This window comes from Streptomyces bottropensis ATCC 25435 (assembly GCF_000383595.1).
GTDB classification, from domain to species: domain Bacteria; phylum Actinomycetota; class Actinomycetes; order Streptomycetales; family Streptomycetaceae; genus Streptomyces; species Streptomyces bottropensis.
The window spans coordinates 8,652,054-8,707,340 of the sequence record NZ_KB911581.1; the positions used below are offsets into that span (position 1 = coordinate 8,652,054).

The window sequence follows — 55,287 nt, forward strand, 5'->3', positions numbered from 1 at the left end:
CCACGCGGCAGCCGCCCCCGCCCACGCCGGACCCGACCCCGACTCCCGCGCCCCCGAAGGCGTCCCCCACACCGACCCCGACGCCCCCTCCCCCGGCTCCGCCCGCTCCCGCCGCCGTCCACCCGTGGAACGAGCTGCGGTACGGCATCCTCGGCGACGGCACCGAGCCGGAGATGCGGCTCGGGGAGAGCAGCTGGATCTGGCAGCGGTACGGGATGTCGATCGCCGGGAAGCGGTACGGCGACGGGGTGACCGTGCACGGCCGCTCCTCCGTGACCGTCGATCTCAACCGCCGCTGCGCCGCGTACGACGCGTTCGCCGGCGTCGACGACCTGACGCACGGCCTCGGCGAGGTCCGCTTCTCGGTCTACGGCGACGGGGTCCGGCTGTGGCGGTCCGGGCCGGTGCGGGGTGGGGGGCCGGCGGTCCCGGTGCATGTGGAACTCGGCGGGCGGGAGACGGTACGGCTGGTGGTGGAACCGCACGGCCCGTACGAGCTGCCGGTGTCGGCGGACTGGGCGGAGTCGCGGTTCAGCTGCGGGTGAGGGGCGGGGGCCCGTCGGGGACCTCCAGGGGCTGCCGCCCCGCCCCGAGGTGAGGGCCGAACCAAAGTCGTACGTGCCGGAGCGTCGTGCCTGTCGCGCAGGCCCCCGTGCCCCTGAGGGGTCATACCTGTCTCGCTGTCGCCCCCGTGCCCAGGGCGCCTCTTTGGGGGGTGATGCCTGCCGGTACCGCGCGTTGTCTGGCGGGGGTGCCTGTCCAGCAGGTGCCTCTGCGGGAGAGGAGGCGCCGCAGCCAGAGTTCGAGGGCGACCAGGTCGGCCAGGCCGTCGAGGGGGAGGGGTTCGCCTTCGGCGGCGGCGCGGAGGGCCTTGCGGACGACTCGGGCCTCGACGAGGCCCGCCTGGGCGAGCAGGGGCGTGTCGAAGAGGGTGATCAGGGTGTCGGCGGCCACGCGCAGGCCGGTGCGGGCGGCGGCGTGGGAGGTGGCGTGGGAGGGGGCGCCCCAGCCGGGCGGGAGGTCGGTGACGCCGGCGCCCTCCAGGACCGTACGGAGGATCGCGGCGCGGGCGCCCGGCTTGACGCGCAGGGCCTCGGGGAGGGTGCGGCAGGCGCGGACGACCTGGTTGTCGAGGAAGGGGGTGTGGAGGCGCTGCGAGCGGATCTCCGCCGCCTGTTCGAGGATGCGGACGTCCGCCGCGTGCCGGGCCAGGGCCGCGCCGGCGCGGACGTCGCCGGGGCGCTGGCCGGGGCCGACGGTGGAGCGGCCCGTCGTCGCACCCAGGCGAATCGATACTTCTGCCAGAGCCTCGCCCGTGAGCCAGCGGGCGGCGGGGCCGGGTCTGGCCCAGGTGAGCGCGGCCAGGGAGGCGCCCACCGCACCCGCGGGCTCCTCGAAGCGGCGCTGCATGAGGCGGTCGGCGAGGACCTCGACGCCGACGCGGTACGGGGTGCGGGCCAGCTTCCGCGCCGCGCTGTAGACGCGCGCGGGGACCATCACCGAGCCGTCGGCCTTGGCGAGGGCGGCGACCGGCCGGACCAGATGGCGGCGTTTGCGGTCCATCAGGAGGTCGGCGAGACGGGCGGGGTGGGCGTCCAGGACCTGGCGGGCGCCGTACCCGGTGAAGTGGTCCGCGCTGCCGGAGGCGAGGCGGGCGCGGTGGCGGGCGGCCGTCACCAGGGAGGGGCCGGGCTCGTCGGTCAGGGGGACCTCGAGGTCGGCGTAGGGAAGCATCTCCTCGCCGCCGGTGACGATGACGTGGTGGAGGCGGGGGTTGGCGGCGAGGGTGCCCGCGCGTTCCAGCTCGGTCTCGCGGCCGGGGGTGACCAGGTCGTTGAAGGTGACGGCGAGGAGGCGCTCGCCGGCGCCCGTGCCGTGGCCGAGGACCGTACCGGGGGCGCCGGGCAGACCGGCGGCGAGCAGGGCGAGGGTGCCGGAGGCGGGGCCGCCGGAGACGTCGGCGCCGATGCCGGGGACGGGCATGCCGCGGGCGGCGCGGCGCTCGGCGGGGCCCATGCCGGGGACCGGGCCGGGATCGACGTCGGGTACGTGCCGGGGGGCGGCGAGGCGGACCCGTACGGACTCCACGAGCGCGTCGCGGACGGCGTCCACCGCGCTGTCCGGGTCGGCGGTGGGCGCGGCGACGGCGAGGGAGGCGACCGGCTCGTAGCCGGCGATCTCTCGCGCCCCGGCGCGCAGGATCAGTGCGTGCCCCGGAGGAATGCGGCGCACGCCGTCGTACGGAGTGGAGTCCTGGAGGGCGTCCGGTACGTCGGGGGCGGCCAGCAGGGCCGCCAGGTGCCCGAAGTCGAGGTTGGCCTCGACGAGGTCGGCGAGGGGGAGGGCCGCGGTCGCGTACGCCGTGCCGCCCGCCCACGGGGTGTGGAAGACCGGACGGGCGCCCGCGAGGTCACCGCAGACGGTCACCCGGCGGCCGACCTGGACGACGGCGGTGTAGCTGCCGGGCCAGGCGGTGAGGTGGCGCAGGGCGCCGCCCCGGGCCGCGAACAGGCCCACGCGCAGCTGCTCGTCGGAGGCGCCGCAGATGCCGAGCACGGCGATGCGTGTCCGGGCGTCGGCCTGGACGACCCGCACCTCCTCGGGGCGCCAGTCGCCGACGGCCCACAGCGGGTCGGGGTCGCCCCACAGGAGGTGGGAGCCGACCGGGTGGACGCTCTCGCCGTCGAGTCCGGTCGCGCCGGCGGTACCGAAGGCGGGCGCGCCAGCGGCGGTACTGCTCCATCCCACCAACCACCGCATCGACGCCTCCACAGGCTGTGGACAACCGGTGCACCGTACGAACGGCACCCATGCTGCCACGAAGGAGGCGTACCGGAGGGCGTGTGGTCCTGCTTGTGCACCGGTGAGTGCGCCCCCGGGGAGCCCTGAACGCTCCCCCGCCGTCCCCTCAAGTCGCCCCGGACGAGGGGTGGTCGACAAAGGTGGACCCCGGGTCTACGACGTGAATGCGCCCCCGGTACGCTCCCCCAAAACACCTAACGCGCCCTCAACAGACGTGGTCGGAGCGGTATTCACCCTCGACGACCACCGTCGATTTTCGGCCAAATCGTCCCCGCAGGGCGAAGTCGGCGCACCCGCCGTACCGCCCCCGATGACGACACAGCGTCAACGCACAGTCCGGGAGGCGGAGTTCGCCCCCCGGACCGGTCCGCCGCCCGCGGGGATGTAGGCGGCGGTGTCCCCCAGCCCACTGGATCCAGTACAGCGGGCCGACCCACGCACCACCATGGAACCGCTCCCCCGGTGGCCGGAGTAGAGCGCATGGACAGGCGCACGGCCACACATCGGGAGCACATCACCACACTCCGTGCTGCGCCCGTACTTTCGTGCGGACCACAATCCCGCCATCCGGATTTACGCCCCTTAACGCTTGGGATGCGGCGAACTACGCTGGGTTTACGAATGCCGCGTGCCTATGCCGCCGCGGCAGCCGTCTGTTCGAGGGGTGGCGCAATGTCCAGGGAGCAACGCGGGCCGAACGAAAAACTCGGCGCCGTTCTCGCCCTCGCGGGAATCAGCAACGCAGGACTCGCGCGTCGCGTCAACGACCTTGGCGCCCAACGCGGGCTGACACTTCGCTACGACAAGACCTCGGTGGCGCGGTGGGTCTCCAAGGGCATGGTCCCCCAGGGTGCCGCGCCTCATCTCATCGCGGCCGCGATCGGGCAGAAGCTCGGCCGTCCGGTGCCGCTCCACGAGATCGGCCTGGCGGACGCGGATCCCGCTCCCGAGGTGGGCCTCGCCTTCCCCCGTGACGTCGGACAGGCGGTGCGCTCGGCCACGGAGCTGTACCGCCTCGACCTCGCCGGCCGCCGCGCGGGCACCGGTGGCATCTGGCAGTCCCTCGCCGGGTCGTTCGCGGTCAGCGCGTACGCCACACCCGCCTCACGCTGGCTGATAACCCCGGCCGACAGTTCGGTGGCGCGCGAGGCGGGCTCCGCGGAGGGCTCCGGGTCGCCGCTGAAAGTCGGCCACAGCGATGTGCGGAAGCTGCGCGAGGCCGCCGAGGACGCCAGGCGCTGGGACTCCAAGTACGGGGGCGGCGACTGGCGTTCGTCCATGGTGCCGGAGTGCCTGCGGGTCGAGGCCGCGCCGCTGCTGCTCGGCTCCTACTCCGACGAGGTGGGCCGCGCGCTGTTCGGAGCGTCCGCGGAACTCACCCGCCTCGCCGGCTGGATGGCCTTTGACACGGGTCAGCAGGAGGCCGCGCAGCGGTACTACATCCAGGCGCTGCGGCTCGCGCGGGCCGCCGCCGACGTGCCGCTCGGCGGGTACGTGCTCGCCACGATGTCCCTGCAGGCGACCTACCGCGGCTTCGGCGACGAGGGCGTCGACCTCGCGCAGGCCGCGCTCGAACGCAACCGTGGGCTGGCCACCGCGCGCACGATGAGCTTCTTCCGGCTCGTCGAGGCGAGGGCGCACGCGCGCGCGGGCGACGCGGTGGCCGCCGGGGCGGCGCTCAAGGCCGCCGAGGGCTGGCTGGAGCGGGCCCGCGACGGCGACAACGACCCGACCTGGCTGGGCTTCTACAGCTACGACCGGTTCGCCGCGGACGCGGCCGAGTGCTACCGGGACCTCAAGGCGCCGCGTCAGGTGCGCCGGTTCACGGAGCAGGCGCTGTCGCGGCCGACGGAGGAGTTCGTACGCTCGCACGGGCTGCGGCTCGTCGTGTCGGCGGTCGCCGAACTGGAGTCCGGCAACCTGGACGCGGCATGCGAGCAGGGGGTACGGGCGGTGGAGGTCGCGGGGCGCATCTCCTCGGCGCGCACCACCGAGTACGTGAAGGATCTGCTCCACCGGCTGGAGCCGTACGGGGACGAGCCGCGGGTGATCGAGCTGCGGGAGAGGGCGCGGCCCCTGTTGATGACACCGGCGTGAGCGCTCCGCCCGCCTTGGGGCGCCCGGGTCGAGAACGTGACCGGCGCCATGGAGACGGCTTCCGGGTTTGAGGGCATTGTCAGTGGTGCAGTGCACTATCGGAGTCGGGAGGTGGGGCGCGTGCGGAGGCAGGGCGCGTACGACTGCGATGTGCTCGTGGTCGGCGGCGGGATCGTCGGGCTGTCTACGGCGTACGCGATCACGCGGGCCGCGCCGGGCACGCGGGTCACCGTGCTGGAGAAGGAGCCGGGCCCGGCCCGGCATCAGACCGGGCGGAACAGCGGCGTCATCCACAGCGGGATCTACTACCGGCCCGACTCGCTGAAGGCGCGGTACGCCGTCAGGGGCGCCGCCGAGATGGTCAAGTTCTGTGCCGAGTACGGCATCGACCACGCCGTCACCGGAAAGCTGATCGTCGCCACCGAGAAGTCGGAGCTGCCCCGGTTGCACGCCCTCGTACAGCGCGGCCGGGAGAACGGCATCCCGGTGCGGGAGCTGGGCGCCGCCCAGATCGCCGAGTACGAGCCGGAGGTGCGCGGCCTCGCGGCCATACACGTCGGCACCACCGGGATCTGCGACTACGTAGGGGTCGCCCGGCAGTTCGCGCGGGCGTCCGGCGCCGAGATCCGGTACGGCGCCGAGGTCGAGCGGATCGACCGGCGGGCCTCGCTGGGGGTCGCCGTCCGGATCCGGGGCGGCGACGTCGTACGGGGCCGGGTGCTGGTGAACTGCGCCGGGCTGTACTGCGACGAGGTGGCCCGGATGACCGGGGACGACCCCGGGATGCGGATCGTGCCGTTCCGGGGCGAGTACTTCGAGCTGGCGCGGCCCGAGCTGGTCCGTGGACTCGTGTATCCGGTGCCCGATCCGGCCTTCCCGTTCCTCGGGGTGCATCTGACCCGGGGGATCGACGGAGGCGTCCACGTCGGGCCCAACGCGGTGCTGGCGCTGGCCCGCGAGGGGTACGCGTGGGGGACGGTACGGATGCGTGAGCTGGGGACGACGCTGGCGTGGCCCGGCTCCTGGCGGATCGCCCGGCGGCACTGGCGGTACGGGGCGGGGGAGCTTCGGCGCTCGGTGTCGAAGCGGGCCTTCACCGGGGCGGTGCGGCGGTTGTTGCCCGCGGTCTCGGAGCGGGACCTCGTGCCCACGGCCGCGGGGGTGCGGGCCCAGGCCGTGCTCCGGGACGGGACGCTCGTGGACGACTTCATGATCCGGGAGGGAGCGCGGGCGGTACACGTGCTGAACGCGCCCTCGCCCGCGGCGACCGCGTCCCTGCCGATCGGTCGGGAGGTCGGGAGGAGAGCCCTGGCGGCACTGGCCGAGGTCTGAGGGGTCCCGGGACCGGGCCCTTGGGGTGCTGTCTGCCTGGACCGGGCTTGGGGTGCTGCCCGCCGAGACCGGCCCCGTGGTGGCGTTCCGCCGCCCTGGGGGCCCGCCCCAGGGGGTGGGGGAAGCCGGGGCGCTTCAGGGCGCCGTAAAATCGTCTCACTGTGTCTGACTCCGCCGATGCCCCCGAGCCCCGCACCTCCGGTGCCTCCCTCCGGCACACCCGGGTCAAGGGTGAGCCGCGCTTTCCCGACGGCCCCAGGCCGGATCCCGCCGGGTCGCACTTCGAGCGGCGGATCAGGAGTTTCCAGCCGCGGCGCAGTCGGGTGACGGCCGGGCAGGCGGACGCCCTGCAGCGGCTGTGGCCCAAGTGGGGGCTCGACATCGACGGTCGGGCGCTGGATCTCGTCGAGCTGTTCGGTGACGAGAAGCCCGTCGTGCTGGAGATCGGGTTCGGGATGGGCGAGGCGACCGCGCTGATGGCCGCCGCCGATCCGGAGACCAACGTGCTCGCGGTGGACGTGCACACACCGGGCCAGGGGAACCTGCTGAACCTCGCCGACCAGTACGGCCTCTCCCATGTCCGGGTCGCCAACGGCGACGCGATCATCCTGCTGCGGGAGATGCTCACGCCCGGCTCGCTGGCCGGACTGCGGGTGTACTTCCCCGACCCCTGGCCGAAGAAGCGGCATCACAAGCGCCGGCTGATCCAGCCGGAGTTCCTCACACTGGCCGCCTCCCGGCTCGCGCCCGGGGCGCTCGTGCACTGCGCGACGGACTGGGAGCCGTACGCCGAGCAGATGCTGGACGTCCTGACCGCGCACCCCGACTTCGAGAACACCCGGGCCGACGGCGGCTTCGCGCCACGTCCCGACTTCCGGCCGCTGACTCGTTTTGAGGGGCAGGGACTGGACAAGGGTCATGTGGTGAACGATCTGCTCTTCCGTCGCGTACAGCAGCGTGAGCAGCAGGAGCGACAGCGGACGCGGAAGTCCGAACACCCCGAACAACCCCCCACCACAGGCGTCTGAAGGCCGGCGCCCAGCACTTGGCGGCCGGTTCGGCGGGCGCGGTCCGGCGGGCCGCACCACGCGCCGTCGCGGGCGGCACCCCTCCCTCGTTAGGGTCAATGCAATGGCCACCAGTCCCCCCTACCCGACGCGTCCCCCCGGCTTCGCCGACGGCCACGCGTTCAGGCCCACGCGCTGGTGGCAGCGGAAGAGCGTCAGATACACCGCGCTGACGGCGCTGCTCGCGGTCTCCGGACTCGTCATCCTCGCGCTCGTGCGCGAACAGACCGGCACGGAGGGCTTCCTCGTCGGGCTGGGGCTGGCCGTGCTGCCGGTGCCGTTGCTCATGACCGCGTTCCGGTGGCTGGACCGGGTGGAGCCGGGCCCCTGGCGGAACCTGGTGTTCGCGTTCGCCTGGGGGGCGTGTGCGGCGGCGCTGATAGCCATCGTGGCGAACAGCTTCGCGACGCGCTGGATCGCGACGGCCACCGCCGATCCCTCGCACGCGGACACCCTGGGCGCCACCGTCATAGCGCCCGTGGTCGAGGAGATCGCCAAGGCCGCGGCCGTCCTGCTCGTCTTCCTGTTCAGGAGGCGGGATTTCACCGGGATCGTGTACGGGGTGGTGATCGCGGGGTTCACCGCGACCGGCTTCGCGTTCACCGAGAACATCCTGTACCTGGGCACCGCCTTCGGGACGGACCAGCTCAGCGGCGGGAGCGGGCTGGCATCGGTCACCGCGGCCACCTTCTTCGTACGGGTGATCATGTCGCCCTTCGCACACCCGCTGTTCACCGTGCTGACGGGGATCGGATTCGGGATCGCGGCGGTCTCCGCCGAGTGGCAGCGGGGGCGGCGCGTCCTCGTACCGCTGAGCGGACTGCTGCTCGCCATGGGGATGCACTCGGTGTGGAACGGGTCGGCGACCTTCGGGGAGTACGGGTTCTTCGCGGTGTACGCGGGGTTCATGGTGCCGGCGTTCGGATTGCTGACGTGGTGGGTGATCTGGGCCCGGCAGCGGGAGTTGCGGACCGTGCGGGAGGCGTTGCCGGCGTACGCGGCCGCGGGGTGGCTGACCCCGGCCGAGCCGTACGTGCTGGGGTCGATGCGGGCGCGGCGGGTGGCGCGGGAGTACGCGGCGCATCACTTCGGGAAGGGCGGGGCCCGGACGATCGCGGAGTACGAGTCGTACGCCACACGGTTGGCGTTCCTGCGGCATCGGGGGCTGCGGGGGTGGGCCGGCGGTGACTTCGCGCTGCGGGAGCGGGAACTGCTGTTCGAGCTGTGGCGGCGGCGGGAGGTGGCCCGCCCGGCCATGGGGTACGCGGGCCGGGACGCCGGGCCCAGGCACGGGTACGCCTACGGGTACGGCGGGTACGGGCCCGCCCACCCGCAGCCGGTGGCCCACGGGGTGGCCGCGTACCCGTCGTACAACCCGTACCGGTCCTAGGGCCTGTCGGCGGTCCACGGGCGGGCGGTGTGCCCGTGGTGGCCGCTCACGCGGTCACCACGCTCCTCGGGGCGCGTGGGCTACTTCGAGGCCTCGGTCAGGCGCCCCAGTTCCTCGGCGGTGAGGGTGAGGTCGGCGACGGCCAGGAGGTCGGGGAGCTGGTCCACGGTGCGCGCGGAGGCGATCGGCGCGGCGACGGTCGGCTGGGCGGCGAGCCAGGCGAGGGCGACGGTGGCGTGGGCGGCGCCGCGGGACTCCGCGATCTCGTCGAGGGCCGCGAGGACCCGCCTGCCGGCCGGGGTTTCGAGATACGCGCCGGCGCCGGCCGCACGGGGGCTGTCGACCGTCGTGCCGGGGCGGTACTTGCCCGTGAGGAAGCCCTTGGCGAGGGCGAAGTACGGGACGGCGGACAGGCCCGCGTGGGCGGCGACGGACTGGAGCGGCCCCTCGTAGGTGTCCCGGGAGACCAGGTTGTAGTGGGGCTGGAGTGCCACGTAGCGGGCCAGACCCTCGGCGTCCGAGAAGTCCAGGGAGGCCTTCAGGCGTTCGGGGGTGATGTTGGACGCGGCTGTCGCGCGGACCTTGCCGGCCTTCACCAGGTCGTCGAGGGCGGTGACGATCTCCTCGACGGGCACCTCGGGCTGGTCGAAGTGGGTGTAGTAGAGGTCGATGTGGTCCGTGCCGAGGCGGGCGAGGGAGGCGTCGGCCGCGGCCTTGATGTTGGCCGCCGTCAGGCCCTGGTACTCGGGGTGCTGGCTCACCTTGGTCGCGATGACCACGTCGTCGCGGTTGCCCCGGGACCTGACCCACCTGCCGATGATCCTCTCGGACTCACCGCCCGTGTTGCCCTCCACCCAGGCCGAGTAGGAGTCGGCGGTGTCGACGAAGTTGCCCCCGGCGGCCGCGTAGGCGTCGAGGACGGCGAAGGACTGGGCCTCGTCCGCCGTCCACCCGAAGACGTTGCCGCCGAGGGAGAGCGGGAAGACCTCGATGTCGGACGTGCCCAGCTTGCGAAGAGAAGTCATGTCCTACGTCAACCATCGCGGCGGACGCCCGCATTCCGCGCCGGCGTGAACGCCATGTGAAGCCGTGGGGCGGCAACGGGGCGGGGCCCGCGGCGAAAAGCGGTCCCCGGCACGCGCGTACGACGAACGCCGCGCGGTCCTCACGGACTCACGCGGCGTCGCTGCTTCGTTCTTCGACCGGCTCTACGGGGTCAGACCCTTGCTGCGCAGCCACGCCGCCGGGTCGATGCCGCTGGCCGAGCCGCCCGGGTGGACCTCCATGTGGAGGTGGGCGCCGGTGACGTTGCCGGTGGCGCCCACGCGGCCGATGACGTCGCCGGTGGCGACCTTCTGGCCGACGCTGACGCCGATGGAGGACTGGTGGGCGTACCAGATCTCGGTGCCGTCATCGAGGGTGAGGACGGTCTTGTAGCCGTAGGAGCCCTCGTAGCCGGCCTGCGTGATGGTGCCGCTGTGGACGGCCTTGATCAGGGTGCCGGTGGGGGCGGCGAAGTCGAGGCCGGTGTGGTACCCGGAGGACCAGTAGGGGCCGGCCTGACCGAAGGTGGAGGTGAGGGTGTACGAGGAGGTCGGCAGCGTGAACTGCTTGGCGAGGGAGGCGAGACGCTCCGCTTCCTTCTTCGCCGCGGCCTCCTCGGCCGCCTTCTTCTCTGCGGCGGCCTCCTTGGCCTCCGCTTCCTTCTTCTCCTTGGCGGCCAGCTCGGCGGCCTTGTCCGCGGCGGCGGTCTGGGCGGCCTCGGCGGCGGCCTTGTCGAAGGCGTCCTGCTGGGACTCGGCCTGCGCCATGATGCGGGCGCGCAGTGCCTCACCGGCGTCCGCGGTGCCCTGCTCGGTCTCGGCGGCGGTCAGACCGGCGCTGCTGAGCGGGGTCCTGGAGGCCTCGGGCTCCGGCTCGTCGGCCTCGTCCTCGTCCTCGAAGACCGAGCCGACATTCGGCATGTCGGGCATCGAGATGGACACCGGGGCCTTGCCGGACTGCGCGCTGGCCATGCCGGCGCCGCTGACGGCGGCTATGACACCGACGCCGAGAACGGTGGAGCTGCGGGCGAGACCGCCACGAGCGAGTACGCCGGTCTTCTTGGCGACGCGGTGCCGACCGCGAGCGGGGCGAAGGGAGTCCTCACTGGGATTCCACTCCTGCCAGGGGCCCTCGTTGTCGCTGTTGTAGCTGCCGTAGCCGAACGTCTGGCTCTCGCCGTCACGTTGGTCGGGCACGAACGGGGCTTCGGTCGCGGACCGGTTCGACGCCACGTGGGCGTACTCCTTCCTTCCTCCTCGCCTACCGGGTTAGCTGACGGGTTCGGAGCAGGAAGGTCTCCTACGCGCGTAAACCGGCCGTGCGCACTGCCACGACGGTTTCCGTGCGATTCACCCCAGGGTGGTGGTTCCCCGGTTCCCTTGCGGGATTCGGCGCGTGAGCACGGAGCCATCTCTTGTGACGGCTGGGACGACCGCGCTGCGTTATCGAACGTTAATAGACGCGAGTACTCCATTCCAAGCTGTTCTGCATGATCGTTCCGGCGCTCGCGGTGGACTTTACGGGTCATGAGGGGTTTAAAACGGGCGAGTTGACTTGCCTCACGAGTAACAAAAGTTCTGACGCCATATCAGCAGGTCCACGGAAGACGGTCGAACAAACACGTTCGGTGACGAGGAGGGCCGGGGCAGCCTCCGCACCTGCCGGATGTCACGGGCGGCGGACCGCCAGGAGGGCCATGTCGTCCGTCGTGCGGTCGCCCGTGTGCCGGCGCACCTCGTCCGCCAGGGTCGTCAGGAGGGCGCGCGGGGCGGAGAAGACCCTGCCGGACAGGCGCTCGGCCGGGTCGTAGAAGGCACCGTACGCGTCCCGCGCCTCGGAGAGACCGTCCGTGTAGAACAGCAGCGTGGCGCCGGGCGGGAATCCGGCATCCTCCGCGCGGTCGGGCCAGACGCCCAGGTCCTCCATCCCCAGCGGGAGGGCCGGCCGCCGGGCGTCCAGGCTGCACAGGGTGCCGTCGGCGAGCAGCAACAAGGGCGGCGGATGCCCCCGGTTGACGATCCGGGCGCGCCCGGCCCCGTGCGGGAACTCCGCCAGAACCGCCGTCACGAACCCCTCGTACTCCACCGCCGCGTCCCGCAGCGCGGCCTCCCGCCTGATCGCCTCCCGGGCCAGCGCCCGCTCCAGCCGCTGGGCGACCGCTTCGAGCGTCGACTCCTGCTCGGCCGCCTCCCGGAACGCGCCGATCAGCACCGCCACCGCCGACACCGCCCCCAGCCCCTTGCCGCGCACATCGCCCACGATCAGCCGTACGCCGTGGGGCGAGTCCTGCACCGCGTACAGATCGCCCCCGATCGACGCCCCCGCCTGCGCGGCCTCGTACCGCGCGGCGATCTCCAGCCCGCCGATCCGCTCCTGCGGCACCGGCAGTACGGCCCGCTGCGCCGCCTCGGCGATCTCGCGGGCGGTGGCGAGCCGGGCGTCGCTGCGGCGGACGAGACGGTTGATCAGTACGGCCAGGACGGCGACAGTGGCCACCGTGGCGATCTCGGTGATCGCGTCCACCTGCCCCGTGTCGCCGTAGTAGCCGCGCACGGCGCTGATCCCGGCGACCGAGGCGATCCCGACGATCACCGTGCCGAGCAGCGAGAAGAGCGGGGCCGCCACCAGGGGCGAGGCGGTGAAGAAGGGGACGGCCGTGAACTCGCGCGGGGTGAAATGGTCGTAGAAGAGGCCGGTGGCGATCAGCAGGGCCGGGCTGACGCGAAGGAGCGTACGGACGTACGAGAGCCGCCACCCATTCGGCTCCCTCACCCCCGCCACCCCCTCTCGCTGCCCACGGATACAGGATTTCCGGCGGTGGAGCCCGGGGCTAGTCGGCGGGGCCGAGTGGGCTAGCGGGAGGGGGAGCCGGCAGGAGAGGGCGGAGGGGCCGGCGGCAGGGAGCGGAGGGGTGGGGTGGGGTGGGGTGGGCCTTGGATTCAGCCCACGGTCAGTCCCGTCAGTCCTGTGAGTCGCGGCAGTTCCGGCAGTTCCGGCAGCTCCGGGAGGGGGAGCGTGTGCTGGGTCTGGAGGACCTTCGCGCGGAGGTAGCGGACGTTGTGGGCGGTGGTGAAGACGCCGGTGGGGACGCGGTGGCGGACGCCCACGCCCAGGTCGCGGAGCTGCTGCGCCTTGTCGGGGTTGTTCGAGAGGAGGTCCAGCTGGTCGATGCCGAGGGCACCCAGCATCTGGGCCGCCGCCGTGTAGTCACGGGCGTCCTCGGGCAGGCCGAGCGCCGCGTTCGCCTCGTAGGTGTCGAGTCCCTGGTCCTGGAGGGCGTACGCGTCGAGCTTGTTGTAGAGACCGATGCCCCGTCCCTCCTGGCGGAGGTAGAGGAGGACGCCGCCGCGTTCGGCGATCCGCTCCACCGCCTCGCGCAGCTGCGGACCGCAGTCGCAGCGGGCCGACCCGAAGACGTCGCCGGTCAGGCACTCGGAGTGCAGTCGGACCAGCGGGTCCGTGCCGGGGGCGGGGTCGCCGAGGACGAGCGCCAGGTGCTCCTGGCCGTCGACGAGGCCGTGGAAGGTGACCAGTTCGGCGTCTACGCCGTAGCCGTCCTGGAAACGAAGCGGCACCCGGACGCGGGCACGCGGGGTGGCAGCGGGAATGTCGGGCATGCGGGATCTCCGGTCCTGGTGCGGGTGTCGCCATGCTTCAGATTTGAAGCATGGCGTCGGCAGAACTCTAACCCCTGCTTCAAATTTCAAGCAACCTCTTTGGGGATGCCTCACATTTCCGCGACCCGGGAATAAACGCGGGACCTACTCCCCGGACTGACCGGCCTGGCTCGACGGACACGCGCGGCGGCGCCACGGCAGATCGTCGGAGCCGGGGGCCGCCTGCGGGTCTCCGCCCTGGATCGCCGTCGCGATGGACGCGCAGATCTCCTCGAACTGACCGATCTGCTCGGGGCTGAGATGGTCGAAGACGGCCTTGCGGACCGTTTCGACATGGCCCGGGGCCACCCGCTCCAACAGACCCATGCCCTCGTCGGTGAGCACGGCGACACTGCCCCGCTTGTCCCACTGGCAGTCCTCGCGCCGCACCACGCCGTCCTTCTCCAGCCGGGTGACGACATACGTCAGCCGACTGCGCGTGATCTTCTGGTGCTGGGCGAGATCGGTCATCCGCATCCGCCGGTCCGGCGCATCGGAGAGGGCGGCCAGCACGGAGTAGTAGAGGTGCGGCAGACCGGCCTCCTGCTGGAGCTGCCGGTCGAGCGCGTCCTCCAGGAGCGAGCTGGCGGCCACGTAGGCACGCCAGGCACGCTGCTCGTCGGGGGTGAGCCAGCGGGTCGTCATACGTACAGTGTAGTTATTGTTTAAAACTTGAACCAAGCCTGGCCGGAAAGCCACGCCGACCGGCCCCACCGCCGTAGTCCCGTCCTCACCGCCGTAGTGCCATCCTCACCCCCGAAGTCCCAGCCCCACCGCCGTAGATCCCGTCCTCACCACCGTCACCGCCAGGGAGCGCGTCCATGCCCCAGCCCTACGTCCTGTTGTCCGCCGCTGTCTCCCTCGACGGCTTCCTGGACGACACCGGGCCCGAGCGGCTGCTGCTCTCCGGCCCGGCCGACTTCGACCGGGTCGACGAGGTGCGCGCGGCCAGCGACGCCATCCTGATCGGCGCCGGCACCCTGCGCACCGACAACCCCCGCCTGCTGGTCAACTCCCCCGAGCGCCGCGCGGCCCGTGTCGCCGCCGGCCTCTCCGAGTACCCGCTGAAGGTCACGGTCAGCGCGTCCGGCGATCTCGACCCGGCGGCCCAGTTCTGGCACACGGGCGGCGCGAAGGTCGTGTACACGACGGACACGGGGGCGGGGCGGCTGCGCGACCTGGGCCTGCCGACCGGCCCGAACGGTGTCGATGTCGTGCCCGTCGGCCCCGAACTGGAGTGGCCCGCCCTCCTCGACCACCTCGCGGTCGTACACGGTGTCCGGCGCCTCATGGTGGAGGGCGGCGGCCTCGTCCACACCCAACTGCTCCAGCAGGGCCTCGCGGACGAGGTGCAGCTGGCCGTGGCACCGGTGTTCGTGGGCGAGACGGACGCGCCGCGGCTGTTCGGGACGGGCGCGTATCCCGGGGGACCGAGGAGCCGGCTCCGACTGCTGGAGACCCGGCCGGTCGGCGACATCGTCCTCATCCGGTACGCCCCCTCCGTCCCCGGCGTCGGGCCGGCCGTCTCCCCCGCCGACCGCCACTGGCTGGCTCTGGCCTGCGAACTGGCCGCCGCGTGCCCGCCCTCGCGGACCGCGTTCAGCGTGGGGGCCGTCGTGGTCGCCGAGGACGGCACGGAACTGGCCCGCGGTCACTCCCGCGAGGGCGGCGACCCCGTGGTCCACGCCGAGGAGGCGGCCCTCGCCAAGATCGACCCCACCGATCCGCGCCTCGCCTCCGCCACGGTCTACAGCAGCCTGGAACCGTGCGCCCGCCGCGCCTCCCGCCCCGCGCCCTGCGCCCGGCTCGTCCTGGACGCGGGCATCCGCCGTGTCGTCACGGCCTGGCGGGAGCCGGACACGTTCGTCGAGGACGCGGCGGTCGGGAACGCGGTGCTGGCGGCGGAGGGGGCCGTGGTCGTGGTGCTGGGCGAGTACGGGGGACGGGCGCAGGCACCCAACGAGCATCTGGTCGGCTGAGCGGGGGGCCGGGCCGGCAAAGGCCTGGCGGGGGCCCGACGCGGACCGCCGAACGCCTCGCTCCCGGCCCCCGAACAACCCGTGTAATCGAGGTCCCGCGGATGGCGTACACTGGTTTCAACGACGCGGGGTGGAGCAGCTCGGTAGCTCGCTGGGCTCATAACCCAGAGGTCGCAGGTTCAAATCCTGTCCCCGCTACTGAAGGCCGAAGGCCGGAATCCGATCAGGATTCCGGCCTTCGGTGCGTCCGGCACGCGCTCACCCGCTCACCCGCTCACCACACGGGGGCGGCTCACGAGGTTTCGGCAGCGGTCCGTGGCGGGCGATGGTGTCGTCGAGCGCGTCCCACCCGCGCCGAGGCGATCTTTTCTCAGCCGTGCGCCCGTGCCGTGAGATAGGGGTCGCGACCGAGGACTTCGCGACTGCCGAGGAGGGTGCCGGCTGCCAGGCCGACTGCGGGCAGCAGCAGCGCGGCGGCGGCCCAGGCCGGTCCGGGCAGGGCGGCCGTGAGGGAGATGGGCAGACCGAGGAGGTCACTGAGCGGGCCCGCCAGCGCCACGGAAGCGCACGTACCGACGAGCACGCCCACCCCGCCGGCCGCCCCACCCGAGAGGGCCGCCTCCCCGAGCAGGATCCGCCGCAGTTCCGAGCGCCCGGAACCGAGAATCCGCAGGACGGCGAACTGCCCGACCCGGGCCCGCGTACTGTCCGCCGCACGTACCGACCCGAGCGCGACGGCGCCGACCGCCAGGACCAGTACACCGACCCGCATCGCGAGATCCGCCACCCCGAACAGACCGGGCAGGTCACGCACCCGGTCGGACACGGGTGACGCCGAGAACCCGTCCCTCTGCAGCGACCTGGTGACGGCGGCCACCTGCCGCTGATGCCCCACCAGCACGACGGCGGACCGCGCACCCTCCTTCGCACGGAACGTCTCCGGCGTCTGTCCGGCGCGCGCCGCGGCCAGCAGCGCGGCGGTGTCCTCAGCGAGATAGGCGGCATCGGGACCGTCGGCCTGCCAGGCGGGGTCGTAGAGGGCGGTGACCTTCAGTTCGGCGACCTGAGTGGTGCCGGACGCCGCGCCCGTCGCCTTCGTGTACCCGAAGGCGACGGTACGGCCGAGGAGCGGCGCGAAGTCGGTCCCCTGCACCACGGCCGGCAGAACGACCTCGTCCCGCCCGAGTCCGGCGGAACCCGCCGGGATCCTCCCGTTCACGACGGGCAGGTCGTCCCCTGGTGTCAGGGTGTGACCGGCCAGGTCGTACGTCCCCTCCTCCTCGGCGTACAGCACGGACGGATAGTCGGCGACGACCCGCCGTACGCCCGGTACGCGCGCGGCCTCCCCGAGCGCCGACGTGGTCAGTGGCCGGACCGAGGTGTCGCCCTCGAACGAGGACAGTTCGATCTGGGTGAGCCCACCCGACCCCAGCACGTCCCGCTCCACGGCCCCCGCGGCGCCGGCGGCCACACCCGCGGACGTGGTCAGCAGCGCGGCCAGAACGGTGAGCGTCGGCAGCGCCCTGCGCAGCGAGCGAGGGTCACGCGTCCAGGTGTACAGACTCCAGCGGCTCATCCGAGGCTCCCCTCACGGGCGGAGCGCAGGCCGGCGGCCGACAGCACTCCCCCGTCGAGCACATGACGCCGGTCGCAGGTCCCGGCGACCGCCGGGTCGTGCGTGACGAGCAGGACGGCCGCACCTCGCTCCGCACACGAACGCAGCGCCTGCATCACCGAGTTCGCGTTCCTGGGATCGAGACCCGAGGTCGGCTCGTCGGCCAGGATGAGCACCGGCCGCTTCACCGCCGCCCGCGCTACGGCGATACGTTGCCGCTGCCCACCGGAGAGTTCGGTGACCCGGGAGCCGGCAAGGTCACCCATCCCCAGATCACCGAGGAGCGCCCGAGCCTGCGTACGGTGCCGGGCGAGCCGAGGGCCGAAGGCGGCGGCCACGTTCTCCCAGGCGTTGAGGAACGGCAGCAGCCCCAGATCCTGCAGAACGATGCCGATCGAGCGTCGTCGCAGCAGATCCCGCTCTGCCACGGACAGCGCCCCGGTGTCCGTGCCGGTGATGTGCAACGAGCCCGCGGCCGGAGACAGGATCAGCCCGAGAAGGGCGAGCAGCGTGCTCTTGCCCGAACCGGACGGTCCCTCGACAGCGGCCGTCGTTCCCGCGTCGAGGGTGAGGTCCGCACGGGTCACACCCGCGCCGGACGCGTAGCTGAACGCCAGGCCTTCGGTGACGACGGCGGGTGGGGCGGCGGTGTTCATGGGGCGGTGTCCTTCTTCTGGGGTGGGGGAGTCGGACAGGTCAGGCCAGGAGGTAGTACGCGGCTCTGGTGGCGTCCGCCGAAGCGGTGCCGCCCGGCGAGGCGGCGTACAGGTCGGGGAATCGCGTGTCGCTGTAGCGCCGAAGAAGCCCGGGCAGGTCGTCCCAGAGCTGCTGCGGAATGCTCTGTTCGGAGGCGAGCGCCGCCTGGACCGCGTCCGAGGCGGTCACCAGATCCCCCGCACGCAACGCCCGCCTGGCCTGCGCCGTGAGGTCGGTGCCCTCCGTGAGCCGTGCCGCGTGAGCCGCGCACCCGGCGTCCGCGAGCACGACCGCGATGCGCAGCGCACGGGGGGACAGCTCCGCGCCGCCTTCGCCGTCCGGCGAGTCGACGGTCGTACGCCCGCAGCCCAGCCCGAACTCCGCGCGTGCCGCCATGACGCCGTACCACCGGCGCTCGTTCTCCGGTGTCAGCCGCGTCGGCACCTTCAGCCGAGCCGCCTCGGCCACCCCCTTGGCGGCCTGCGGCCCACAGGTCAGGGCCAGCCGGTGGCATGTCATGGCGAGCAGCAGTCGATCGGACGGTTCGAGACCGGCGTCCGCACCCATCCGCGTCAGCCGCCGCTTGAGCCAGTACGGCGTGTGCTCCTGCTGAGCGCCGGCCGTCAGCGCCCGCGCGGCGTCGTAGGTGGCGGTCAGCGTCCCCAGTTGGGCCGGCGTCTTCGTGACGAGGCCGTCGGGGCGGACGTGCCCCACCGGTTCGGGGAGCGAGCCGGCGACAGGGCCGGTCCCGTCGCCGCCGACCATGAGGGCACGCCGGACCAGCCAGCGTGTCTGTGGGTCGGAGTCCGACAGCACAGGCACCAGGCAGTCGTGCGTCGCCCGGGTCAGCCGCTGCCGCAGCAGGGTCAGGGCGGCCCGCTGGATCGGGTCGAGGCCGGTGCACCCCGCGCCCGGTCGCGCATCGGCGCCCCGAACCGCACGGGTCGCGTGGGCCCGTACGCCGACCGCGCGCAGGGCCTCCACCGCGTAGAGCGCCGGTACGGCCTGCTCGGCGCGGGCGGTGTCGGCGGCGAGCGTCGCCAACAGGGTCCGAGGCACCTCACCGTCCCGCCCCAGGCAGGTCAGGGTCTGGAGGAAGGCCGCTCTCGTGGCGAGCGAGGTGAGGGCGTCGTCCTCGTCGTCGGGCGCGGTCAGATACCCGAGCGCCTCCCGTTCGGCCCGTTCGCGGAGCCCCGCCTGTCCGAGAACGGTCGCGGCGCCGCGGCTCCCGTCCGTTCCGCTCCCCGCGAGGGCAAGGCACACATAGTGACCCCGCCATGCGGGGGTGTCCAGCACGTCGCTACGGGCGAGTTCGGCGAGCCGGGCGGCCTCGACCTCGGGCAGGCCCGCCGCGCCGCCTGCCTGACGCCCTGCGGCCAGGGCTGCCTCCAGACGCCCGTACGCGGTCGGGTACAGCGCGGGGTCACGCCCGACATCGGCGCGGGTGGCGCGCACGAGGTCGTTCGCCCCGCGCAGGGCGTCGAGTTGCGCGGCCAGGTCGGCGCCGGGTGGCATGGGCCGGTCCACCGGCCCGCCGCCGAACACCGAGGCGCCGAGAGCGGCCGCGGCCGCCACCAGGGCCACGGACACCAGAGCCCGGCGACGACGGTCCACGTGCTCCCTCACCGCTCAGTCGTTGGCACAGGCCGAAGCGAACGCTTTGACACCGGACTTGAAGGCACCGCCGTCGGAGCAGGTGGTGATGCTCGTGTTGAGCGAGCCTCCCGGGTCGGCGATACCGCTGATGTCGGCGATCCAGGTGTTCTTGTTGGTCCAGCTGACCTGCCGGGTGCTCTCGCTCACCGGCGTACCGCTCGGGCTCAGCGCGAGGGTCGCCTGCCAGCCGTTGGCCTTCACCGTCGCCGTGTTGCTGATCTTGCTTACCGGGTACTTCGCACCGCCCTTCGTGGTCTTCGTCGACGTCTTGAAGGAGCACTTGTCGGCATAGGCGTTGCACTGCCACGCGGTGACCTCGACCTGGGCTCCCGTACCGGGCAACGGCGTCGACCCGGCGTCCGAGACGGCCGCGGTCGGCACGGCGGCCCCCGCCACCAGCATCCCGACCAGCCCCGACGTCAGCAGGATCCTCATCATCCGCCCCTCCCCGTGTTCACGGAGCGCACATGCAGACATGTCGCCCCAACCAGGCGGCGAACTGTATATGTTGCGCAAATACTGAACAGTGACCGAAAAGCGACGCGCCCATATCCCCTGGACCGCCACTCGCCCCGTGAAGAAACCATCAAGCGGAGGCCGTCACGGTCACAGACGTCCGCAGGCCGAAGGGCGAGTGACCGGTTTCGGCCACGGACAGTCGGCGTTGTTCACACCTGAGCGTGACGGCGGACCGCCCGCCCCGCTCACCGAGTCACACGCTCAGCCCCCTTCCGCGAGCCGGCTCCGGGGCGGCGTGCCAGGCTCGGGAGCGCGCCGGGTGTGTCGGCCGGCGCGGCGTTCCGGTGCGTTCCGGTTCGGCGGTGGCCGTCCATGGGAGCGGAACGAGCCCGCACCCGCGAGGAGGCTGTGCGCATGCCGGTCGGTACGGACGGGTCCGAGGCCCCCTCGCCCGTGGACCCGAGGACGCTGCTGCGGAGCCGCGCCTACCTCGTCCTGCTGTTGACGGCCGCCCTGATCGGCGTACCGGTGTCCGCGGCGGCGTTCGGGTTCCTCGCGCTGGTCGGGGAGGTCCAGCCGCTGATCTACACGGATCTGCCCAGGTCGCTGGGGTTCGACGGAACGCCGTGGTGGTGGCCGTTTCCCCTGCTCGCCGTCGGCGGGTTGCTCGTGGCGCTGACGGTGAGGTACCTGCCGGGGAACGGCGGCCACGAACCGTCGGCCGGGTTCAAGCCCGCCGCCGCGCCCACCCCCGTCGAACTGCCCGGCATCTTCCTCGCCGCCCTGGCCACACTCAGCTTCGCCGCCGTCCTCGGCCCCGAGGCGCCGCTCCTGGCGCTCGGCGGCGGGCTCGCCGCCGGTGCCGTACGGATGGTCAGACGTGACCCCCCGGAGCAGATGAGCGCGGTGCTGGGCGCGGCGGGCAGCTTCGCGGCCGTCAGCTCGCTGCTGGGGTCACCCCTGCTGGGAGCGTTTCTCCTGATGGAGGCCTCGGGGCTGGGCGGGCCGATGATGGCGATGGTGCTGGTGCCCGGTCTGCTGGCCTCCGGCATCGGCGCGCTGGTCTTCGTCGGGCTGGGTTCCTGGACCGGGCTCGGCACCTACTCGCTGACGCTGCACGACGTGCCCGAGGCCGTGCGCCCGACGGTGGCGGAGTTCGGCTGGGCTCTGGTCATCGGGCTGTCGGCCGCGCTCGCGGGGGTGGGCATCCGATGGCTCGCCGTCCGGCTCAGGAGGCACGTCGAGCGGCGCCGTGTGCCGCTCACGGTGGTCATGGGCCTGGTCGTGGCCGGCCTGGCGACCGCTTTCGCGGAGGCCACCGGCAAACCGGCGACCGACGTCCTGTACTCGGGGCAGACGGCGATGGATCCGCTCCTGAGGCACAGTGCCGCGTACTCGGCGGGCGCGCTGGCACTGCTGGTGCTGTGCAAGGGCCTCGCCTACTGCGTGTCGCTCAGCGCTTTCCGGGGAGGGCCGATCTTTCCCGCGATGTTCGTGGGAGCGACCGGCGGCCTCCTGTTCTCCCACCTCCCGGGGCTGACCCTGATGGCCGGGTTCGCGATGGGGATCGGAGCGATGAGCGCCGCGATGCTGGGGCTGCCGCTGGTATCCGTCCTGCTGGCCACGCTGCTGATCGGGGCACAAGGGGTCACCGTCATGCCGCTGGTGATCGTCGCGGTCGTGGTCTCGTACGTCGCCACGGCGAAGCTCACGCCGCCGCCCGAGCCGGCATCGTCGCGGTCATCGCCGCCGTCACCGTCACCCTCGCCGTCGCCCTCCACCCCGGGACCAGCACCGGCACCGGCACCGGCACCTGCACCTGCACCTGGTCGACGGCGGCCATGAACCCGACGCCGCCGCTCACGACAGCGGCCCGAGGATCTCCTGGGACTCGATGAGCCCCTGCTGACTCCGGGCACCATGCCCACGGTCGTCCGCGACCGCATCGAGTCCGACCGCGAACGCTGCCGGCTCCGGGGCGAGCGAGGGATCTCCCTCGCCCTGACCGACGGAAGCGACACAAGCGACCGGAGCGCCCCGCCTCCCAGCCCGCGCCGCCTCGCGCTCACCGCCACCGGCACCTTCGAACCGTCACACCTGATCGGCCAGGTACGCCTGACCCTCGGCACCCTCCGGCCGCCGCACGCTGACGGCGGGTCAGGGGCGCACCCTCGGACGGCACGGCGACGGACGGACAGGCCGGAGGGCGGTCTCGGACGACAACCCCGGAAGGCGGCCCCGGACGGCTCCGGACGACGGCCCGGCGAGAACGAAGCGGCGCCCGAGCCGACCGAAGCCGAACCGGGCGCCGCACCGCAGGTCAGAGGGGGTAACCCCCACCCGCGAACCGTAGGCCCTGTGGGACTCGAACCCACAACCAATGGATTAAAAGTCCTGGTTGGATCCTGCTGGGTGGTTCCGGACACTACTTCGGGGTCCGGAATTACCTGGTCAGGCAGAGTGGTGCAGCCTGCCGAGTCCACGCCGTGATCGCCTGTGTCACACCATCCGCTCACGCATCGCTCACGCGTGGTGGGTCGCCGAGCAGCCATTTTACTCCGAGGGACGACGCACCAAGCCGCGCCCTGACCGCGAGCATGTCGGTGGGACGACGTCCCGGCCGGGCAGGCCCGACGGCGCGTAGGCGTTGGCTGCCTTGTCGTGGACGATCACGAGACCGTCGCGGGCGATGAGTACAGGGCCGCCCAGGAGCAGGCCGGCGATCAGGGCGATGGAGAGCTGGCTGAGGTCGTTGTGCTGCGCGGTGCATGCCGCCCAGTGGCCGAGGCCAACCCACTGCGGGATGGGAATCTGGAAGCGCAGCAGACGGATCAGCGGTCCAGGCGCAGCGCCCGCCTCAGTCATCTCCAGACACCATTCGGAAACGGTCGAACCGTTTCGGGGTGCTGAACATAGGGCGCCGCCAGAACCCGCCGGTGTCACGCCGCTTCAGTACGTCCTCCACGATCGCTCCCGCGTCCCGGTCGAAGCCGGCCGGGGCGAGCGAGACACGGTGGCAGAGCAGGTCTGAGTCGTCCTTCGAGTACCCCTCCCACTTGCCCGAGTCGTAGCGCTTCTCGGGCCGGATGACGTCGAGGAGCTGGTAGGCGTCAAGAGCCTGGTGGGTCTCGTACGCCTCCCGCCCCAACCCGTAGAGACCTTGCCTCACATCGCCCGTGACGTAGGTGACCGTGACCGGGTCGCCTTCCTCGGCACCGACCACGACCCCGTTGTACTTGAGGCGGTCAAACCACATGAGCAAGGCCGCGATCTCGCTGTTCGTGAGCACGTGCACCCAGCCGCGGGTGAAGAACTCGACCGGGGTCTCCACGTACATCTCGGTATCGTCGGACATCGTGTACGAGATGGCCGAGCTGATGGTGCTCGTCCCGTTCTCGCAGAGGAGCTGCAGCCCGGCGGTGAACCGTCCAGGTTTGGGGTCTGCCCGTACGAGAGCCATCCCCTCCAGCGTCTTGAGGGCCGCCATGATCTGACGTCGACGGTGCACGTCCTGAGACGCCAGCTGGATGCCGGGACCGGCGTACTGGCTGATGGAGGCCAACAAACTCATCCACGACAGCGGCTGCTTCGCCGTCGACTGCACCGAGTAGGGGGCGTCCCCCTGGCCCCACTGCGCACTGCGCGGCTGCCTGCCAAACGGTGTCGCCACCTGGCCGAGATCGGGCGACGGCTGACCGGGCAGGCCCTCGTGCGGCACGAGCCGAACCGGCGTCACCCGAGCCTGCTCACGCTGCTCGCGCAGTCCGCCGTCGACGTCCTCGACTCCGTGGTGCAGCTGTTCGACCAGACCCTGTCGGGCTCGGAGACACGCATCCGGATCAAGCTGCGCGACGCGCTTGCCGAGCGGGCCAGGCTGTCGGAGGACTGCCTCACCCTCTTCGATGAGACTGCCCGTGCTCGCCGACGCTGGCATCCCCGACGAGGACGTCGGCACGCTGCGAAGCAAGCCAGGAACAGGGCATCGCACACCACGCTGCCGTAGTCGTCGCGGCTGTCGGGGTAGCCCTGGGCGATGTCGCGCAGCGCGGCGGCGGTGATCAGGCGCAGGGGCTGGGCTCGGGCCAGCATCGCTTCGTCGAGCGGCACGAGGGCGGGAGCCGTCTCGGCCGCGGTCCGCTCGCCCGTCCGTCAGAAAGAACGCACAGGATAATTACGGTTATCCTGTGCCCATGAGAACGCCCCGTCAAAGTGTGCACATTTCGGGTGGAACACCAGACTTGCCGGTCTCGGTGCCGGCGCCGACGGCCGCCCCGTGCCCGGCGGTCTCGCCGTGGACATGCGCGTGCCGGGCGGAGCGTCGGCTCCGCCCGACACAGGGGGCGTCTTCGGGAAGGGGGTGCGTCAGGCGAGGACTCCCGTCACCACGGTGAGCACGAGCATGGCGGCGGTGAAGGCGGCGCCGGTCTTCTGGCACCGCGGTCCGCGCGCCTCGTCGCGGTGCAGGATGTACGCGAGGAGCGCGACGAAGGCCGCGCACATCACGCCGATGCCGACGCCCCCGATGCGCGCGCCACTCGGCGTGCCGCCCCCCAGCTCCAGCGCATGGAACAGCATGCCGAGGTTGACCACGGTGGCCAGCGCCGCCCTGCCCGCCCAGTTCCACCTGCTCTTCGGCGTCACGACGCCGGTGCCTTCGGCCGGGGCCAGCTGGGAACCCACGACCGCGAGGAACGCCGCGGCGACCGACCCGAATCCCAGGAACAGGACCTGTATGTCCGTCACGTCTCCCCCTTGATGAGGACACACCCGCTGGGCCGTCCGGTCGGCCACGGAACGCCGGTGTCCCTAAATAATAGGGACAGCGCAACAATTCGCCCAAACCTGGAGGTCAACGTGTCGGGACGCCCCGAGAAACCCATCGCGGCGGACGCCCCGCCGCCCGTGCGGCGGCTGGCGGAGGAGCTGCGCGGGCTGCGCGCCCGCGCCGGCACCGAGAAGCTCACCCTCCGCCGGTGGAGCCAACTGGCCTCGGTCAGCCCCTCGGCCCTGTCCCGTGCCACCTCCGGCGAGTCGGTGCCCTCCGCGAGCACGGTGGACGCCCTGGCGAAGGCCCTCGGCGTGAGCCCCAAGGAACGCGCCGAGCTCCAGACACTCCGGGCTCAAGCCGTGCGGGCGACGGCGACGCGGGAGACGAACGAGTCCAGCCGCTCCGACTCGCCGGGCATCACCCGCCGTGCCGAGAAGGACGACGCCGCAGCGGAGGTCAGCCTCGCGGAGCTGGCGCGCCGCCCCAGGAGGATCCTGGTGGCCGCCCTGAGGGAAGAGGCCCAGAAGCAGCTGCTCGTCTCCCTGCACACTGCGGCAGGCGCGCCGTCCGTACGTGAGATCGCGGACCGTACGGGACTGCCGCGCTCCACGGTCCACCGGGCCCTGACCGGACAGTCCACGGCCGGAGCGAAGGATGTGGCGGACAGCCTCGTCGCCCAGCTGATGTCCGAGGGCCGCGACGACTGGACCGCCAAGATCGACAGCACCTTCCAGTACCCGACGTCCCCCGCCGAGGCCCCGCCCCTGTTCCGGGCGACCTCCCCCGGCGAACGCATGGATGCGGAGCGGGCGTTCAGCGAGTTCACCGACAGCCTCCGCCGGTTCAGGAACTTGATCGCGCACGGGCAAGTGGAGGCGGACCCCCTGTTCCGCGTCCAGGTGATGGCACTGGCCGCCCTCGTCGAGGAGCGCCTTGCCCCGGCCGACTTCAAGCGGCCGGAGATCAGACCCAGCGAGGGCGAGATCAGGTTCAACACGGAGGGCGAGGTCGAGGTCATGGGCCCGGAGGGCGAGTGGATCGAGTTGCCTGACGATCCCTCCTGGCGCCGGGAAACCCACGCGGGCGAGCAGGCATCGGGCCGGAGGCGCGAGGCATGAGCGCGATCGACGCGCCGACCGGGTACGCCGAGGGCGCGGTGCCCGCCGAACCGGTGCGCGCGCCACGGGCGACCGTGTCGACGCTGCACCGTGACCCGCGCGACCTGTGGCCGGAGCACGCCCGCAAGCTGTACGCCCACCTGGTCGGCATCTACGGCGAGGACGACGTGCTGCCCACGCTGGCCGCGTCCTGGATCGCCAACCGGCGCTCGGACAACACCCGGCGCGCGTACGCCCGCGGCTTCAAAGTGTTCGAGGAATTCGCCCGCGAACACGGCACCCACCCGATGGCGGTGAAGTTCGCCCTGGCGGACGCGTTCCGGATGTGGCTGGAGCAGACCCCGACCTGGGTGCGGGTCAAGGGCGGCCGCCCTGGCGAGATGACCCGCGCCGGCAAGCCCTACTCGGACGCGTCACGGGCAAACGCCCTGTCGGCGGCCTCCAGCTTCTTCACCTACCTGGACAAGATCAGCGACGACGGCGTGAAGAACCCGTTCGACGCCGTACAGCGGCCCGTGATCGACCCCGACTACTCGCCCACCCCCGGCTACACCGAACAGGAGTGGACCACCCTCCTCCGCACTGCCCGCGAACACCACCGCGCCGCCGACCACCGCAAGCGGGCCTACGCCCTCCTGCTCGTGCTCTACACCTGCTGCCTGCGCATCGACTCCCTGCTCAACGCCCGCGTCGAGGACCTGGGCTACGACCGCGGGCACCACGTCCTGCACCTGGAGAAGGTCAAGGGCGGTGGCCGGAGGAAGAAGCCGATCCCGCCGGTCGCCTGGGACGCCCTCCAGGAGTACCTCGGCGACCGCGCAGAGGGGTGGCTGTTCTGCACCGCCAGCGGCCGACAGCTCGACGAACCGGCCGTCTGGCGCCTGCTCCAGTCCCTGGCCAAGCGCGCCGGGCTGCCCCTGCGCGGCCCTCACGGAGTCAAGGGCGACGCGGTCACCCATGCCCTGGCCAAGCCCGACGCGCGCCCGGACAAGGTTCAGCGCTGGGCCGACCACAAAGACTCCCGGACCACGCAGCGCTACAACCGGCGCAAGGAACTGCTCGACGACAGCCCCGGCTATGGCCTCGCGGCCGACCTCGCCAGCACCCTGGAAAACGGCACAGCCTAAGGAGTCAGCACACTCAAAGGGCCTGAACTGCGGTAACGCCGCAGTTCAGGCCCTTTGTCAGCTCGGATACGGCACATTATCCGAGGCGAGACGCGCCGTGCCACTACATCACCCGAACGAGTGCAGATCTCTTGCCAGATTCTCCCCGGTCTAAACGGAGAGGGGCCGGAGGGGCACACTGCCGGTGGAGACCCGGGAGAACTGGGTAAGAATCCGTCGGAAGGTTCCAGTGAAGATCACCATTGAGGGGGCGAGCGAGGAGTTCGCCGAGAAGGTGCTCGCGCTCGCCGCGCAGCAGGGCGCGGAGCTGACCGTCGCCACCGTACAGACCGGCTGGACCGTCGACCGCGCCGAACGCTACCTCCGCTCCCTCCCTGTCGGCGCTCGCCGGTTCGCCGAGATGGTCGTCGTGGAGGGTGACGGCTACCTCGACGCCGACCAACTGCGGTCCGTCATCGGCCGGTTGAACGGGCCGACGGTCGCCCTGTCCCGCGCCGTCCCGCGCGGGGTGAAGAAGGGGTGGTGGCCGGAGGGCACGAGCGCGCCGATCACCCCGGTGTCCGACCCGGACAACCCGAGCTGGCACCAGAACATCGCGTACCAGATGGACACGGAGAACGTGCCCGTCTTCCGTGAAGCGCTGAGGAACCTGCTCCTGTCCTCGGCGCGGCCCTGGTCCGGTGAGGCGCCGTCGGCCCTCGACGCGCCGACGGGCTGGGCGGCCGCGGACGACATCCCCCGCGTCATGGGCCCCAACAGCGATTTCGAGCAGGGCAGTTGATGCAGATCAGACGGGGGTTGCGCGGCTAGCCCTCCGATCCCCGAGAGTCGGCCCGGCCCGTCAGCCCGGCGGACCCCATCCGTCATCTCGCAGGAGTCAACCGTCATGCCCGTCCTCGTCTCCCTCGCCCTCGACAAGAGTCTGGACCTGCTCGGCACCGCTGTGGGCCAGGGACTGCTGGTGGTGTTGCTGATCGCGGCCGCCGTAATCGCGTGGCTGTGGAGCCGCCGCCCGGTCGACGCCGTACCGCCGCGCGTACGGCAGTTCACGCTCCTGCGCACCGAGGACTCCGACGGTTCGCCGGTCCGGTACGAGACCACCCTGCCAACCGGCACCACGATCACGCCCTGGGTCAACGGCAACCAACGCCACTACACCCTCACCGACGGCCAGTTGGCCGACGGCACCTTCGCCGCCGAGCCGCTGGACCATCTCTGACGATCGCCCACTACATCCCCAAGGAGACGGCATGTCGTTATCGCCGGCGCGAGCTGACCTACGACGGACTGCGCGCGGCAGAGGCCAAGGGCAGCAAGGGCGGGCGCCGCCCCGCCGTTCCAGCCGACAAGACCGACGACCCAGCCGGTTGTCCGGCACGGCCACCGTGGTGGCGCGCAGGTGCTCGGGGTGCCGGTAAGAGCCGTGTCATGGATCCTGCTGGCTTATTCCGTGCCCGGAGGGTCTGGCGGCTCGTTGGTCAGGGCAGCAGCGGCCGTCTTGGCGTTCCGGTCGCGAGTGGGGTGTGGAATGTCGATGCGGCCGAGGGCGTGGCCGAAGGTGCCTGAGCTGACCGCGCAGGTGGCGCGGGCGGTGGCGGCACGGGGCCCGTACCGTTGGCGATGCGGGTCCGTGACGAGCTGGGCGAGTTGTTCGCGGACGCCGAGTTCGCCGAGGCGTTCGGAACCAGGGGGCGGCCGGGCTGGTCACCGGGCCAGCTGGCGCTGGTGACGCTGTTGCAGTTCGCCGAGAACCTCACCGACCGGGCGGCGGCGCATCGGGTGCGGTACGGCATGGACCTGAAGTACGCGCTCGGCCTGGAGCTGGATGATCCCGGGTTCGACACCTCGGTGCTGTCCGAGTTCCGCACGCGGTTGGTCGAGCACGGGATGGAGGAGAAGGTGCTCGACCTGCTGCTGACCGCGCTCAAGGACCGGGGCCTGGTGAAGGCCGGAGGCAGGCAGCGCACCGACTCCACCCGCGTGCTGGCGGCGGTACGCGACCTGAACAGGCTGGAGCTGGCCGGGGAACACTGCGGGCCACGCTGGAGGCGCTGGCCTGCGCGGCCCCGGACTGGCTGGCCCAGGCGGTGCCCGTTCGGGAATGGGCCGAACGCTACGGCCCACGGACTCACTCCTGGCATCCGCCGGCTTCCACGAGCAAGCGCGAGGAGATGGCTCTGGTCTACGGCCGGGACGGGTTCACGCTGCTGGAGGCGGTGCATGCCCCTGATGCTCCGGCCTGGCTGCGCGAACTCCCGGCGGTGCAGGTCCTGCGCACGATGTGGGTGCAGAACTACCACCGCACCGTGTCCGAGGCCGGAGCGGAGGTGAAGCGGCGGGAGAGCAAAGACCTCCCGCCCGCCAGACTGAGGCTGGCCTCTCCGTACGACACCGATGCCCGCTACGGCCGCAAACAGGGCTCCTGGTGGACCGGCTACAAGATCCACATCAGTGAGTCCTGCGACGATGCCGATGACCAGGACCCGGCTGCCGACGGCCGGGCGCTGATCCCCGGAGCCGACGGACCGCCGCCGCGCTTGATCACCGGCATCGCGACCACCGACGCCACGGTGACCGACGCGGAAATGACCGAACCGGTCCATCACATGCTCGCCGCTCGCGATCTCCTGCCCGCCGAGCACTTCCTCGACTCCGGTTACGCCTCCGCCGAGTTGATCGTGGGCATGAAGAAGAACTTCGGGGTCACCCTGGTCACCCCGGTCCTGATGAACAGCTCACCCCAGGCGCGTGCCGGCGCCGGGTTCGACCGCACCGCGTTCACCATCGACTGGGACAAGCGGCAGGCCACCTGCCCACGCGGGGACACCAGCACCTGGTGGAGCCCCGCCACCCTGCGCGGCACCAAGGCCATCGTCATCAAGTTCGACAAGGAGACATGCCGCCCCTGCCCGGTGCGCGATCAGTGCACCAGCTCGAAGACCGGCGGCCGAACTCTCTCCCTGCAACCCCGCAAGGTTCAAGAAGTCCTCGACCATGCCCGCCTCCAGCAGGGCGACGAGCAGTGGCGAGCCAAGTACGGAACCCGCGCGGGCGTCGAGGGAACCATCCACCAGGCCGTCGCGGTCACCGGGATGAGACGTGCCCGCTACCTCGGTCTCCAGAAGACCCACCTGGAGCACGTCTTCTCCGCCGTCGCGCTCAACCTCATACGCCTCGATGCCTGGTGGAACGGCCACCCGCTCGACCGCACCCGCGTCAGCCACCTTGCCCGACTCGACCTCTCCTTCGCCGCCTGACCGAATAAGCAAGCAAGATCGTCACCAATCGCAAGCGGGCCCCACGGCCGATCAGATCCGTGTTCTGCCCGCCGGTTGAACCTTTACATCGGCGGGCAGACTGGTCGTCAGGCGCATCCCAAACCGCCTGTAATCGGTTGCGGGGGATCATGGAACTCAAAATGCTCGAAGTCACCCGGAAAGGTCCGGTTCCCTACGATGGGGCCGCCCTTTTGTGGGCGACCCCTCGGGGACTTGATGGCCCCTGGGGGAGTGCCCGCGCCAGCCTGGGCCACAGGTGGGCAACGGACCGTGGGTACGCCGACGACTATGGCCCGTTTCCTCTCGACCTGAGCTTCGTGCCGTCGCGAGTCCAGGAAGGCAACTGTCGTTGGGCTGGCCTAAAGGGCCCGAAGACCACGCTGGGGGCGCCGTTCCGGACGTTCGGCCATGACTCCTATGACTCCGGCTTCCCCTATGAAGGGGATGCGGTCGAATCATGGAACTTCAGGTGCGACGAGTGCGGAAGTGAGTTCGTCGGCATGAACGAAGACGACGCCGTCCATGACATCGATCCAGTGGTCATGAAAACCGGTTTCGGGTTCGACGCCCAGCGCAGGCTGTTCACGGCTTCGGATGAGCCTGGGACGCTGCTCGTCCTGCTCTCCAGCGAGAATCGGGGCATTTTCGGCCTGCTCAAGCCCCCTCGGGCCAGCTTCGCCTACGCTCGGGAGTACGGCCACATGACGGGGCGGAAGCCGGTCTATGAGGGGCAGTGGTCCAAGAGCTACAACTACGCAGTCCTGCGGTCCGCCTGACGTCCGCTGCAATCCCCCTACACAGCGGGCCCTCTCGGCCCAGGGGGCACATCGATGACCGCTGACGATGTGCCCCTTAGAACTAGACCGATCACGGCCGCGCGGCGCCCACCGTCCAGATCCTCGGCGAGTACTGAGCGACCTGCGTCCTATGCCCCGCAGGCGAGAGCAACAAGGATCTCTGCGACGCTGAACTATGCCAAAGAGGACTGGAGCGCCTACCTTGCGGCCCTCATGAGTTGAGCGCGACGGGGGCCCCGGCCCCCGAGCGCGCTGCATACTTCCCGGCTGGCCTGCCTAGGTGGTCACCTGCGACTGCCGGGGCAGTTCGGCGTGCCGCACCGCGTCGGAGGTCAGGGCGATGACCACGCCCAGGCTGGCGAAGATGCCGCAGCCGAGGAACACGGGGGCGGCGCCCCAGGCTCCGATGGCGGCGCCGACCAGCGGGTAGCTGAGGGGGGGCGAGGCCGACCATGGTGAGCATGACGACGGAGGTGACCCGGCCGAGATAGGCCGGGTCCGCCGCGGTCTGTATGAGGGCGTTGTCCAGGCTGCCGACGACGCCCACGTTCAACCCGATGACCGCGGCCAGCACAACCGCGAGCCAGAGGGTAGGCACGAGCGCGATGGTGGCCGCGCCCGCGCAGGTAATGAGCAGTGTCCCGGACAGCATCAGGCCAGCACGGGGCAGCCAACCGGCGATGGCGAGCAGCGTGGCGCTGGCTGCTGCTCCTGCACTGAAGCTGCTGACGATCCAGCCGTAACCGGAAGGGCCCCAGCCGCGTTCGGCGTTGAGGAGCACCATGCCGACGTTCAGGGTACCGATGAGCCCGAGCTCACAGATGGCGCCGACGGCGACGAGCGGGCCGATGAGCCGGTGGCGGCGGATGTAGCGCAGGCCGTCGAGTAGGTCCTGCCGCGCGGTGCCGGGCTCCGGCCGCTCGGCGTCGCGCGCCCCGAGGGGCCGTACCCGTACCGTGAGCAGGAGCGGCAGGGACAGTGCGATGAGCAGGCCTGCGACAGTGAAGGCGGCCGTAGGACCACCGAGTCCCATGGCCAGGCCGCCGATCGGCGGGCCCGCGATCTGGCTCAGGCGCATCGACAGTGAGCGCATGCCGGTGACCCGGGCCAGCTGGTCGGGGGTGGTGATCCGTGGCGGAAGGGCACCGACAGCGGGTATGAACAGCGCGTCCACGGCACCGAAGATGAGCGCCACCGCGACCAGGATCCACAAGGCCGGCGCCGTCAGCGCGATGCCGGCGGCCACCGTCAGGATGACGAGGCAGCGCAGTGCGTCACTGCCGAGAATCACTCGACGAGGGTCGAACCGGTCGGCCGCCACGCCCCCGCCGAGCATGAGTAACGCTCGTGGTAACGCCCCTGAAGCCATGACGAGGCCGACTTCGGTGGGGCCGGCGGCCTTCTGGGCGGACCAGGCGAGGGCGACGAAGTACACGCTGTCGCCGATGAGGGAGACGGTGTACGCGGTGAGCCAGCGCAGCACGTTTCCGTCGCGGTGGGCCGGTGTGGTGGCGCATTCGGGCAGGGCTGGCTTTGCGGTGGTCATGGCGGTCTCCGGTAAGTCGGGATAACGGCCGGGTCAGGGCCGGAAGGGGAAGCCGTAGAGGTGCACGGATACGTGCTCGCGGTCCTGGGTGTCACCGGCTGTCTTGGCGGCCTTGCCGTGCTCCCGCCAGCGCCGGGCCAGCGCCTCGAGTTCGTCGCTCATCTCGGCGAGTTCGGCCGGGGTGAGGTCGAGCAGCCACTCGGAGCTGAAAGACGCGTCACTCCACGCCTTGCCCCAGGCGGCCTTCTGGTCGAGATATGCGCGGTACTGGGCGACGCGGGTTTCGAAGATGCCGCGGGTCACTGCGCCGACCGCAGCGGCCCCCTCGGGCGTGTCCGCAAAGTCTGAGTCGCGGAAGCCCCAGCCCTCCTCAGACGCCACCTTCCACCACCGCTCGCGGCCGTCAGCCCCCTGGCCGCTCGCCTGGGTCACGAAGCCGTGCTCGGCCAGCTTGCGCAGGTGGTAACTGACCAGCGACGGCGTCTCGTCGACATGCTCGGCGAGCTGAGAGGCCGTCGCGGTGCCCGCGGCGTACAGCAGCCGGTAGAGCTGCATCCGTAGCGGGTTCATGAACGCCCTCAACCGTGACAGCTCGGTGATCTGCTCAGGCTCGTGCTTCGGTCGCATGCCGTCACCGTAGATGTGAAGCGAAAACTTCGCAATAATTCCTTCAGGTTCTCGCTCGGCGAGAAGGGCCGGCTTCTCACAGAGGTCCGTGGCGGCCGTTGCGCTAGCGCGTGTTCCGGCCGATCCGCTGCAGCCCCCGTCAGAGCGAGGCATCTGCTGCCCTCAGCGGTTGATCACCCGCCGAATTCCGCACTTGCCGAATACTGACCCTCTACCAGTTGGCAACTGAGGGAGTCGAGCCACGCGAGTATCGGGTGTGGCTCAAGCCAGGGGAACAGGTCCATCCGGTCGAGGGCGCCGACTACGACCAGGTCCCGAATTACCCGCTGCCCCGGGAGGACCAGGCCAGCGGGCCGCCCTCCGACCGGTGGACGTGGAAGATCGCGCGGACTCGCCCGAAGGGCGGTCGCCCCGGCGAGGTGGTCGTGCACATCTGGGACTGCCCCGACGCGCCCGCCGGCGCACCGGAGGTGGACCTGTTCGAGGCGCTTGAGGTGATGCGGTCGAGCGCCGGGGCGGTCGCCTGCAAGGAGTGCGGCGCGGCGGTGGCCCTCCACCCGCTGCTGGAAGCGCCGCGATGACGGGTGCGTCGCGCGCGGCGGCCTACAGCACCAGGAGCACGGTGTCGGGGAACAACGGTACAGCGGTTGGCGTTGAGAACGATCAAGGTCCGGATGCCAGGTCGTGCAAGAGCGACAGCAGGCCGGTTGTCAGCAATGCTTCTTGGGCGTCCAGACCGAGTTGGAGTCCTTCGCGCACGGCAACTCGGGCCCCTCGTCCGGAATAGACTCCCGGTTCCGCAGACCGATCAAGGGGAACCGTCCGTGGACTTCAAGATGAGCAGTGACTTCGCCTCAGCCATGGTCACCGTGATCCCCATCGTGTTGCTGATCGCGGCGATCGAGTTCAGTACGGCGGCGCGCTCCGGCCGGGACCGGAAGATGGTCCACCTCAGACAGGTGGCAGAGGCGCTAAGCCGAAGTGAGCCTGAGCCTGCGGCGATCAGCCGTAGCGAGAAGGCAGTGTCGAACATCGCTTACATGTTCTGGTACCTCGTATTTGGCACTCACATTGCAGCCGAGACCATGCTGGTGAAGTGGCTGGCCGAGGTTCATCATCACGATCGCCCCTGGCTGGCCACTTTTGTCGTCTGGGTGACCTCCTTCGGGTTCGTGGCCGTGGTTGTGGGCGGCGGCTTCCAAATGTGGCTTGGCGCTGTGAGGGAACGTTCGGAGCGCGTCCACCTCCAGGCACAGATCGACGGAGCCCGCGCTATCGCAGCAACGGCAACGCAAAACCCTCCTGCTCCGTAGGCGCAGGCACGCAGGTGGAGGCGCACCAGCGCAACAGCTGACCCTCATCATCCGGCGGCCTTCCCCGCAGTCCAGCTCATCCTGGAGTGCTGACTGATCATGATCTTCCTCAGCGCCAACGGCTGTACCGATGTTCCCCGCGACCGGAGCAGGACGTGGCCGACTCCATCGTCCGGTAGGAACGCGCGGGCTGACGTACAGACAGTGCAGGGCCCCGGGTGGTTCTCCGCCCGGGGCCCTGTTGTTCGTCTGGCCTACGCAGTGCTGGGCTCGCCGCTGATGCGGGCGACGGTCTCGGCGAAGGCGCGGTGATCGGCGACGGCGTGCCGGGCACGCGACCAGGGCCACCCGAAGAAGTGCCGCTGGACCGGCACGGTCAGCGCGAGCAGCAATTCCACCTTGGTGGCCTCCTCCCGTTCGGACAGCACGACCGCACGCGCGTGACCGGCATAGTCGATGGCGAGCCGGATGATGCGGGAGCTTGGGTAGCTGCCGGCGTACGTCGCGGCGTTGTCGAGCAGCCACACGGTGGCCTCGTCGAGCTGCTGCCACCAGCGGTTCCGCTCGGCCGTCAGCCGTTCGCGCATGACGGGCGTCCAGTCGGGATCGTCGGCCGACGGTAGCTCGAACCTCTGCAGCAGGGAGCAGGCGGAGATGACGCGCAGCATGCTCGCGCCGAAGGTGTCGCGGGCGGTGTGGACCTCGCCCAGTCGTTTCTTGCGGGCCTCCATGCGAGGGGTGACGAACAGACCGACCGCAAGGGTGGTCACCACGGCGGTGACGGCGGCCACCAGCAGGGTCCACAGGGTGTTGGGCATGGGTCAGATGCTCCCGCACCTCGCGGGTACGCCCGGACGGTCAGCTCGTCGGGCCCTCGACCTCGCCCTGGGCGGTCCACTTCCTGTGCACGCGCTCGCGGCGTCGGTCTCCTCGATGAGCTGGATCACTACGGCCAGGCCGGTGCCGTAGAGCCCAACCCACTCCTTGTACCGGTCCTGCGCGGTGTCCTGGATTGCCCACTCGCCCTCGACGACCGGGCCCTCCGCCTGGAACTGCAGCCGGGCGAGGTGCTTGGTCACCACGGGTCGCTCCTCGTCTCGGTGCACCGGACCATCATCGCGCCTGGTGCCGTGCCGGGGAGCGCTCAGCAGGAGCGCAGCGCCTCGTCGCAGTTTGCGGGTCCTAGGCGACCGTGTCCGCCCAATCTGCTCGACCCGTCAACTGCACGACGCGCCGAAGGTCATTCCAGAGGTCGGCACCACCCGGTCTGATCATCGATCTCCGATGCTGATGGCATCCCTAAATCAGGAGCGGCCAGGAGTCGCGTAGGTGATGCCGACGTCTCCGGCGGAGGTCGCGGCGAGTGCCACGACTTGCCAGATCGCGGCGGGAAGGCCATCCCGGGGGCCGCTCCAGGCATCGTTGAGGAGATCCACGGTCAATCCCGCGGTCTCGCCGTCCGGCCCCTTGGTCGAGAACTTGACCTCTTGGGCTGCCCACGGATTCGCGCCGACAGAGGCGAACTGCACCAGAGCGTGGTAGGCCGCGAAGTCCTTGCCGTTCCGGGTGAGGGTGAGAGTGCCCGGCTGAAGGTGGATGCCGACGTGTACCTGGGTGTCCTCCTGCACGACGGCAGGTTCGCCGGTAGCGCTCAGGTCCACGCTGCTCTCCAAGGGGGCGGGGGTGGGAGTTCAGTTGCTCAGCATGGCAGCTGACTGCCCGTCGGGGGAGGGCGTCCATTGACCGATCGGTTGTCGGGCGGCGTCGCGCCGAGGTCGACACACGCCAGGGCTGGGAGTCGACTTCCGGTACTCACCAGGAGTGTTCAGCTCACTTCCAGCTCTTCTACCAAAGCGCACACGCAAGTTGATTGAGATCAACTAAAGTGGTAGCAATGTCGGCACGCTTCCATGTGAAGCGCTGCATCGGAAGGGTCAGTCATATGGAGATTCCTGTTTCCGCCTGGGCCAGCGAGCTGTTCAACGACGAGCAGAGGGCTCGGGACGTACGCGACAGGATCGGCCAGGCGCTGGTCGACATGCAGGCCAATGCTCGTGCCTCACAGCAGGAGGCCGAGGTGTCCTCCAGTCAGGTCCACGGCGTAGCGCGCTACCGCGGAGCGTTCGAGCGTGTCAGCGAGCAGCTGGCAGACCTGCCGGGGGCCCAGCTCGTGAAGCCCAACGGCTTCCAGTTCGACCTGGTACGGGTCGGCAACGGGCTGCTCTACCCGTTCTGCTTCTCCAAGAAGGACGCCAACGTACGTACCGCACGGATCCAGAACGTGTGGTCGGTGATCCGGGAGCTGTTCGCCTTCGCCCCGCCCTCGGAGCAGGCAGACCTCTTCGGGGGGTACGCATTCGACCCGGGCGCGGTAGCGCTCAGGCCGAGACTGGCGGCCCTGCCGAAGGGCACGCGTCTGGTCCTCGTGCCCTTCGCCTGCAACGCAGCCGGACTGCTCAAGCCCTACTGGGGCGTTGCGGCGCTGGCCGACGAAAGCGGCACGCTGGAGTGGAACATCGACCCGGAGCCTCTGCCCTTGCCGGACACTCCGACGCCAAAGCTCACGATCCCGCAGCAGCTGACCGGCCACCCAGGCTTCGACGAGGGCGAGCAGCCCCTTGTCGCGCTGGCGCCCCGCCCCGACGCGGAGCGGAAGCTGAATATCCCTCCGGCGAGCGAAGTCGCTCCCATCGAACCTCTGGCAAGCGAGAACGATGAGAACTGATCACCCAGTCCTTCCAGGCTTGGAGGACCGTGCAGCAACGCCCCGCGCTGTGGCCGATGCCTTCGACCCGGCGCGGCTCACCCAGGCCCGGCGTCTCGCCGGGCTGACCAAGAAAGAGGTGGCCGACCATCTCGACGTCACTCCGGCGGCGGTGGGCCAGTACGAGACGGGCGTCTCCCGCCCGCGACCGGACCTAGTACCGCAACTGGCGAAAGCCCTCGATGTGCCGGTGGAGTTTTTCATCGCGGGAAGGCCGAGTCAGCGCCTCGACTCCTCGATGGCCCACTTCCGCGCCCTGCGCAGCACACCGAAGGCTCAGCGCGAGCGGGCTCTGGCGTTCGCCGAACAGGTGTGGGAGCTGACCTACGCGATGGAGCGCCGGGTGCAGCTGCCTCCTGTGGATCTGCCCGGCTTTGCCGGAGGGGAGGTGCAGCCCGGAGTGGCCCTGCCTGCGGAGCCGACCGCTGCCGCCCAGGAACTGCGGCGCCAGTGGGGCCTCGGCAACGGCCCGGTCACCCATCTCGTCCGGCGTATGGAGGCGCACGGCATCGTGGTGGTCCTGCCGGCCGAGGCGGACGCCGCCGCCGCTACGGTCGACGCGTTCTCCTCGCGCTCGGTGCGCCCGCTGGTGGTCCTCACCCGGAACCGGGCCAACGACGTCTACCGCCACCGCTTCACGGCGGCCCACGAACTCGGCCACCTGGTGCTGCACGGCGAAGCCACCGGTGACAGCAGGCAGGAACGTGAGGCGGACGCATTCGCCGCAGAGTTCCTCACCCCGCAGGCGAGCATTCTGCCCCTGCTGCCCCGCCGGATGGACCTTGGGCACCTGGCGGGCCTGCGCCGATCCTGGGGCGTATCCGTGCACTCCCTTGTGTACCGCTGCCGGGAACTGGGCCTGATCTCCGACGCCACCGCGAGCCGCACGTACCAGCGGCTCCGGGCCCTGGACGGCCAGCCCGGCTTCGCCCCGGAGCCAGTCAGCGGCTACCCGGGCGAGCAACCGGTCCTGCTGACCCAGGCGTTCGACCTGGCGGTCCAGGAGACAGGGCTGGGCGTACGAGAGCTGGCCCAGGAACTGGCCTGGCCGTTGGCGCGCGTCAGGGAATTGCTGGGGATGCCAGACAGCAGGCCAGTGCTGCGGCTGGTATGAGGCACGCGGTCGGTGATCCTCCTACAGCACACGGATCATGGCTTCTTCTCCCACCCGTCGCCGTCTTCGTCGGACCCCCGAGTCGGCATCTTCACGGTGGTACGACGGATGGAGAAGGGAGAAGTAGCCCTGCAGGCGGGTTGCCCCAAACCCAATCGTTGAAGCGGGGCGGCGTCGCCCACGAGGCGACGGATCTCAAATCCACGCTCGCGCCGGAGAACGTCGCGTCGTCGAAGCGGACCGTGCTACCCGAGAACGTCGCGTCGTCGAAGCGGACCGTGCCACCCGAGAACGTCGCGTCGTCGAAGTGGACGAGGCCGTCAGAGAACATCGCGTCGTCGAAGTGGACCCTGCTGCCGGAGAACGTCGCGTCGTCGAAGCGGACCGCGCCGCCCGAGAACTGCGCGCCGGTGAAACTGACCCTGCCGCCCGAGAACTGCGCGCTGGACAGATCTCCGCCGTCGAACAAGACGGCGGTGAAGTCGAAGTCGAGGCCCTGCCAGGAGTTCGGATGCGCGGGTGGCAGGCGGAGGTGATCGCGGATCAGGCGGATGACGGTGTGTCGTACTTCGCGTTCACCCTCCTTGTAGCTATTAGTGGCATTCGGGTTGGTCTGATACGGCATGCGTAGGTAAGCGCACAGGACGTCGATGCACACTTGGCACTGTTCTTCCCAGTCGTCCGCAAGCCGGGCGAGAGCGTAGGCGCCGGCGAGGCGCACGGCGGCTTTATCGTGCCCGAGCTGTTCGGCTGCTGTGGTGTAGCGGTCGGCGAACTGGTTGGCGTCGGCGCGATGGGCGTCGCTCTCGGCGAGGCGCTGCTTGCGGTAGGCGTACACGCCGGCCAGCACAGCGCCGGTCAGGGTGAGGATGGCGAGGGTGAGCTTGATGGCGTCCGCCGTGTTGGCGACGAGCGGGTCAACGACGAAGCGGTAGATCAGCCAGCCCGCGCCGACGGAGCCCAGGACGGTGATCGGGGCGACGATCCACACCCGCACCAGGCTCGGGGCGTGCCATCCGCCCGACGCTCTGCCCTGGTGGTACCACCTCGGTTTGCCTGTCACCCCTTCACCATGCGCGTGCTCCGTGTCCGCCCGGCGGTTGAGACGGCCGTTCGGCGGCGTACCGGCACCCGTGGGGGCGGCGAAATGCACTTGCCCTCTTGGGCCCGGCCGCCGGCAGTCTCCCCTCGCCCGTCACGGATGGCTACAGCACCTTGACCAGGGCATTCTCCTCCCAGCCGTCGCCTTCCTCGAAGTACCCCTCCATCGCTGCGCTGTTCTCGACCCATCCGCCCTGCTTGGCGATGACCTTGCGGTCGTTGCCGGCGCGCTTGGAGCTGGTGGCCAGCCCGCGGCGCGGGGAGTGCCCGGTGGGCCGGAAGTCCAGCTCGGCCCACTTGCCCAGCCGGGTGATGACGTCGCCGATGGTCTCGGGGTCGAGTCCGCCGTCCATGACGGTGTGCCAGCGGTTGTGCAGCGGCTTGTAGGCCCGGTTCTCGTATTGCTACGGCAGACGGACATGTAGCGGAGAGTGACGCTCCATCAGGGCCTGCCGCAGTAAATGCGTGCACCTCACCTGCGGAAACGTGGCCATTGTCCCTGGTGGAGTGGTCCGCCGTCGCAGTAAATACGCGGTTTACCGCGACGGACGTTCCGGCCGCTGACCAGGCTGGATACCCGCAGACGACACCTGGCCGTAGCTATACGAGAACAGGTCCATGGAAGAGGAGTTGGCCAGTTCGAGTCCGGGCGTGAGGAACACGCACTTCCTGGGCGCCCGCCGCGTGACACGGGTCACAGGAGATTCATTGCCGGTCGCTGCCGACGCCGTCGCCGATAGGTGAAGGTATGGACACGACCAGGAGGCGCTTCCGTGACCCCCTCTCCTCTCCGCGCTGCGGATCACTCGCCCACTCCCCCCTCGTTGGCCGCGGAGCCAGCAACGCTCTGGCGCGTGCGACGGCTCACCGTGTGCATCGAGGGAGCAACGCAGACGGTGGAGAACCTCTATCTGCGCAACACCTCGGACGGAAGCCTGTCCCGGGCACACCGGCCGTCCGCCGACGACCACGCTCCCGTGGTCCGGCACGACCAGCCCGTCCACCCCGCGGTCGAGCAGCGCCGCGAAATCCCATGGCGCGGCGAGAAGCGCAGCGAGGGGCGTCATCAGGCGGCGCGGATGCGCGCGCAGCGCCTGCCCGACCTGATTGAGGCGCTGAACGCCCGTGACATGGCGCTGAGGGGCGACGGTTACTGGGTGGACGAGTTCTCCCGCAACCTGCTGCACAAGCGGGGCGCGCGGTGGCGGCACGCCGTCTCCACCGCGCTGCTCGGAGACTGGGTCAACCCGCTGGCGGAGGGCCATCTGCCTCGGGAGGTCATCGGCTCCTTGAAGACGGAGGCCGAGCGCATCCACCTGCAGGAGGTCCCTCTGTGGCGGCGCGGCACCCGCAAGGGTCGTGTGCTGTCGCTCGACGCGCCCCTCGGCGACGGCCTGTGCCTGTATGACCTGCTCGACAGCCGGGACGACCTGCACGAGCTGGCGACCCGGGGCATGATCAGCGACGCTCGCCTGCTGTCCCTCCTGAAGGCGCTGACGGAGGACGAGGCGGCGGTCCTGCTGGCCCGGGCGGAGGAGTCCCGGATCACCTGGACCGAGGCAGCGAGCGCGGCTGGAGCCACAGACCCGGTCGCGCTCGGCGAGCGGGTCCGCCGCAAGGTGGCCCGGCTCGCCGACATGCAGCAGAAGCGGCACGAGGCCAGCGGCGGACAGTGGCTGCCCCTCCCCGGCCGGGGAGGCCGGTCATGAGCCTGCTCTTGGAGACTCGGTCCCTGACCGCGCAGCTGGGTGTCGAGGAGCCGGAGAGCGTGGCGCCGCTCTTCGAGGCGTCCCTCGCCGAGTTCCTCGGCGGGCTGGCCGTGATCGTCGTCGTGGCCGTCGTGAGCTGGATGATCCGCCAGCGTCGGCAGGGGGTGCGCCGCTACACCATGCTCAACAGCGTGGACGCGGACGGCAATCCGGTCCTGCACGTCACCACGCGGCGAGCGGGCACCGTCATCCGGCGCGACGTCGGCCGCGGGCCAGAGCGTTTCGAGCGGACCAGCAAGCCGATGGGTGACGGAACCTACGTCGCGGAGCCGCTCGACCGCTACGTCTGACCGCTGCTCCCGCACACGGCGGCAGCCAGTACACGGCAGGGCCCGGACGGGGGGAACCCGTCCGGGCCCTGCCAGCATGCTCCGTCCGTTCTACAGCACCTTGACCAGGGCGTTCTCTTCCCAGCCGTCGCCTTCCTCGAAGTACCCCTCCATCGCTGCGCTGTTCTCGACCCATCCGCCCTGCTTGGCGATGACCTTGCGGTCGTTGCCGGCGCGCTTGGAGCTGGTGGCCAGCCCGCGGCGCGGGGAGTGCCCGGTGGGCCGGAAGTCCAGCTCGGCCCACTTGCCCAGCCGGGTGATGACGTCGCCGATGGTCTCGGGGTCGAGTCCGCCGTCCATGACGGTGTGCCAGCGGTTGTGCAGCGGCTTGTAGGCCCGGTTCTCGTATTGCTACGGCAGACGGACATGTAGCGGAGAGTGACGCTCCATCAGGGCCTGCCGCAGTAAATGCGTGCACCTCACCTGCGGAAACGTGGCCATTGTCCCTGGTGGAGTGGTCCGCCGTCGCAGTAAATACGCGGTTTACCGCGACGGACGTTCCGGCCGCTGACCAGGCTGGATACCCGCAGACGACACCTGGCCGTAGCTATACGAGAACAGGTCCATGGAAGAGGAGTTGGCCAGTTCGAGTCCGGGCGTGAGGAACACGCACTTCCTGGGCGCCCGCCGCGTGACACGGGTCACAGGAGATTCATTGCCGGTCGCTGCCGACGCCGTCGCCGATAGGTGAAGGTATGGACACGACCAGGAGGCGCTTCCGTGACCCCCTCTCCTCTCCGCGCTGCGGATCACTCGCCCACTCCCCCCTCGTTGGCCGCGGAGCCAGCAACGCTCTGGCGCGTGCGACGGCTCACCGTGTGCATCGAGGGAGCAACGCAGACGGTGGAGAACCTCTATCTGCGCAACACCTCGGACGGAAGCCTGTCCCGGGCACACCGGCCGTCCGCCGACGACCACGCTCCCGTGGTCCGGCACGACCAGCCCGTCCACCCCGCGGTCGAGCAGCGCCGCGAAATCCCATGGCGCGGCGAGAAGCGCAGCGAGGGGCGTCATCAGGCGGCGCGGATGCGCGCGCAGCGCCTGCCCGACCTGATTGAGGCGCTGAACGCCCGTGACATGGCGCTGAGGGGCGACGGTTACTGGGTGGACGAGTTCTCCCGCAACCTGCTGCACAAGCGGGGCGCGCGGTGGCGGCACGCCGTCTCCACCGCGCTGCTCGGAGACTGGGTCAACCCGCTGGCGGAGGGCCATCTGCCTCGGGAGGTCATCGGCTCCTTGAAGACGGAGGCCGAGCGCATCCACCTGCAGGAGGTCCCTCTGTGGCGGCGCGGCACCCGCAAGGGTCGTGTGCTGTCGCTCGACGCGCCCCTCGGCGACGGCCTGTGCCTGTATGACCTGCTCGACAGCCGGGACGACCTGCACGAGCTGGCGACCCGGGGCATGATCAGCGACGCTCGCCTGCTGTCCCTCCTGAAGGCGCTGACGGAGGACGAGGCGGCGGTCCTGCTGGCCCGGGCGGAGGAGTCCCGGATCACCTGGACCGAGGCAGCGAGCGCGGCTGGAGCCACAGACCCGGTCGCGCTCGGCGAGCGGGTCCGCCGCAAGGTGGCCCGGCTCGCCGACATGCAGCAGAAGCGGCACGAGGCCAGCGGCGGACAGTGGCTGCCCCTCCCCGGCCGGGGAGGCCGGTCATGAGCCTGCTCTTGGAGACTCGGTCCCTGACCGCGCAGCTGGGTGTCGAGGAGCCGGAGAGCGTGGCGCCGCTCTTCGAGGCGTCCCTCGCCGAGTTCCTCGGCGGGCTGGCCGTGATCGTCGTCGTGGCCGTCGTGAGCTGGATGATCCGCCAGCGTCGGCAGGGGGTGCGCCGCTACACCATGCTCAACAGCGTGGACGCGGACGGCAATCCGGTCCTGCACGTCACCACGCGGCGAGCGGGCACCGTCATCCGGCGCGACGTCGGCCGCGGGCCAGAGCGTTTCGAGCTGACCAGCAAGCCGATGGGTGACGGAACCTACGTCGCGGAGCCGCTCGACCGCTACGTCTGACCGCTGCTCCCGCACACGGCGGCAGCCAGTACACGGCAGGGCCCGGACGGGGGGAACCCGTCCGGGCCCTGCCAGCATGCTCCGTCCGTTCTACAGCACCTTGACCAGGGCGTTCTCTTCCCAGCCGTCGCCTTCCTCGAAGTACCCCTCCATCGCTGCGCTGTTCTCGACCCATCCGCCCTGCTTGGCGATGACCTTGCGGTCGTTGCCGGCGCGCTTGGAGCTGGTGGCCAGCCCGCGGCGCGGGGAGTGCCCGGTGGGCCGGAAGTCCAGCTCGGCCCACTTGCCCAGCCGGGTGATGACGTCGCCGATGGTCTCGGGGTCGAGTCCGCCGTCCATGACGGTGTGCCAGCGGTTGTGCAGCGGCTTGTACGCGAAGTCGTCCGGGTCGGTCAGATCCGCCTCCGCCTTCCAGGCCCGCCACGCGCGCACCGGGCAGCTGCTCGGCCGGGAGCCGAACGGCACCTTCACCTTCCTCGGCTTGATCTTCGACACGCGCACGTTGACCTCCATGCCGTGCTCGGTGACGACGAAGTCGCGGAGGCGCAGGAAGGCGACCTCGTGCTCGCGCCCGGCGATGGCGAAGCAGGTCAGCCCGATGGAACGGTCACGGATGCCGAGGCGGTTGTCGGGCGCGGCGACCACGGTGGCGCGCAGGTGCTCGGCGAGCAGCGCGGGCGCCGGGCCCCGGCCCCGGGTCTCCTTGGTCTTCTGCATCTCCTTCACCTTGGCCTTGAGCACCCGGCGGGCGCGGGCGGCCACGGTCTTGTCGAGGACCAGGCCGTGGTCGGTGCGGCCGGTGACGACCACGCCGGACAGACGGCGGTCGATGGTCGAGGGCGCGGTGAAGGTGCCGGTGCGCCAACCGGGCTGGACCCACAGCCACTCGACGAACGCGGTCAGCGACCCGGGCGTGATGGCGGTGACGGGCAGTTCGAGCAGCGCGCAGAACTTCTCCCACTGCTTCCAGTCGGCGGCGTAGGAGTCGGTGGTGTTCGTCGGGCGGAGGTTCTTCTCGTGCTGGGCGGATCGCTCCTCCAGCTCCTGCAGTTTGGCGAGCACGTCGGGGGTGAACGCCGCGGTGTCCGGCGCCGCGGTGGTGCCCGCTGGTCCGGCCGACGCCGGCAGCACTAGCGAGGGGGTCACGACGTGCCGAACATCCGTACTCTTCTCGGTCTGCTCCATGACGTCCCGTCACGCACCTTTTTTCGTAGCGCTGTTTGTCGCATCTGGGTCACGCATATGTGAGCGTTATCCGGGATTTACGCGGCCGACAGGTGTCGCCGAACACCCGAAGGTCGTCAGGAGGGCCCCAATGGCCCGGCCCTCCCGGTGGCTCCGTCCTAGATCCGCCCCATCTCATCCCACTTGCCGTCATTCCCGGGTCCGGAATCCGGCAGGTTGAAGGATCCGCTGACATCGGGGCCGGAGCTGCTCGGGTGGTCGTACGCCTTCCCACCCACCAGCTGCCCCAGGAAGCGCCGCAACTGGTCAGACAGCCATCGCGACGAAGTGCGGACCTCCTCACCCGAGCGAACGCTGCGGTAGAGGCAGTAGCTGGACCACGCCGCCCCGGCCGAGGCGAACAACGACACAAACGACACAGCGGCGGCTACCAGCAGGGCATACGGGCCCTTCAGCATTTCGTAGCCCGCCGCCGGAATGGCGCCGGTCACCCCGCCCCACATCCAGACCGTGCCGCATGTCATCAGCACCAGGGCCAGGGCGCTGAGCGCCACCCGCAGGGTGACGACCGCCCGGGAGACATGGGTGGCCACCGTGCCCGGCGCGGTCCGCATGACCGTAGCCGTCTCCGCCTGGGTGAGCCCAAACGCCTTATGGCAGAGCACCGCGCGGCGCTGCTGGAGAGGCAGTTCGCCCAGTGCGGCCTCCAGATCGATGCGCAGGTCGGCCGTGCCGCACGGGTCCACGGCGGTGCCGGCGGTCTCCAGCCGTACGTCCGTGTCCAGCCTGCCGTACGCCTGGCCGGTGCCGTAGCGCTTGGCCGCCTGGCTGACCTCGTTGCGGATGACGGTGAAGACGTACGCCCGCAGGTGCTCGATCGGGTCGGTGCGGGCCAGTACCAGCGCGAAGGCGGTCTGTACGACGTCCTCGGGGTCCGCCGCGGACGGCGGGACCCCGTAGCGGTGCAGCCGCTTGCGGGCGTAGCCGACCATCTGTTCGTACCGCTCGGCAAACAGGTTCGGCACCGCCCCGGCGTGCTCTACCGCGCCCAACTCAGCCACGCCGCCCTCGCTTCCCCCTGCCGCGCCCCCGGCCCTGCCGACCGCTTAACTCGCCCTCGGCGCGGATCAGTTCTGCCTTCCCCGCGGCCCGGACACGGAACGCGATGCTGTGCAGAACCTTGGTCAGCCCCGGCGCGAACAGCAGCACCAGGAACACGACGACGCCGATACCCGTCAACTCCACCGGGTCCTCCAGTCTGCGGCCTGTCAGCGCCTCACCATGAAGCAGCGGCCGTACACACCCTGAGAGCCATCCGCCCGCCGGATTCTTGACATGGCGCCCAAGAATCTTTGGCGGAGGGGGCGGGGAAGCCGCTGCGGGTGCGGCGGCTTCCCCGCCGGGCCGGTCCCGGTGTAGGCAGAGCCCTGCGGCAGACCCGGGGGCTATGCCCCTCGGGTGGAGGGCCGCACCCTCGCGGCGGCCCTCCACTGGCGGGGGTCAGCGGGCTGTCGGGGAGGCGGTCGCACTCGACGGTGCGGTCGGCGGCCCGCCGGCCGGGGAGTCCTGCGGCCCCTGGTTCGGGGTCCAGGTGGTGGAGGGGGCCGGGGTGTCCCTCGGAAAGACGGACGGGTCCATCGCCCACACGACGTACAGGACCCCGAGGATCGCGACGCCGACACCGAGGGCACCACCGAGTTTGGGGTCGCGGTAGGCGATGAAGACGCCGACGCCGGCGAGGGCGAGGGCAACCACGAGTGCCAAGGTCATCGGCTCCCCCTGGAGAGAGCTTCCCCCTGAGGCAGCGGCGGAATGTAGCGGCCTCCAGGCGCCTCACGCAACCGGACATAGTTCTTTTTATGCCGCGAGTCGTGATTTACCCAACTCGACGGCGGCACGCTTGGAGCCTTAGGCTCGTCGACGGTACTGATGGTTCCACCCAATCGGTTTGAATCTTCGCGAAGGTTGCAAATCGGACGGCGGGGTCGTCGGACTATGCGGGCGGTCCCCTGTTGGCGCAGGGGACCGCTGTCTTTCTGCCTCCCGGGAGTCGGGGTCATCGGACTATGCGGGTGACAGCAGCCCGTTGGCGCGGTGCGGCCCCAACCATCCGCACCCGGGCGTCGATCTCGGCCCGGATGTCCTCATTCGTGGGACCGGTGCTGCTGTCGGAGAGAAGCCTAGTAGGGGCGCGCGGACCCCGAGGATTCACTCCCTCGGTGACGAAGCCTCAAAATCCCTGCTGACCTGGGAAAACGATCCCTCTGAAACTCGGTATGGGGTGCACACATGGGGGTACAGGAAGCGCTTCCTCACCCCTCCAGAAGGGTGTGGAGTGTACGTAGAGGGACCCCTAGTGCCCGTATCGCAGAGGGCGGGTTCTTCAACCATGGGCCCTTGGACCAAGGGCTGTTCGTCAACACGACGGGCGTCTCGTTCGGGGCAACCGGCAGCGCCTTACGTCTCCTTCGGACGGGTCGGCTTCGCAGGCTCGGCCCGGCGTACGCGGGCGTCGTGTACGGATCGCCGGAGCACATCCATGAAGTCGACCGGCTGCGGGCCCTGAACAGGCTCGGACGGCCCGGAGAGGTCGCGGGCGTTCAACTTGGCCTCGACAGTGGTGGCGAGGGCCTGGGCGTAGTGGTCGGTCAGGCCGGGGAGGTCGTCGAGGGTGTCGACCGTGCGTGCTTCGATGAGATCGACGGCGGCGGCCAGTTCGTCCTCCTCGACCTCGGCGGGGGAGGGCGCGGCGCCGGCCGGGGAGTGGATCTCGTCGCTCCAGCGCAGGGCATTGAGAACCAGGGCTCCGTTCAGAGGGCGGAGCATGCCGAGCCGTTCACGGTCCCCCCGGACGGCGAACTTGACGATGGCGACTTGCGAGCGGTGGGCGAGCGCCCGTACGAGCAGGACGTACGGGCGTATGCCGGTTGGTTCGGTGGCCGCCGCGAGGAAGTAGGAGGCGGCGCCGATCTGCCGCGGGTCGATGGAGCCGGCCGGGGCGGTGCCGAGCAGCTCGATCGCGTGCGCGGTGGGCAGCGGTATGTGGTCGAGGTCAGCGTCGCTGACGGGGATGACCTTGCCTCCGGGCAGTTCGTAACCGCGGCCGATCTCGTGCTCGGCGACGTCGCGGTCCTCAACATCGCAGCGCTTGCGGTGTCGGATCCGCCCATAACAGCCGCCGGCCGTGTGGACCAGGCGCAGCGGCGTCGTACCGCGCTCGGTCGCGCTAATCAGCCCGACAGGCACCGTGACCATTCCGAACACGATGTGCCCGTGCCAGATGACGGGATGGGGCATGGCTGCCCCCCTTCGTGACCTGCGTTTTCATACTAGGTCTGCGGGCCACGTGTGTCCTGCTACCGAGGTGACCGCCCCGGACGCCGGGACCGGAGTCGGTGCCTGGCCGGGGTGTCCGCTTCCGGTGTGACGGTCCGGCCCATGAACAGGACACCGGACCACCTGCCCCGCCGCTCGATCCGCTCTTACCTCACCGCCCGGCCCTGGCTGGAGCTGTACGCCTGGCTGCTGGCCGGGCTCCTCCTCGATACCCTCGTCCGCTGCGGCGGCGACGACTTCGACCCCACCTCGCCCTGGGACATGGGCGTCGGGCTGCTCGTGCTGGCGGCCGTCCGCACCGGACTGGTGCGGTGGGTGGCCGTGCTGCGGCGCCGGGACTGACGGCTCGTCCGGCCGGGGCCTCGCGCGCGTACGCGTGCGCGCATAAAGGTGGGGTCCAGAAAGTCCAGAAACTCGGCCGTCTCCCCGGTCAGGTCGGCGGCCGTGCGCGACAATCGCCGCGTGCAGGCTTCGAAGTTCCTCTCGGTCCGCGCGCTCGACCAGCTCCTCGATGGCCTGGGCGCCGGCGCGGCACGGCGGCGTCAGCTGGACATGGTGCGCGGGGAGTTGGAGCGGGCGCTGGACCGGGGCGCGCTGCCGGTCGGTGCCCGGCGCAGTCTGCGGCGGCTCCTGGAGGAAGAGGCGCTCGACCCGTACGTACGGCTCGCGGAGTCCGGGGTACTGCGGCACCGCAGGGTCGACGGGGACTTCCCGCCCACCTCCGCGGCGACCAACGAGATCCGCCGCAAGTGTGTCGACCTGTTGCGCGAGGCGCTGGGGATGCCCGCGCTGCGCTTGGGCGGCGGGGAGATCCTGCTGCAGCCCGCACCGGAGGCGGCCCCCCTCTCCGCGCTGACCCGCCAGCTCGACCGGTACCTGGCCGGGGCCATGTCCCCGGCGCAGACCCGGCTGACCGCCGTGCTCGCCATCGAGCTGGACACCGCGGCGCGCAGCGGGGAGCTGGTCGAGCTGCGCACCACCGACCGGGGCGACGACAACGCCGCAGTGTACGTCGAGCGGCGCCCCCAGGGCGGCGGCGGGGGAGGCGCAGGTTGCGGGCGACGTCGTACATCCGCTCACGCAGAGCCCGAAACGCCGCAGCACCAGAACCACAGGGAAGTCGATTCAGGCCTGCTTCGGGGTCGTGAACCGCCTGGTCAGGTTAGGTAGGTGCCATCCAGCCGACAGGCTCAGTCGAAGACCGATGCGCGGAAGATGTTGCGGATGTCCGTCAAGGTTTGTCGGTCGCGGGTGTAGTAGAGCTTATTGGTCAGCAGGACTGCCCACCGTTTGAGCCGGGGGGAGATCCACATGCCGGTGCCCGTGAAGCCGTAGTGGACCCAGATGTCGTCGGAAGCATCGGTGCCGGGTGCGGGGTGCCAGAAGAGACCGCGCGCGGGAGTCAGGGAGCCTGTCTGCATGGTGAGTGACTCCGCCGTCCACGCGGACCCGAATCCTGCCCGCGGCTGGAGGCTGTTCTGATCCAGCATGTAGCGCAGGAAGCGGGCAAGGTCTTCGCGGACAGTGAAGGCGCCGGCGATGCCGCATACGCCGCCGAGAAGGCGGGCGGAGAAGTCGTGGGCAGTGCCCTTGAGGTGGGTGTTGGTGTCGGGGTCGAGTTCGGTGGGCGCGCATCGGGCGGCGGTATCAGCGGGTAGGGGGCCGAAGCGGGTGGAGTTCATGCCCAGGGGCTGCCAGGTCCGTTCCGTGGCGAGTTGGTCGAGGGGCTGGCCGGAGATGTGTTCGGTGAGGTAGCCGAGGATGAGCGCGGCCCGGTCGGTGTATTCGACAGCCTCGCCCGGCGGGCGGTGCAGGGCTTCGTGCAGTGCGCCGTCGCGGATGTCCTGGGGGTCGGTGCCGTACAGGTTCTTCAGTTGGGCCCGTAGCGGGACGCCTGCGGTGTGGGTGAGGAGTTGGCGGGCCGTCACGGCCGCGAGCGGGTGGCCGTCGACCTCCGGCCAGAACTCCCCGAGGGGAGTGTCGAGGTCGAGTTTGCCTTCCTCCCACAGGGCTCCGACGGAGGACCAGACGGCAAGGATCTTGGTGAGGCTCGCGGCATCGAAGACGGTGTCGGGGCGCATCGGAGCATGCGGTTCGTCGGGGTCGAGGACCCCGGTGGTGCCGTGGGTGTGGATGCCGGAGGCGTCGCCGACTGCCCAGACCGCGCCGGGGTAGATCTTGTCGCGGACGCCTTCGTCGAGCAGGGCTTCAATGCGGTCGGTGCGGTTCGTCATGGTCTCCCTGTTCGCCGTGGGCATCCCGCCGGTCAGCGTAGTGACGGGGGTGGGTGGGGTGTGGCAATGGCGTGTCGGACATCGGCTGGCCAGGGTGGTTCTAGGTGAGTCGGCGGCCCAGATCGGTCAGGGCCTGGGCGGTGGCGGAGAGCGGGTAGCGGGCGGCGTTCGCGTAGCCCGCTTGTCGCAGAGCCGGGATCAGGCCAGGTGTCGTGCGTAGCCGGTCCAGGTCGCGGGCGAGAGCGGCGGGATTGGTGAAGTCGGTTGCCACGCCGGAGGCGGCGAGGGCTTCGCTGAGGCCGGGTACGGGTTGATAGAGGACAGGGACGCCGCAGGCTTGGGCCTCCAGTGCGACCAGGCCCATGGCCTCCAGGGTGGTGGAAGGCATGACCAGTAGGTCGTGCTCGGTGAAGGTCTTCCACAGCTGTGGACGGCGGAGCCAGCCGAGGTAGCGGGCTCGTACGCCGGCTCGTTGCAGGAGTGGGGTCAGAACGTGGAACTGGGCTTGGGGTGCGGCCATGCTCAGTTCGACGCCCGGCACCGAGGCCAGGCTCTTCACCAGGGCCTCGACGCCCTTCTCGGCCGTGAGTCGACCCGCGTACAGCAGCCGCAGATGGCTCGTCGGAGAGCGGGGAGGCTGGGCCGGTGGGTCGGTGATCAGGTGGTCGGGGATGCCCCAGGGGATGTGGGTGATCTTGCGGCGGTTGACCAGTGGGACGATTTTGCGGAGTTGGTCGGCCATCGCGCTGGTGGGGACGACGATGGCGTCGGCGGCCTTTGTCGTCTCGCGCAGCACCTGGAGCTGGTCGCGGTGGGCCTCGGCGAAGAGCAGGTCGGTGCCGTGGACCAGGGCGATGCGGGGGTGTGCGGGGAGGGCTCGGATCAGGGCGGGGGTGGCGCCGAAGGTGAGGTGCTGCAGGTGCAGAACGTCGATCCGGGTCGGGTCGATCGCGGCTGCCAGAGCCGAGCGAAGGGCGGCGACGTATTGGCTGAAGGCTTGGCCCTCCAGGCACTTCCCGGGGACTTGGAGGAGGTCGAGGCCGGCCGGGAGGTGAGGTCGCGGGCCGGTAGGGGCGAGCATGAACGCCCGTGCGGGGATGAGTGGTTGCTCGCCCGTGTAGAGGTCGAGGAAGAGTTCGACGCTGCCTCCCGGGGTTCCGGCGGGCAGGTCCAGCAGGGTGGCGGCCAGCGGCGCGGTGGTCGGTTGCGGGGTCACCGGACTCCTCCGGGGATCTCTTCGTAGAGGCGGGAGATGTCGATGCCGTCCGTCGCCGCGTACTTGGCGTCCTGCTGCTGGTAGCTGGCCGGTGTGCCGAAGGCGCTGAGGAAGACAAGCTTGCCGAAGGTCATGCCCGCGTAGATGCGAACCGGCCGGGCGGCACGGATCTCCAGGGTCCAGCGGATGGCGTGACCTTGGTGGCCGAGGGGGGCGGAGACGTGGACCCAGATACCGAGCGCGCCGATGGTTCGGTCGCCGTTGAGCATCTGCGCGTACGTCTCGGAGCCGGTCCTCTCCAGCGTGACGCCGAGGTAGAGGGAGCCGGGCTTCAACACCAGGCCCGCAGCCGGGATGGTCTGCTCGGTGAACTCGGTCGGGACGGCTGCGTCCAGGTCGCCGTCGCAGACCCGGATGGTGTCGCCGAGCCGCCAGTCGTAGGCGTTCGGGGAGAGACGGGCGGGGTCGTACGGGTCGATCGTGATCTCGCCTGCCTGGAGGGCTGCGTTGATCGCCGGGCCGGTGAGGATCACGAGGCGACCGCTTTGAGCCGGGCCGCGTCGCGCCAGTAGGCGGACGGCTGCGGGCCTACGGCGGCCTGGTACTTGCCCTGGTAAAGGGCGATGGCGCCGGTGGAGACGAAGAACATGATCTGCCCGATCCGCATGCCCGCGTACACCCGTAGCGGGCGGATCGGGGAGAGCATCAGCGTCCACTGGCCGTGGAAGCCGATGTCGCCGATCGGCGCGGTGATCTCGACGAACAGCCCGAGCCTGCCGACGGAAGAGCGGCCGAACAACAGCGGTACGAAGGAGTCGGAGCCAACCTGTTCGACGGTGTGCCCGAGGTACAGCTCGCCGGGCTGGAGCACGTATCCGCTCTTCCCGATCGTGACCTCGCGGGTGGGGTTGGGGCGGCGGGCGTCGATCACGGTGTCGGTGTAGGTCAGCAGGGTGGGGCCGAGGCGGACGTTGTAGCTGTTGGGGTTGACCTGTTCCGGTTCGAAGGGCGCGATGGTCAGGCGTCCGTCGTGGGCAGCGGCGGTGATCTCGGGCCCGGTGAGGATCATTGCTCGCCTCCTGTAGCAGTGTCGTCAGCGCCAGCCAGGGGTGTGACCAGGACGCTTCGTACGGCTTGGCCGAGCCGTAGTCCGGCTTGATGGGTTCGTCCGCCGAGGTGGCTGTCGGCGAGGTAGTCAGTCGTCAACACGCTCCTCGTCGCCGGGGGCAGAGGAGTGGGAGCGACGACCAGAGGACCGGCACGGTCCGTGACGTGGCCGAGCAACTGCTCGTGGTCCTGGGCATGATCGTCGGGGAGGCGAGCGTGGACGAGCCGATTGTCGAAGGGCTCGATGGTCAGCAGGTCGCCGAGGGTGAGCACTTCTCCGAGCGGCGTGGAACGCAGGGCAGTCTCGTTGAGGACGACCGCGTCGGCGCCGAGACCCGAGTGCAGTCGGCCGGCGACATCTGCCAGTAACTGGCGCCGGTCCAACGGGCCATTGCGGTAGGGCCCGTTCACGATGCCGAGCGGGCTCGCGAGCGTCCGGCCGACAAGCGCGATCTTGTCTCGCACCGTGGCGAGGCCCTCGGGCAGCCCGTGCGAGCTGGGGAAGGTGCCTGTGCGGGCGGCCCAGCCGGTTCCGATGGGCTCTGCGGTGGCGTACCCGATGCCGAGTTCGCGTCCCTTGACCACGAGGGTGTCGCCGACAGCTACGGGTCCATACGTGTCGCTGTGGCAGTGCCCGGAGAAGATGATGTCCGCGAAGGGGCAGGCGGCGGCCAGCTTCAGGTCCTCATCGAAGCCGGAGTGGGACAGCACGATCCAGGCGTCGGCGCGGTGGTGATGTTCAAGCATCACCTCGCGCAGGGCCTGAGCAGGGTCGATGACGTGGTGACCGATGCGGTCGCCGGCGGGGATCGCGTTGAACGCCTGGGTGCCGATCACTGCGGTGACGGCGACGCGTCGGCCGGCGATCCGCTCGATGCGTACGCGATCGAAGAGGGGCTTACCGTCGTCGTCGGTCGTGTTGGCGCACACGGTCATCTCGTGCAGCCCCGGCTCGAAATGGTGCCGCCAACCGTGATTCCCCGGGGCCAGCAGGTCGTAGAGGCTGGTGAGGATCTCGCGCTCGATCTGGCCCTGGCCGAGGCGGTAGAAGCCGCTGCCTTCGAAGAAGTCGCCGCAGTCCACGATCAGGCTCTCGGCCCTCGCGGCGTGGAGATGGGCGAGCATCGGTGCGGGGGAGGCGAAGGCGGAGTGGACGTCCGTCGTGGCGATGATCCGCCGTAACTGCCGGTTCATGGCGTGACCTCGCAGATGTCGGCGCCGAGGGCATACAGCTTGGTGGGAAGGTCGGCGTGGCCGCGTCGGAGCTGCTCCAGGCCGCCCAGGGTGGTGACGCCGTGCGCTGTCAGGCCGGCGATGAGCAGGGCGGAACCCGTGCGGATGTCGGTGGCCTCCACGCCAGCTCCGGTCAACTGCTGCGGACCGGTGAGACGGCACTTGGTCGGCGACAGCTCGTGGATCACGGCACCGAGACGCGTCAGCTGTGGCAGCAGGTTGCCGTGGCGGCCGGGGTTGATCGTGTCGGAGAAGAGGTGCGTACCGGGGCGAGTGAGGGCCAAGGCCATCAAGGACGGCTCGAAATCGGCATCCAGGCCCCCGGGGGCGAGGGAAGCGATGGCCCGCAGAGACCGGCTGGTGGGACGGGTTGCTCGTGCTCGGACGGTGAGCACGTCGTCCTCGGTGTCGGCGGGAACCCCGAGCCACCGCAAGGCCCTGACCAGGGGGACGACATCGTCACCGCGTACACCACAGATGCGTGCGTCGCCGCCTGTGACCGCGACCGCGCAGGCCAAGGTCCCGGCCTCGATCTTGTCCCCGGGCACCCGCCAGACGATGGTCTCCATGGGAGCGGCAAAAGGCGGCGCGAGAGCAAGAAGCGCCTCACTGACTCGGCACTGCCAGCCAGCCGTCCGCACCGCCTCAACAACAGCCAGCACTTCCGGTGAGAGGTTGGGCATCCCCAGCCGCAGTGGCCGTCCGGCCACGACCGCGCGCAGGAGAGCAGCGATGGTCGCGCCTCGGGAGCGGAAGGGCAACATGATCGAGACCGTTTCGGCCCGGGTGCTGGCTGCTTCCACGACATAGCCGTGGTCGTCGACGGTCGTGCGGTCCCCGAATCGTTCGTAGACCTTGAAGTGCTGCTCCATGCCGCGTTCCCCGATCCGGCAGCCCCCCGGCCAGGGGAGCCGCGCCCGCCCGTACAAGCCCAGCAGAGCGGGGACAAGGTAGTACGAGGCCCGGATGCGGGCGGCGATGTCAAGGTCGGACCCGGCTTGGGACTTGTCGCTCGGCAGGATCATCGCGGTGTGCGGGTCGCTGACGGGGCGGGCCGTGTGCCAGCCAGCCTGGTGGAGCAAGGTGAGCATCGTCTCGACGTCGGCGTTGGCCGGGACGTTGCCCACGTGCACCGGACAGTGCAGGGCCGCAGCTACGGCCAAAAGCGGCAGGGCTGCGTTCTTGGACCCGTCGACCGTCACGGAACCGGTGAGAGGGCTCCCGGGTCGGATGGCCACCACTTCGGCGGCGCCTGGAGGGATCCGTACGGCTGTCAACCGTCAACTCCTTTGCAGAGGAACGTGTCGTGAGGGCTGGGCTGGGGCGCCGACCTTGAACTCGGCCCAGCAGCGTTTGCCGGACGGCAGCGGATCGACTCCGTGGCGATCAGCCAGGGCGGCGACGAGGAACAAGCCGCGACCGCCCTCTGCCTCCATGTCCGGCAGTCCGGCTCGTGGGACCTTGCGGTCGGCATCGGTCACCTCGATCAGCAGACGCTCGCCGTTGAGGCGGGCGCCGGCCGAGAT

Annotated in this window: 56 protein-coding genes, 1 tRNA gene, 2 pseudogenes and 1 riboswitch (2 of these 60 running past the window's edge); of the genes and pseudogenes, 26 read left to right on the forward strand and 33 right to left on the reverse strand. The window is 70.6% G+C overall.

What is annotated here, in order from left to right:
• Window positions 1-545 carry the end of a sigma-70 family RNA polymerase sigma factor gene (locus STRBO_RS0138335; RefSeq protein ID WP_028797094.1) on the forward strand. It extends 1,414 nt beyond the left edge of the window, so the window shows 545 of its 1,959 coding nt (coding positions 1,415-1,959); its start codon lies beyond the left edge, outside the window; it ends in the stop codon at window positions 543-545.
• Window positions 546-666: 121 nt separating this feature from the next.
• Here the strand turns inward: STRBO_RS0138335 and STRBO_RS0138340 are convergent, their stop codons facing one another.
• Window positions 667-2,760, reverse strand: coding sequence for an asparagine synthase-related protein (locus STRBO_RS0138340; RefSeq protein WP_020115745.1), 2,094 nt, complete (start codon window positions 2,758-2,760; stop codon window positions 667-669).
• A 714-nt stretch (window positions 2,761-3,474) separates the two neighbouring features.
• Between STRBO_RS0138340 and STRBO_RS0138345 the strand changes: the two genes are divergently transcribed.
• The 4 genes from STRBO_RS0138345 to STRBO_RS0138360 all read left to right on the forward strand — a co-directional run bounded on the left by STRBO_RS0138345 (window position 3,475) and on the right by STRBO_RS0138360 (window position 8,688).
• Window positions 3,475-4,899, forward strand: a complete 1,425-nt coding sequence (locus STRBO_RS0138345) for an NsdA family TPR-like regulatory protein (RefSeq protein WP_005477505.1) — start codon at window positions 3,475-3,477, stop codon at window positions 4,897-4,899.
• A gap of 120 nt (window positions 4,900-5,019) precedes the next feature.
• Window positions 5,020-6,231, forward strand: a complete 1,212-nt coding sequence (gene lhgO, locus STRBO_RS0138350; RefSeq protein ID WP_005477507.1) for an L-2-hydroxyglutarate oxidase — start codon at window positions 5,020-5,022, stop codon at window positions 6,229-6,231.
• Window positions 6,232-6,392: 161 nt separating this feature from the next.
• The gene (gene trmB / locus STRBO_RS0138355; protein WP_028797095.1) at window positions 6,393-7,259 is read left to right on the forward strand and encodes a tRNA (guanosine(46)-N7)-methyltransferase TrmB; all 867 of its coding nucleotides are present in this window, start codon (window positions 6,393-6,395) and stop codon (window positions 7,257-7,259) included.
• A gap of 103 nt (window positions 7,260-7,362) precedes the next feature.
• Window positions 7,363-8,688, forward strand: a complete 1,326-nt coding sequence (locus STRBO_RS0138360) for a PrsW family intramembrane metalloprotease (RefSeq protein WP_005477511.1) — start codon at window positions 7,363-7,365, stop codon at window positions 8,686-8,688.
• Window positions 8,689-8,768: 80 nt separating this feature from the next.
• On the opposite strand, the gene STRBO_RS0138365 is transcribed toward STRBO_RS0138360, so the two are convergent.
• The 5 genes from STRBO_RS0138365 to STRBO_RS0138385 all read right to left on the reverse strand — a co-directional run bounded on the left by STRBO_RS0138365 (window position 8,769) and on the right by STRBO_RS0138385 (window position 14,033).
• Entirely contained in the window at window positions 8,769-9,713 is a 945-nt protein-coding gene (locus STRBO_RS0138365; protein WP_005477513.1) for an aldo/keto reductase, read from the reverse strand.
• 183 nt (window positions 9,714-9,896) lie between these two features.
• Window positions 9,897-10,964 (reverse strand): M23 family metallopeptidase, encoded by a 1,068-nt coding sequence (locus STRBO_RS0138370; protein ID WP_005477514.1) that lies wholly within the window; start codon window positions 10,962-10,964, stop codon window positions 9,897-9,899.
• 10 nt (window positions 10,965-10,974) lie between these two features.
• Window positions 10,975-11,136, reverse strand: a riboswitch (cyclic di-AMP (ydaO/yuaA leader).
• 264 nt (window positions 11,137-11,400) lie between these two features.
• Window positions 11,401-12,513: a PP2C family protein-serine/threonine phosphatase gene (locus tag STRBO_RS0138375; protein ID WP_005477516.1), complete on the reverse strand. Its 1,113-nt coding sequence runs from the start codon at window positions 12,511-12,513 to the stop codon at window positions 11,401-11,403.
• Window positions 12,514-12,671: 158 nt separating this feature from the next.
• Window positions 12,672-13,349 carry a GTP cyclohydrolase II gene (locus tag STRBO_RS0138380; protein ID WP_020115746.1) on the reverse strand — a complete coding sequence of 226 codons (678 nt, stop codon included), beginning with the start codon at window positions 13,347-13,349 and terminating at the stop codon, window positions 12,672-12,674.
• A 144-nt stretch (window positions 13,350-13,493) separates the two neighbouring features.
• Window positions 13,494-14,033, reverse strand: a complete 540-nt coding sequence (locus STRBO_RS0138385; RefSeq protein WP_005477520.1) for a MarR family winged helix-turn-helix transcriptional regulator — start codon at window positions 14,031-14,033, stop codon at window positions 13,494-13,496.
• A gap of 176 nt (window positions 14,034-14,209) precedes the next feature.
• Between STRBO_RS0138385 and STRBO_RS0138390 the strand changes: the two genes are divergently transcribed.
• Window positions 14,210-15,367 carry a dihydrofolate reductase family protein gene (locus STRBO_RS0138390; RefSeq protein ID WP_005477522.1) on the forward strand — a complete coding sequence of 386 codons (1,158 nt, stop codon included), beginning with the start codon at window positions 14,210-14,212 and terminating at the stop codon, window positions 15,365-15,367.
• Between the two features lie 124 nt (window positions 15,368-15,491).
• Window positions 15,492-15,565 (forward strand) — tRNA-Met (locus STRBO_RS0138395).
• Window positions 15,566-15,737: 172 nt separating this feature from the next.
• On the opposite strand, the gene STRBO_RS0138400 is transcribed toward STRBO_RS0138395, so the two are convergent.
• Genes STRBO_RS0138400 through STRBO_RS0138415 form a run of 4 tightly spaced genes read right to left on the reverse strand, consistent with a single transcriptional unit; the run spans window position 15,738 to window position 19,772 of the window.
• Entirely contained in the window at window positions 15,738-16,943 is a 1,206-nt protein-coding gene (locus STRBO_RS0138400; RefSeq protein WP_005477523.1) for an FtsX-like permease family protein, read from the reverse strand.
• Window positions 16,940-17,638: an ABC transporter ATP-binding protein gene (locus tag STRBO_RS0138405; RefSeq protein ID WP_005477525.1), complete on the reverse strand. Its 699-nt coding sequence runs from the start codon at window positions 17,636-17,638 to the stop codon at window positions 16,940-16,942. The genes STRBO_RS0138400 and STRBO_RS0138405 overlap by 4 nt, the downstream gene beginning before the upstream one ends.
• Before the next feature lie 40 nt (window positions 17,639-17,678).
• The gene (locus STRBO_RS0138410; protein ID WP_005477526.1) at window positions 17,679-19,292 is read right to left on the reverse strand and encodes a hypothetical protein; all 1,614 of its coding nucleotides are present in this window, start codon (window positions 19,290-19,292) and stop codon (window positions 17,679-17,681) included.
• Between the two features lie 15 nt (window positions 19,293-19,307).
• Window positions 19,308-19,772, reverse strand: coding sequence for a hypothetical protein (locus STRBO_RS0138415; protein ID WP_005477527.1), 465 nt, complete (start codon window positions 19,770-19,772; stop codon window positions 19,308-19,310).
• A 435-nt stretch (window positions 19,773-20,207) separates the two neighbouring features.
• Between STRBO_RS0138415 and STRBO_RS0138420 the strand changes: the two genes are divergently transcribed.
• Complete coding sequence (locus tag STRBO_RS0138420; protein WP_020115748.1) at window positions 20,208-21,638, forward strand: chloride channel protein; 1,431 nt, start codon at window positions 20,208-20,210, stop codon at window positions 21,636-21,638.
• A gap of 708 nt (window positions 21,639-22,346) precedes the next feature.
• On the opposite strand, the gene STRBO_RS0138425 is transcribed toward STRBO_RS0138420, so the two are convergent.
• Window positions 22,347-22,658, reverse strand: a complete 312-nt coding sequence (locus tag STRBO_RS0138425; RefSeq protein ID WP_005477530.1) for a hypothetical protein — start codon at window positions 22,656-22,658, stop codon at window positions 22,347-22,349.
• Window positions 22,651-23,463, reverse strand: a complete 813-nt coding sequence (locus STRBO_RS0138430) for a hypothetical protein (protein WP_245170645.1) — start codon at window positions 23,461-23,463, stop codon at window positions 22,651-22,653. Before STRBO_RS0138430 ends, STRBO_RS0138425 begins: the two co-directional genes overlap by 8 nt.
• A 39-nt stretch (window positions 23,464-23,502) precedes the next feature.
• Here STRBO_RS0138430 and STRBO_RS44260 point away from each other — a divergent pair, with 39 nt between their 5' ends.
• On the forward strand, window positions 23,503-23,796 hold the full coding sequence (locus tag STRBO_RS44260; RefSeq protein WP_202499051.1) for a hypothetical protein: 294 nt from the start codon (window positions 23,503-23,505) through the stop codon (window positions 23,794-23,796).
• A 359-nt stretch (window positions 23,797-24,155) separates the two neighbouring features.
• Here the strand turns inward: STRBO_RS44260 and STRBO_RS0138440 are convergent, their stop codons facing one another.
• A complete protein-coding gene (locus tag STRBO_RS0138440; protein ID WP_020115751.1) occupies window positions 24,156-24,536 on the reverse strand; it encodes a hypothetical protein in 381 nt (126 codons plus the stop codon).
• Between the two features lie 111 nt (window positions 24,537-24,647).
• On the opposite strand from STRBO_RS0138440, the gene STRBO_RS0138445 reads away from it, so the two are divergent.
• From STRBO_RS0138445 to STRBO_RS40825, 7 genes and pseudogenes are all read left to right on the forward strand, one after another.
• Window positions 24,648-25,679 carry a helix-turn-helix domain-containing protein gene (locus tag STRBO_RS0138445; RefSeq protein ID WP_005477535.1) on the forward strand — a complete coding sequence of 344 codons (1,032 nt, stop codon included), beginning with the start codon at window positions 24,648-24,650 and terminating at the stop codon, window positions 25,677-25,679.
• A complete protein-coding gene (locus tag STRBO_RS0138450; RefSeq protein ID WP_005477536.1) occupies window positions 25,676-26,806 on the forward strand; it encodes a tyrosine-type recombinase/integrase in 1,131 nt (376 codons plus the stop codon). Before STRBO_RS0138445 ends, STRBO_RS0138450 begins: the two co-directional genes overlap by 4 nt.
• A gap of 229 nt (window positions 26,807-27,035) precedes the next feature.
• Entirely contained in the window at window positions 27,036-27,587 is a 552-nt protein-coding gene (locus tag STRBO_RS0138455) for a hypothetical protein (RefSeq protein WP_005477537.1), read from the forward strand.
• 105 nt (window positions 27,588-27,692) lie between these two features.
• The gene (locus STRBO_RS0138460) at window positions 27,693-28,025 is read left to right on the forward strand and encodes a hypothetical protein (protein WP_005477538.1); all 333 of its coding nucleotides are present in this window, start codon (window positions 27,693-27,695) and stop codon (window positions 28,023-28,025) included.
• A 401-nt stretch (window positions 28,026-28,426) separates the two neighbouring features.
• Window positions 28,427-28,618, forward strand: a pseudogene (locus tag STRBO_RS45290) (transposase); the annotation flags it as partial.
• A gap of 359 nt (window positions 28,619-28,977) precedes the next feature.
• On the forward strand, window positions 28,978-30,063 hold the full coding sequence (locus tag STRBO_RS45295; RefSeq protein ID WP_005477540.1) for a transposase: 1,086 nt from the start codon (window positions 28,978-28,980) through the stop codon (window positions 30,061-30,063).
• Window positions 30,064-30,224: 161 nt separating this feature from the next.
• Complete coding sequence (locus STRBO_RS40825; RefSeq protein ID WP_020115753.1) at window positions 30,225-30,860, forward strand: hypothetical protein; 636 nt, start codon at window positions 30,225-30,227, stop codon at window positions 30,858-30,860.
• Window positions 30,861-31,157: 297 nt separating this feature from the next.
• Here STRBO_RS40825 and STRBO_RS40830 read toward each other — a convergent pair.
• Together STRBO_RS40830 and STRBO_RS0138485 are read right to left on the reverse strand one after the other, a co-directional pair.
• A pseudogene (locus tag STRBO_RS40830) lies at window positions 31,158-32,427 on the reverse strand (MFS transporter).
• A 33-nt stretch (window positions 32,428-32,460) separates the two neighbouring features.
• The gene (locus STRBO_RS0138485; RefSeq protein WP_005477544.1) at window positions 32,461-33,054 is read right to left on the reverse strand and encodes a winged helix-turn-helix domain-containing protein; all 594 of its coding nucleotides are present in this window, start codon (window positions 33,052-33,054) and stop codon (window positions 32,461-32,463) included.
• Window positions 33,055-33,272: 218 nt separating this feature from the next.
• Here STRBO_RS0138485 and STRBO_RS0138490 point away from each other — a divergent pair, with 218 nt between their 5' ends.
• The gene (locus tag STRBO_RS0138490; RefSeq protein ID WP_202499040.1) at window positions 33,273-33,635 is read left to right on the forward strand and encodes a DUF6233 domain-containing protein; all 363 of its coding nucleotides are present in this window, start codon (window positions 33,273-33,275) and stop codon (window positions 33,633-33,635) included.
• A gap of 243 nt (window positions 33,636-33,878) precedes the next feature.
• On the forward strand, window positions 33,879-34,367 hold the full coding sequence (locus STRBO_RS0138495; protein WP_020115755.1) for a hypothetical protein: 489 nt from the start codon (window positions 33,879-33,881) through the stop codon (window positions 34,365-34,367).
• A 254-nt stretch (window positions 34,368-34,621) separates the two neighbouring features.
• Here STRBO_RS0138495 and STRBO_RS0138500 read toward each other — a convergent pair whose 3' ends face one another.
• The 3 genes from STRBO_RS0138500 to STRBO_RS0138510 all read right to left on the reverse strand — a co-directional run bounded on the left by STRBO_RS0138500 (window position 34,622) and on the right by STRBO_RS0138510 (window position 35,995).
• Window positions 34,622-35,185 (reverse strand): hypothetical protein, encoded by a 564-nt coding sequence (locus STRBO_RS0138500; RefSeq protein WP_005477552.1) that lies wholly within the window; start codon window positions 35,183-35,185, stop codon window positions 34,622-34,624.
• Between the two features lie 3 nt (window positions 35,186-35,188).
• A complete protein-coding gene (locus STRBO_RS0138505) occupies window positions 35,189-35,449 on the reverse strand; it encodes a hypothetical protein (protein ID WP_005477553.1) in 261 nt (86 codons plus the stop codon).
• A gap of 222 nt (window positions 35,450-35,671) precedes the next feature.
• Window positions 35,672-35,995: a hypothetical protein gene (locus STRBO_RS0138510; protein WP_005477555.1), complete on the reverse strand. Its 324-nt coding sequence runs from the start codon at window positions 35,993-35,995 to the stop codon at window positions 35,672-35,674.
• 266 nt (window positions 35,996-36,261) lie between these two features.
• Between STRBO_RS0138510 and STRBO_RS0138515 the strand changes: the two genes are divergently transcribed.
• Window positions 36,262-37,092 carry a hypothetical protein gene (locus tag STRBO_RS0138515; RefSeq protein ID WP_237547387.1) on the forward strand — a complete coding sequence of 277 codons (831 nt, stop codon included), beginning with the start codon at window positions 36,262-36,264 and terminating at the stop codon, window positions 37,090-37,092.
• A gap of 49 nt (window positions 37,093-37,141) precedes the next feature.
• The gene (locus STRBO_RS0138520; RefSeq protein ID WP_005477558.1) at window positions 37,142-38,245 is read left to right on the forward strand and encodes a helix-turn-helix domain-containing protein; all 1,104 of its coding nucleotides are present in this window, start codon (window positions 37,142-37,144) and stop codon (window positions 38,243-38,245) included.
• Window positions 38,246-38,336: 91 nt separating this feature from the next.
• Here the strand turns inward: STRBO_RS0138520 and STRBO_RS0138525 are convergent, their stop codons facing one another.
• Window positions 38,337-39,236: a pentapeptide repeat-containing protein gene (locus STRBO_RS0138525; protein WP_020115757.1), complete on the reverse strand. Its 900-nt coding sequence runs from the start codon at window positions 39,234-39,236 to the stop codon at window positions 38,337-38,339.
• 214 nt (window positions 39,237-39,450) lie between these two features.
• The gene (locus tag STRBO_RS0138530) at window positions 39,451-39,699 is read right to left on the reverse strand and encodes a site-specific integrase (protein ID WP_020115758.1); all 249 of its coding nucleotides are present in this window, start codon (window positions 39,697-39,699) and stop codon (window positions 39,451-39,453) included.
• 501 nt (window positions 39,700-40,200) lie between these two features.
• Here STRBO_RS0138530 and STRBO_RS0138535 point away from each other — a divergent pair.
• Window positions 40,201-41,055: a hypothetical protein gene (locus STRBO_RS0138535; protein ID WP_005479629.1), complete on the forward strand. Its 855-nt coding sequence runs from the start codon at window positions 40,201-40,203 to the stop codon at window positions 41,053-41,055.
• Window positions 41,052-41,405: a hypothetical protein gene (locus tag STRBO_RS0138540; RefSeq protein WP_020115760.1), complete on the forward strand. Its 354-nt coding sequence runs from the start codon at window positions 41,052-41,054 to the stop codon at window positions 41,403-41,405. The genes STRBO_RS0138535 and STRBO_RS0138540 overlap by 4 nt, the downstream gene beginning before the upstream one ends.
• 90 nt (window positions 41,406-41,495) lie before the next feature.
• On the opposite strand, the gene STRBO_RS0138545 is transcribed toward STRBO_RS0138540, so the two are convergent.
• Window positions 41,496-41,744: a site-specific integrase gene (locus STRBO_RS0138545; RefSeq protein WP_020115758.1), complete on the reverse strand. Its 249-nt coding sequence runs from the start codon at window positions 41,742-41,744 to the stop codon at window positions 41,496-41,498.
• Window positions 41,745-42,245: 501 nt separating this feature from the next.
• Here STRBO_RS0138545 and STRBO_RS0138550 point away from each other — a divergent pair.
• The gene (locus STRBO_RS0138550) at window positions 42,246-43,100 is read left to right on the forward strand and encodes a hypothetical protein (RefSeq protein WP_005479629.1); all 855 of its coding nucleotides are present in this window, start codon (window positions 42,246-42,248) and stop codon (window positions 43,098-43,100) included.
• Window positions 43,097-43,450 (forward strand): hypothetical protein, encoded by a 354-nt coding sequence (locus STRBO_RS0138555; protein ID WP_020115761.1) that lies wholly within the window; start codon window positions 43,097-43,099, stop codon window positions 43,448-43,450. The genes STRBO_RS0138550 and STRBO_RS0138555 overlap by 4 nt, the downstream gene beginning before the upstream one ends.
• A 90-nt stretch (window positions 43,451-43,540) precedes the next feature.
• On the opposite strand, the gene STRBO_RS0138560 is transcribed toward STRBO_RS0138555, so the two are convergent.
• The 5 genes from STRBO_RS0138560 to ku all read right to left on the reverse strand — a co-directional run bounded on the left by STRBO_RS0138560 (window position 43,541) and on the right by ku (window position 47,932).
• Window positions 43,541-44,635: a site-specific integrase gene (locus STRBO_RS0138560; RefSeq protein WP_020665677.1), complete on the reverse strand. Its 1,095-nt coding sequence runs from the start codon at window positions 44,633-44,635 to the stop codon at window positions 43,541-43,543.
• 158 nt (window positions 44,636-44,793) lie between these two features.
• Window positions 44,794-45,660, reverse strand: a complete 867-nt coding sequence (locus tag STRBO_RS0138565; protein WP_005482585.1) for an RNA polymerase sigma factor — start codon at window positions 45,658-45,660, stop codon at window positions 44,794-44,796.
• Window positions 45,661-45,688: 28 nt separating this feature from the next.
• Window positions 45,689-45,880, reverse strand: a complete 192-nt coding sequence (locus STRBO_RS0138570) for a hypothetical protein (protein WP_005482587.1) — start codon at window positions 45,878-45,880, stop codon at window positions 45,689-45,691.
• A gap of 255 nt (window positions 45,881-46,135) precedes the next feature.
• A complete protein-coding gene (locus STRBO_RS0138575; protein WP_005482588.1) occupies window positions 46,136-46,405 on the reverse strand; it encodes a hypothetical protein in 270 nt (89 codons plus the stop codon).
• A 687-nt stretch (window positions 46,406-47,092) separates the two neighbouring features.
• On the reverse strand, window positions 47,093-47,932 hold the full coding sequence (gene ku, locus STRBO_RS0138580; RefSeq protein WP_005482590.1) for a non-homologous end joining protein Ku: 840 nt from the start codon (window positions 47,930-47,932) through the stop codon (window positions 47,093-47,095).
• 141 nt (window positions 47,933-48,073) lie between these two features.
• Between ku and STRBO_RS0138585 the strand changes: the two genes are divergently transcribed.
• Together STRBO_RS0138585 and STRBO_RS0138590 are read left to right on the forward strand one after the other, a co-directional pair.
• Window positions 48,074-48,313, forward strand: coding sequence for a hypothetical protein (locus STRBO_RS0138585; protein WP_158690975.1), 240 nt, complete (start codon window positions 48,074-48,076; stop codon window positions 48,311-48,313).
• A gap of 120 nt (window positions 48,314-48,433) precedes the next feature.
• Window positions 48,434-49,141, forward strand: coding sequence for a hypothetical protein (locus tag STRBO_RS0138590; protein ID WP_020665678.1), 708 nt, complete (start codon window positions 48,434-48,436; stop codon window positions 49,139-49,141).
• Window positions 49,142-49,161: 20 nt separating this feature from the next.
• Here STRBO_RS0138590 and STRBO_RS0138595 read toward each other — a convergent pair whose 3' ends face one another.
• From STRBO_RS0138595 to STRBO_RS0138625, 7 genes are all read right to left on the reverse strand, one after another.
• Window positions 49,162-50,205 carry a serine hydrolase domain-containing protein gene (locus tag STRBO_RS0138595; RefSeq protein WP_020115766.1) on the reverse strand — a complete coding sequence of 348 codons (1,044 nt, stop codon included), beginning with the start codon at window positions 50,203-50,205 and terminating at the stop codon, window positions 49,162-49,164.
• A gap of 100 nt (window positions 50,206-50,305) precedes the next feature.
• Complete coding sequence (locus STRBO_RS0138600; protein WP_005482603.1) at window positions 50,306-51,421, reverse strand: glycosyltransferase family 4 protein; 1,116 nt, start codon at window positions 51,419-51,421, stop codon at window positions 50,306-50,308.
• On the reverse strand, window positions 51,418-51,954 hold the full coding sequence (locus tag STRBO_RS0138605) for a dCTP deaminase (RefSeq protein ID WP_005482605.1): 537 nt from the start codon (window positions 51,952-51,954) through the stop codon (window positions 51,418-51,420). The genes STRBO_RS0138600 and STRBO_RS0138605 overlap by 4 nt, the downstream gene beginning before the upstream one ends.
• The gene (gene dcd / locus STRBO_RS0138610; RefSeq protein WP_005482608.1) at window positions 51,951-52,490 is read right to left on the reverse strand and encodes a dCTP deaminase; all 540 of its coding nucleotides are present in this window, start codon (window positions 52,488-52,490) and stop codon (window positions 51,951-51,953) included. Before dcd ends, STRBO_RS0138605 begins: the two co-directional genes overlap by 4 nt.
• On the reverse strand, window positions 52,487-53,722 hold the full coding sequence (locus STRBO_RS0138615) for a bifunctional UDP-sugar hydrolase/5'-nucleotidase (protein WP_005482610.1): 1,236 nt from the start codon (window positions 53,720-53,722) through the stop codon (window positions 52,487-52,489). The genes dcd and STRBO_RS0138615 overlap by 4 nt, the downstream gene beginning before the upstream one ends.
• Window positions 53,719-55,002 (reverse strand): UDP-N-acetylglucosamine 1-carboxyvinyltransferase, encoded by a 1,284-nt coding sequence (locus STRBO_RS0138620; protein ID WP_028797096.1) that lies wholly within the window; start codon window positions 55,000-55,002, stop codon window positions 53,719-53,721. The genes STRBO_RS0138615 and STRBO_RS0138620 overlap by 4 nt, the downstream gene beginning before the upstream one ends.
• Window positions 55,003-55,041: 39 nt before the next feature.
• On the reverse strand, window positions 55,042-55,287 hold the 3' portion of the coding sequence (locus STRBO_RS0138625) for an ATP-binding protein (RefSeq protein WP_020115767.1). Its footprint extends 186 nt past the window's final position; only the last 246 of its 432 coding nucleotides appear in the window; its start codon lies off the right edge, out of view; it ends in the stop codon at window positions 55,042-55,044.

Excerpts from the sequence above, each read along its gene's own strand:
- STRBO_RS0138615 (WP_005482610.1), bottom strand. The coding sequence starts at position 53,722 with ATGAACCGGCAGTTACGGCGGATCATCGCCACGACGGACGTCCACTCC.
- STRBO_RS0138415 (WP_005477527.1), bottom strand. The coding sequence starts at position 19,772 with ATGATGAGGATCCTGCTGACGTCGGGGCTGGTCGGGATGCTGGTGGCG.
- STRBO_RS0138560 (WP_020665677.1), bottom strand. The coding sequence starts at position 44,635 with ATGGAGCAGACCGAGAAGAGTACGGATGTTCGGCACGTCGTGACCCCC.
- STRBO_RS0138390 (WP_005477522.1), top strand. The coding sequence starts at position 14,210 with ATGCCCCAGCCCTACGTCCTGTTGTCCGCCGCTGTCTCCCTCGACGGC.
- STRBO_RS0138365 (WP_005477513.1), bottom strand. The coding sequence starts at position 9,713 with ATGACTTCTCTTCGCAAGCTGGGCACGTCCGACATCGAGGTCTTCCCG.
- STRBO_RS0138385 (WP_005477520.1), bottom strand. The coding sequence starts at position 14,033 with ATGACGACCCGCTGGCTCACCCCCGACGAGCAGCGTGCCTGGCGTGCC.
- STRBO_RS0138595 (WP_020115766.1), bottom strand. The coding sequence starts at position 50,205 with ATGACGAACCGCACCGACCGCATTGAAGCCCTGCTCGACGAAGGCGTC.
- STRBO_RS0138530 (WP_020115758.1), bottom strand. The coding sequence starts at position 39,699 with ATGGACGGCGGACTCGACCCCGAGACCATCGGCGACGTCATCACCCGG.
- STRBO_RS0138425 (WP_005477530.1), bottom strand. The coding sequence starts at position 22,658 with ATGACTGAGGCGGGCGCTGCGCCTGGACCGCTGATCCGTCTGCTGCGC.
- STRBO_RS40825 (WP_020115753.1), top strand. The coding sequence starts at position 30,225 with ATGCTCGAAGTCACCCGGAAAGGTCCGGTTCCCTACGATGGGGCCGCC.
- STRBO_RS0138380 (WP_020115746.1), bottom strand. The coding sequence starts at position 13,349 with ATGCCCGACATTCCCGCTGCCACCCCGCGTGCCCGCGTCCGGGTGCCG.
- STRBO_RS0138345 (WP_005477505.1), top strand. The coding sequence starts at position 3,475 with ATGTCCAGGGAGCAACGCGGGCCGAACGAAAAACTCGGCGCCGTTCTC.
- STRBO_RS0138340 (WP_020115745.1), bottom strand. The coding sequence starts at position 2,760 with ATGCGGTGGTTGGTGGGATGGAGCAGTACCGCCGCTGGCGCGCCCGCC.
- STRBO_RS0138515 (WP_237547387.1), top strand. The coding sequence starts at position 36,262 with ATGTCGGCACGCTTCCATGTGAAGCGCTGCATCGGAAGGGTCAGTCAT.
- STRBO_RS0138450 (WP_005477536.1), top strand. The coding sequence starts at position 25,676 with ATGAGCGCGATCGACGCGCCGACCGGGTACGCCGAGGGCGCGGTGCCC.
- STRBO_RS0138555 (WP_020115761.1), top strand. The coding sequence starts at position 43,097 with ATGAGCCTGCTCTTGGAGACTCGGTCCCTGACCGCGCAGCTGGGTGTC.
- STRBO_RS0138405 (WP_005477525.1), bottom strand. The coding sequence starts at position 17,638 with ATGAACACCGCCGCCCCACCCGCCGTCGTCACCGAAGGCCTGGCGTTC.
- STRBO_RS0138545 (WP_020115758.1), bottom strand. The coding sequence starts at position 41,744 with ATGGACGGCGGACTCGACCCCGAGACCATCGGCGACGTCATCACCCGG.
- dcd (WP_005482608.1), bottom strand. The coding sequence starts at position 52,490 with ATGATCCTCACCGGGCCCGAGATCACCGCCGCTGCCCACGACGGACGC.
- STRBO_RS0138400 (WP_005477523.1), bottom strand. The coding sequence starts at position 16,943 with ATGAGCCGCTGGAGTCTGTACACCTGGACGCGTGACCCTCGCTCGCTG.
- STRBO_RS0138460 (WP_005477538.1), top strand. The coding sequence starts at position 27,693 with ATGCCCGTCCTCGTCTCCCTCGCCCTCGACAAGAGTCTGGACCTGCTC.
- STRBO_RS0138575 (WP_005482588.1), bottom strand. The coding sequence starts at position 46,405 with ATGACCTTGGCACTCGTGGTTGCCCTCGCCCTCGCCGGCGTCGGCGTC.
- STRBO_RS45295 (WP_005477540.1), top strand. The coding sequence starts at position 28,978 with ATGGCTCTGGTCTACGGCCGGGACGGGTTCACGCTGCTGGAGGCGGTG.
- STRBO_RS0138360 (WP_005477511.1), top strand. The coding sequence starts at position 7,363 with ATGGCCACCAGTCCCCCCTACCCGACGCGTCCCCCCGGCTTCGCCGAC.
- STRBO_RS0138500 (WP_005477552.1), bottom strand. The coding sequence starts at position 35,185 with ATGCCCAACACCCTGTGGACCCTGCTGGTGGCCGCCGTCACCGCCGTG.
- STRBO_RS0138585 (WP_158690975.1), top strand. The coding sequence starts at position 48,074 with ATGAACAGGACACCGGACCACCTGCCCCGCCGCTCGATCCGCTCTTAC.
- STRBO_RS0138485 (WP_005477544.1), bottom strand. The coding sequence starts at position 33,054 with ATGCGACCGAAGCACGAGCCTGAGCAGATCACCGAGCTGTCACGGTTG.
- ku (WP_005482590.1), bottom strand. The coding sequence starts at position 47,932 with ATGCCCCATCCCGTCATCTGGCACGGGCACATCGTGTTCGGAATGGTC.
- STRBO_RS0138540 (WP_020115760.1), top strand. The coding sequence starts at position 41,052 with ATGAGCCTGCTCTTGGAGACTCGGTCCCTGACCGCGCAGCTGGGTGTC.
- STRBO_RS0138420 (WP_020115748.1), top strand. The coding sequence starts at position 20,208 with ATGCCGGTCGGTACGGACGGGTCCGAGGCCCCCTCGCCCGTGGACCCG.